This is a genomic window from Anaeromyxobacter soli, from assembly GCF_022808855.1.
GTDB lineage: Bacteria > Myxococcota > Myxococcia > Myxococcales > Anaeromyxobacteraceae > Anaeromyxobacter > Anaeromyxobacter soli.
Genome location: NZ_JAKZLF010000037.1, coordinates 1 through 48,184, shown reverse-complemented (window position 1 = coordinate 48,184; position 48,184 = coordinate 1). Strand labels below are relative to the sequence as shown.

Genomic DNA, 48,184 nt, shown 5'->3' with positions numbered 1-48,184 from the left:
CGCCGGGGCCGCCGTCCCGCGCGCGGCCCCGCGCTCCTCGCCGCCTCGACCGCCTCGAGACGCCCCTCGCCCGCCGCCGCGCGGCCCTCCGCCTCGCCCCACCGCGCGCGAGGCCGCTCCCGCCGCGCCGCCGCGCTCCGCCTACGCCGCCCGCGAGCCGCTCCCGCGCCGCCGCCTGCGGCTCGCCGAGCTCCTCTACTACTCGGGGCGCGTCCCCTGGTCCGCGTTCGTCGAGGCCATCGCCTGGCAGCGCGCGCAGCGTCCGGCGCTCGGCCGGATCGCGGTCGAGCTCGGGTTCCTCGACTCCGCCACGGTCGCCGCGGTGCTCGCGCGCCGCCGCGCGGAGGGCGCGACCGGCGAGCGGTTCGGCGAGTACGCGCTCCGCACGGGCTACCTCACGCGCCTCCAGCTCCTCACCGCGGTGGGCCGCCAGGGGCGCATGCAGCGCCGGATCGGCGAGTACTTCCTCGAGCGCGGCTGGCTCGATGCCCGCGCGCTCGCGGCGGCCTGCGCGGAGCTCGCGGGGCACAACGCGCGGTTTCCGTAGGCGAGCAAGCCCCCGCCGTCACCCGCGCCGCCACACGACGAGGAGATCGCCCTCCTCCGGCATCGCCACCACCGCATCGAGCGCGAGGTCGTGGCGGGCGGCGAGCGCCTCGAGCGCCTCGAGCTCCCGCACGCCGAGCGCGGGGTCGTGCGCGCGGAGCTGCGCGTCGAGCCGCGCGAGCCGGCCTTCGAGCGGGGCCCCGCGCCGCCGGAACGGGCCGTACACCGCGAGCGGTCCCCCCGGCGGCAGGACGCGCGCCGCGCCGCGGAAGAGCGCCTCGCCGCACTCCGGCGGGGCGACGTGCAGCACGTTCACGCAGAGCACGGCGTCCGCAGGGCGCGCCTGCCAGAGCGGGAGCCGGACGTCGTAGTTGAGCGGCCCGAGCAGGTTCGCGAGGCCGGCCTCGGCCGACCAGGCGCGGATGCTCGCGCGCGCCTCCAGGTCCGGATCGGACGGCTGCCACTCGAGGGAGGGGAACGCCCGGGCGAGGTACACCGCGTGCTCGCCCGTACCGCTGCCGAGCTCGAGGACGAGGCCGCGCGGCGGCAGGACGCCCCGGAGCGCCGAGGCGATCGCCTCGCGGTTGCGCAGCGCGGCGGCGGCGGTCCGCTTCACCGCCGCATGATGGCCCACCTGGGCTCTCTCGCGCGAGCGTCCGCAGGCCGCGCGGGGCTCCCCGGGGCGTCGCTCGCATGGGAGAGCGGGAAACGCTAGAAGGGCCAGGGAAGGGATGAATTGACCACGCCTCGCCACCGCGCGCCCGGACGCGCCGCGCTCGTGCTCGCCCTCGCCGTCGCGCTCTTGCTCGGCGCGTGCGCCGGCCGGCGCGGCGGCGCGGCGCCCCCGTCCCGGCAGCGCTTCGAGGTGCCGGGCCACGGCGAGCTGGAGATCGCGCTCCCGCCCGGCTGGAAGGCGAGCTCGGCGGAGGGCGAGGAGCCGATCGCGCTCACCGTCCGCCTCGAGCCGCGCGACGCGAAGGCGGGCGGCGGATTCATGGTGCTGCTCACGCCCTTCTGGAACCCCCCGCCGACCGCCGAGGAGGCCCCCGCGAGCCCCGAGGCATTCGGCGCGGACGCGCAGGGCGACACCGCGCAGCTCCTCGCCGAGCTCGCCCGCCGCAAGGCGCTCGCCACGAGCGTCGAGCAGGAGATCGCGCTGCACGAGCTGCGCGGCGAGCGCGGGGTGCACGGCTACTGGTTCGCGGCGACCGACAAGGCGTTCGCCGCCCGGGAGCCGGGCGAGGGCGAGTGGCGTCACCTCCTGCAGGGCGCGGCCGCGGTGGGCGACATGATCCTCGCCTTCACCCTGCTCGACAACGCGCCCGGACCGCAGCGCGAGGCGGTGCTCGAGGTCGTCCGCGGCGCGCGGCACGTCCCGGCGTCCGCCGGCGGGAGCCCCGCCGCCCCCAAGAGCGGCGCGATGCGCTTCACGCCCGATCCCGAGGCCGAGACCGAGCCGCTCTCGGTCGCCTATCCGGGCCGCGCGTTCACCGTGCTGGTGGACCTCCCCGGCTTCGAGATGTTCGAGCCGCGGCCCGCCGAGGACGGGGAGGGCGTGCTCGTGCTCGGACGCCATCCGCAGAGCGGCCTCGTCGCGTCGGTGACCCTGCGCGACGCGCACGGGGCCGCCGACGCCGGCGCCTGCCGCGAGCGCATCCTCGAGCGGATCCGGAAGAGCGCGCCCGACCTGCGGGAGCTCGCGCTGTCCGACGCGAGCGGAGGGGCGCGCGCCGCCTACGTGCTGGACGAGCTGCGCGGCCGGAAGATCCGCCAGCAGCACGCCCACCTCTTCCTCTGGCGCGAGGGCGTGTGCGTGAACGTGCAGGTCTCCAAGGCCGATCCCGAGCCGGAGGACACGGGACGCATCGACGCGATCCTCACCTCGGTCCGGTTCGGCGCTAGCCTGTAGCTCCATGCAGACCCACCGCCAGCGCTTCGGCGTCCACACCTACGAGGTGGACGCCTTCGGGACCATCGCGATCGCCGCCCTGTCCGGCTACCTGCAGGAGGTCGCCGGGCAGCACGCGGCCGCGCTCGGGGTCGGGCTCGACGTGCTCATGCCGCGCGGGCTCACCTGGGTGCTCGCCCGCCAGCGCATCGAGAACCCGGTGCCCATCGTCCTCGGCGACCGGCTCGAGATCGAGACCTGGCCCGCGGGCATCGACCGGCTCGCCGCGCTGCGCGACTTCGTCGTGCGCCGCGCGGACGGCGCCGAGGTCGCGCGCGCGACCACCCAGTGGTTCGTGCTCGACCTCGCCACCCGGCGGCCGGTGCGGCCCGCCGACGTGCTCGACGCGCGCTTCCCGCGCGAGCCCTCGGCGCCGGTGCTCACCCTCGAGCCCGGCAGGCTCCCCGAGCTCCGCGAGTGGGAGCACCAGAAGCGGTTCCACGTGCGCTACGGCGACATCGACGTGAACATGCACGTGACGAACACGAGCTATCCGACCTGGGCGCAGGAGGTGGTGCCGCGCGAGGTGTTCCGCGCCCGGCGGCTCGCCGACCTCGAGGTGCAGTTCCTCGCCGAGGCGCACTACGGCAGCGCCATCCTCTCGCGCCTCGCCCCCGCGGGCGAGGGCCGGTACGCGCACGCCATCGTGCGCGAGGAGGACGAGAAGGAGCTCGCGCGGCTCGTGACGCGCTGGGTACCTCGGCCGGAGGCGATCCTCCCGGCCGCTCGCTAGCCGGCACGCCGCGCGGAAACCTCGACCGCGTCCAGCCGTCGGTGGGGCGGGGCGCAGCCCCGTTGATTGCCGCGGCTTTCTGGTAGAACGCCTCTCCGAAGGAAGGACACGCACCATGAGACCGCACCTCCTCGCCGCCGGCGCCGCCGCAGTCGCCCTCGTGCTCGCGGGCTGCCCCGAGCAGCGGGCCGCGGCCGCGAAGCCCCCGCGCCCGCCCCGCGGAGAGCTCGCCGCCGGCGCCGCGGCGCTCCCGGACGCGCTGAGCGTCCCGAGGCCCCCCGGCCCGGAGTGGTTCGGCCTGTACCTCGTGGGCAAGAAGGCCGGCTTCACGAAGGTCCAGCTCGCGCGCGAGCTGCGCGACGGCAAGGACGTCCTCGTCGGGCGCAGCGAGACGCTCGTGCGCGCGAACGTCGGCGGCAAGACGGTGGAGCGCCGCCAGGAGGAGGAGCGCATCTACGAGGCGCGGCACCAGGGGCCGCTCGTGGCCGTCCGCGCGGTGTGGGCGGGCGACGGCGGCGACCGGACGGTGTCCGGCACCTGCGCGCGCGCGGTGTGCAAGCTCGTCGAGGAGACGCCCGCCGGCCGGCAGGAGCGCACCGTCGAGGGCGTCACCGAGACCGCGGAGCTCGCGGACGGCGTGCGCCTCGCGGCGGCGCGGCGCGGGACGGTGCGCGGCAAGCAGCTCGACCTCGAGAAGCTGCGCGTGAAGGAGATGCAGGACGTCTTCCTCCGGCGCGAGACCATCGCCGGCGGCGGCGTGCAGGAGGAGGTGTCGGTCGTCGCCGAGTCGGAGGCGGGCGACCGGCTCGCGGCCGAGTACCGCGTCGCGGACGACGGGCGGGTGGTGGAGATCCGGCTCGGCGAGGCGATCGTGGCGCGGCCCGAGCCGGAGGAGGCCGCCCGCAGCCTGGACCAGGTGGACCTCTTCGCGCTCGCGCGCGTCCCGCTGCCGCGCCCGCTGCCGCGCGCCGTCCCGGCGACGATCGTCTACCGCCTCGCCGGGCTGCCGCCCTCCTTCCAGAAGGGCGACGCGCGCCAGCGCTTCGGGCGCGGCCGCGCCGGGGAGACGCTGCTCACCGTGGCGGTGCGCCCGCCGCTCGCCGCCGACCCGAAGAAGGACACCCCCCTCTCCCGCGCCGCCCAGGGCGCGAGCGCCGACGATCTCGCCCCGTCGCCGCAGGCCGACTCCGACGAGCCGGCCATCGCGGCGCTCGCGAAGAAGATCGCCGGGAACGCGCCAGGCGCGTACGCGGCGGCCCAGCTCCTCTCCGAGGACGTGTACCGCCGGCTCGAGAAGGCTTACGGCGCGAGCCACGACCGCGCGAGCGACGTGCTCGCCGCCGGCCGCGGCGACTGTACCGAGCACAGCGTGCTCCTCGTCGCGCTCGCGCGCGCGCTCGGGATCCCGGCGCGCGCGGTGCACGGGCTCGTCTACGCGCGCTACGAGGACGGGCAGGACGCGCTCTACTGGCACGCCTGGGTGGAGGTGCGGAGCGCGGGCGAGTGGATCGCGATGGACCCCACCTTCGGCCAGCCCGTCGCCGACGCGACGCACCTGGCGCTCGGGTCCGGACCCCAGGTCGACACCGTCGGGCTCCTCGGCGCGCTGAAGGTCCTCGGGGTCGAGGTGAAGTCCGGGAAGTGACGCCGCTCGCCCCCGCCCCTCGTCCGGGCGGGCGGCGCCATGCGCTATCATCCCACCTCCCTCGCGCCGAAGGCCGCTCATGCCGGGCGCCGCGCCGCTCGCTCGCGGCGCCGCGAGGCGCACGGAGGCCTCATGAACGGGCTCGACCACGTCGCCATCCTCGTCGCCGACCTCGACGCCGCGATCCGGCTGTACCGCGACGTCTACGGCCTCGAGCTCGCCGAGGTGGAGGAGGTCCCCACCGAGCAGGTGCGGGTCGCGATCTTCGGCCACGGCGCGGGGCGCATCGAGCTCGTCTCGCCCTCCGGCCCGAGCAGCCCGATGGCGAAGGCGATCGAGAAGCGCGGGGAGGGGCTGCACCACGTGTGCCTCGAGGTGCCCGACATCGAGCAGGCGATGGCGGCGCTGCGCGCGCAGGGCGCGCCGCTGCTCGACGAGAAGCCGCGTCCCGGCGCGGGCGGCTCGAAGGTCGCGTTCGTCCACCCGAAGGGCAGCCGGGGGGTGCTCGTCGAGCTGAAGCAGGGCGGCGGCGACCACCGCTGATCGGCGCGCGCTCCCGGTCCCGCCGCCGGGGGGCGTCCTCGCTCCTCGCGCCCGCGGCGCGCGCCTGACTCGAAGGCCCTCGGGTGCGTGCGCCCCGGCGCGCGTCCGCGGGGCGTTCTCCGGGCCCGGGCTCCTGCGCCTCGGATCTCCTGGAGGCCTGCGGCGCATTCCCCGCGCCCCTCGGGCCGCGCTCCGTCATCGGGGTTGACCGACCGCGGGAACGCGTGTTGTATCACCGCGTTTCGTCCTGCCCTCCTTTCAAGGGGTCACCTGCATGTCCCGTCTGCTCGCCGCCCTCGCGGCACTCCTCCTCCTCGCCGGCGCGGCGCGCGCGCAGGACGACAAGAAGTCGGAGGAGACGAAGGGCACCGAAAAGCCCGCGACGGACCTGCCGCCCGAGACCAAGGCCGCGATCCAGCGCGAGGTCGAGCGGCTGAAGGAGGACCTCCGCGACGAGGTCCGCGCCGAGATCCAGGGCGCCCAGTCGGCGGCGGAGTTCATGGGCACCGTCGCCGAGGGACCGAAGCTCGAGTTCTTCGAGCTCGACGGCTACTACCGCGTGCGCGGGCAGCTCTCCGACGATCTCGCCCTCGGCCGCGCGCCCGACGCGTCGGGCCACTACCTGTACCCGGTCCCGGTCTTCAACCCCGACCCCACCGCCGGCGTCCGGCCCACGCGCGGCACGATCGCGACCGCGAACATGCGGCTCCGCCTCGAGCCGACGCTGAACGTCTCCGAGCTCGTCCGGGTGCGCGCGCAGATCGACGTGCTCGACAACTACGTGCTCGGCTCCTCGACGAGCAAGCTCTTCGACGATCCGTACAGCCCCTTCCCGGCGCAGTTCTACGGCAGCACCCGCCAGCTCTACCCGAACGACCCGACCGCCGATCGCGACCCGATCCTGCCGAAGCGGGTGTGGGGTGAGGTGCAGACGCCGGTCGGCCTGCTCAGCTTCGGCCGCATGCCGTCCGAGTGGGGGCTCGGGCTCCTCACGAACGCGGGCGGCGGCGTCGACGAGGACTACGGCGACACGGTCGACCGCATCCAGTTCGCGCTCCCGCCCGTGCAGACGCCCATCGGCGCGCTGACGCTCGTCCCCATCCTCGACTTCGAGACGGAGGGCGCGCTGCGCCCGGATCCGCGTTTCGGCGCGGGCGTCGGCCAGCCGTTCGACGCCGACTCCTCCGACGACGCGCGCACCTGGGCCGTGAAGGCCGCGCGCGTCGACACCGACGACGAGATCCGGCGCAAGCTCGACCGGAACGAGTCCTCGTTCAACTTCGGCGCCTACTACAACTACCGGACGCAGCGGGACTCGATCCCGGCCTGGGCGCAGGACGGCTTCGGCGCCGAGCTCGACCCGTCCTCCTCGCTCGCCGTGGGCCGGCGCCGCAGCTACGGCCACGTCCTCGACCTCTGGGTGCGCGTGCTCACGCAGCGCTGGCGCGTGGAGGCCGAGGCGGTCGGCGTCTACGGCCACATCGGCCAGGCGTTCACGGTCGGTCCCGCCTCCGACACCGACCCGACGCTCACCGTCAAGCCGGTCTCGCGGGTGGAGCTGCGCCAGTGGGGCGGCAGCCTCGTCACCGAGTACAAGGCCATCCCGAACAAGGTCACCCTCGGCGGCGAGTTCGGCGCGGCCAGCGGCGACGACGCGCCGGGCTTCGGCAACATCCCGAGCCGCTTCAACGCGGACGGCTCGCTCCCCGGCTACGGCACCTTCGAGGGCCCCCAGTTCAACGGCACGAACGACCGGAGCATCCGCAACTTCCGGTTCAACCCGGCCTACAAGGTCGACCTCATCCTGTTCAGCCGCATCCTCGGGCAGGTGACCGACGCCTGGTACGTGAAGCCGAAGATCCGCTGGGACATGTTCCCGGGCCTCGCGCTCGACGCGCAGCTCGTCTACTCGCAGGCCATCTCCGCGGAGTCGACCCCGAGCTCGACGGGGCCGGGCACCGGCACGAACCGGCTCGGGCTCGAGGCGGACACCATGCTCACGTACACCTCGGGCGCCGGCTTCCAGGCCTACGGGCAGTACGGCATCCTGGAGCCGTTCGGCGCGTTCGGGCCGGGTGAGCTCTCCCGCGCCCACCTCCTCGCGTTCGGTCTCGTCGCGAAGTTCTAGAGGGGACCCCGCGAAGCAGGCACGCCCGGCGGTGTCTGAACGGGGGCTGCGCCCCCGCCCCCGCCGGCGACTGACCGCCGCCGCCGGGGGCCCCACCCCTGCTCGGCGGGGCCCGTGAACGGTCGCGCCCGCTGTCGCGGGTTCGCGACCGTTCCCCGCCGGAGGGGCTTCGCCCCTCGCGCTAACCGACGGGACGCGCGACGGCCTGCGTCCAGCGGGCTCGAATCTCGCCGTGACGAGCGGCCTCCCGGTCAGCCGGCGACGACCGTGCGCACGTCGAACCGCGGCTGGGCCTGGATCGCCTTCTTCACGGCGCACTGATCGGCCACGCGCACGAGCGCGTCGCGGTACTTCTCCGGGAAGCTCGGCGGGACCTCGATGTCGAGCTCGACCCGCGCGAGCACCCCGGTCTCCTCGTCGAAGTGGTTCCGCTGGCGGATCCGGATGCCGTCGGTCGGCAGCTCGCGCTTCTGGCAGAAGCCGAGGACGTAGATCCCGGCGCAGGTGCCGATGGCCGCGAGGAACAGCCCGAAGGGCGCGGGGGCGGAGTCCTCGCCGCCGCCCGAGGCGGGCTGATCGGTGCGGATCACGTGCTTGCCGATCTGGGTGTCGACCTTCTTGTTCCCGGGGAAGGTCACGATCATCTCGCTCGCCATTCGCAGGTCTCCTCGTCGTCTCGGGTCGGGTTTCCGGGCGCGATGCTCGCCGCGCTCTTGCGTGCGAGCCAGGGGAAATCGCAGGGATTCCTGGGGCAGCGCGGGTGTGCTAGCGTCGCCGACCCCGATGAGCCCAAAGACGAAGTCGAAGCCCGTGTCCCGCGCCGCGCTCGCGGGCGAGGCCGATCCGCGCCTCGTCGCGCTCTCCGTCTCGATCCAGGACGACGGCGCGCTCTACGCCGAGGACATCCGGGGCAGCCAGGCCCACGTGACCATGCTCGCCGAGCGGGGGATCGTCCCGAAGGCGGCGGCGCGCCGCATCGTGGCCGCCCTGGATCAGGTCCGCGAGGAGTTCGCCGCGGGCAAGATCCGGCTCGACCCGGCCCTCGAGGACGTGCACACCCACGTGGAGCGGCGGCTCGGCGAGCTCGTCGGCGCGGACGCGGGCTACCTCCACGCCGGCCGCAGCCGGAACGATCAGGTCGCGCTCGACGAGCGGCTCTTCATCGTCGGCGCCTGCGACCGCTGCGACGCCGCGCTCGGGCGGCTCCAGCGCGCGCTCGTCACCCGCGCGCGCGAGCACGAGAAGACCATCCTCCCCGGCTACACGCACCTGCAGCGCGCGCAGCCCGTCTCCCTCGCGCACCACCTCCTCGCCCACGTCGAGGCGTTCGCGCGGGATCGCGACAGGCTCGCCGACGTCCGCCGCCGCGCGGCGGTGTCGCCGCTCGGCTCGGGCGCGCTCGCCGGCACGACGCTGCCGCTCGACCGCGAGGCCACCGCGCGGGCGCTCGGCCTCGCCGGCGTGACGCAGAACTCGCTCGACGCCGTGTCGGACCGCGACAGCGCCATCGAGCTCCTCTTCGCCTGCGCCCTCGCGGCGGTGCACCTCTCCCGCGTCGGCGAGGAGATCGTGCTCTGGACCACGAAGGAGTTCGGCTTCATGTCGCTCGCCGACGCCTTCGCGACCGGCTCGTCGCTCATGCCGCAGAAGAAGAACCCCGACGTGGGCGAGCTCGCGCGCGGCCGGGCAGGGCGCGCGATCGGCGACCTCGTCGCGCTGCTCGCCATCGTGAAGAGCCTGCCGCTCTCGTACAACCGGGACATGCAGGAGGACAAGCGTCCCCTCATCGGCGGCCCCGAGGCGCTCGTCCTCACCGCGGACGCGGTCGCGGGCGCGATCGAGACGGCCACGTTCCACGCCGACCGGATGGAGGAGGCGCTCGGCTCCGGCGAGGCGCTCGCGACCGACGCGGCCGAGTACCTGGTCGAGCGCGGCGTGCCGTTCCGCGAGGCGCACGAGGCGGTCGGCAAGGCGGCGGCGTTCTCCTCCGCCGAGCGCCGCCCGCTCGCGAAGCTCACCGCCGAGGAGTGGCGCCGCTTCCACCCCGCGTTCGAGAAGGACGTGCTCCGCTGCTTCGACGCGCGGAGGAGCCTCGCCCGCCGGGAGCTCCCCGGCGCCCCCGGGCCGAAGCAGGTGGCGCGCCAGCTCGCCCGCTGGGAGAAGGTGCTCGCGAAGGAGCCGCGGTGAGCCGCCTCGGCGCGCTCGGCGTCGCCGCCTTCCTGGCCGGCTGCGGCGTGAAGGCGCCTCCGCGGCCGCCCGGGGTCGAGCGCGAGCAGACCCCGCCGCCCCCGACCCCGGCGACGTCCCCCGCCTCGGCGCCGGACCCGACCTCGCCCCCGACCCCGACCTCGGCCCCGACCTCGACCGACGGCGCGCCCGGCGCGCAGCCCTGCCCATGAACCACTTCCAGCGCAAGAAGGGCGTCCTGCACGCGGAGGCGATCCCGCTCGAGCGGCTCGCGGAGCGCTACGGCACGCCGCTGTACGTCTACTCGACGGCGACGCTCACACGGCACTGGAAGGTGCTGCACCGCTCGCTCGCCGGCATCCGCCACGTCGTGTGCTACGCCGTGAAGGCGAACGCGAACCTCGCGCTGCTCGCGCGCTTCGCGAAGCTCGGCTCCGGGTTCGACATCGTGTCGGCCGGCGAGCTGTACCGCGTCCTCAAGGCGGGCGGCGACCCGCGCAAGGTGGTGTTCAGCGGCGTCGGCAAGCGCGACGACGAGATCGCCTTCGCGCTCGAGTCCGGCGTGCGCGTGCTCAACGTGGAGAGCGCGGGCGAGCTCGCGCGCGTCTCGATCGTGGCGCGGCGCATGGGCGTCCGCGCGCCCATCGCGCTCCGCGTGAACCCGGACGTCGATCCCAAGACGCACCCGTACATCTCGACCGGGCTCCGCGAGAACAAGTTCGGCGTCTCGGTCGAGGAGGCGCGGCGGCTCTACCCGCTCGCCGCGAAGGACGAGGCGCTCCACGTGGTGGGCGTCGCCTCCCACATCGGCTCGCAGATCACGAGCGTGAAGCCGTTCCTCGACGCGATCGACCGCGTCCTCGCGCTCGCGCGCGAGCTCGAGAAGCAGGGGATCCCCCTCGCGCACCTCGACGTGGGGGGCGGGCTCGGCATCCGCTACAAGGACGAGGACCCGCCGCACCCCGACGAGTACGGGGCCGCCATCCGCAAGGCGCTCGCCCGCTGGAAGGGCGAGGTGCTGCTCGAGCCGGGCCGCGTGCTCGTCGGCAACGCCGGCGTGCTCGTCACCCGCGTGCTCCACGTGAAGCGGAGCGGCCGCAAGACGTTCGTGGTGGTGGACGCCGCCATGAACGACCTCGTGCGCCCGGCCTTCTACGAGGCGCACCACGACCTCGAGCCCGTCGGCCGCCCCCGCGAGGGCGAGCGCGAGATCGTGGCCGACGTGGTGGGGCCGATCTGCGAGTCGTCGGACTTCCTCGCCCGCAAGCGCCGCATGCCCGAGCCCGTGCCGGGCGACCTCCTCGCCGTCCGCTCCGCAGGCGCCTACGGGTTCGCGATGTCGTCGAACTACAACGCGCGGCCGCGGGCCGCCGAGGTGCTCGTGGAGGGAGATCGGGCGTTCCTGGCCCGCCGCCGCGAGACCTACGCGGACCTCGTCCGCGGCGAGGAGCCGGCGCCCGCGCCCGAGCGGGTATGAGCGGTCGCCCCGCCGCGTGAGGCCGGCGCCACCGCGCCGGTTTCCGCCTCTGACCGGATCGGATACATTTTTCGCCTCTCTCTCCTCGCCGAGGTCAAAGCCGCATGCCGCGTCTCGAAGGCTCGATGGTGGCCATCGTCACCCCGATGAAGGACGGCGCGGTCGATCTCCGCGCCCTGCGCGAGCTGACCGAGTGGCAGATCGCGGAGGGCACGGACGGCATCGTGCCCTGCGGCACCACCGGCGAGGGGGCCACGCTCACCCCCGCCGAGCGCGCCGAGGTCGTCCGCGCGGTCGTGGAGGTCGTCCGCGGCCGGGCCCTCGTCATCGCCGGGGCCGGCTCGAACGCGACCCACGAGGCGATCGAGGGCGTCAAGGCCGCGAAGGCGCTCGGCGCGGACGCCGCCCTCGTCGTCACGCCCTACTACAACAAGCCGACGCCGGAGGGGCTGTACCGGCACTACCAGGCGATCTGGGAGGCGACCCGCTTCCCGGTCATCGCCTACAACGTGCCGGGCCGGACCTCCGTCGACATGGGACCCGAGACCGTGGCGCGCCTCGCGAAGGCGGGCGCCATCGTCGGCATCAAGGAGGCGACCGCGAGCATGGACCGGCAGGTCCAGCTCGTGGAGCGGATCGGCAAGGACGCGATCGCCTTCCTCTCCGGCGACGACTTCACCGTGCTGCCCTACATCGCCTGCGGGGGCCACGGCGTCATCTCGGTCATCTCCAACATCGCGCCGCGCGCGATGAAGGACCTCGTGGTCGCGGCGCGGGCCGGCGACTTCGGCCGCGCGCTCGACCTGCAGGTCCGGATGGCCGACCTCAACCGGGCGCTGTTCGTCGAGACGAGCCCCGGGCCCGTGAAGGCGGGGGTGGCGCTCCTCGGCCGGGCGAGCCCCGAGCTCAGGCTCCCGCTCGCGCCCATCTCCGAGGCGAGCCTCGCCAGGGTGCGCGAGGCGATGACGCGGTTCGGGCTGAAGCTCGCGTGAGGCCCTCGCGGGCCGGAGGAAGGGTGATGGTGAGAGTGGTCGTGACCGGCGCCGCCGGGCGGATGGGGACGCAGATCGTCCGCCTCGTGGCCGGCGACGAGGGGCTGAAGCTCTCCGGCGCGGTGGAGCGGCCCGGGCATGCCGGCCAGGACGCCGGTACGCTCGCGGGGCTCCCGCCGCTCGGGGTCGCGGTCGCCGAGGATCTCGCCGCGGCGATCGCCGGCGCGGACGTGGTGATCGACTTCACGAGCCACGAGGCGTCGGCGCGCAACGCCGAGGTCTGCGCGGAGAAGGGCGTCGCGCTCGTCATCGGCTCGACCGGCTTCACCCCGGAGGCGAAGGCGCGTGTCGCGGCCGCGGCGCGGAAGGTCCCGATCGTCCTCTCGCCCAACATGAGCGTGGGCGTGAACGTGCTGTTCGAGCTCGTGCGCCAGGCCGCGAAGACGCTGGGCGACGCCTACGACGTCGAGATCGTCGAGATCCACCACAAGCGGAAGCGCGACGCGCCCTCCGGGACGGCGGTCGCGCTCGGCGAGGTCGCCGCGCGGGCGCTCGATCGCGATCCGGCCGACGCGCTCGCGTACACACGCCACGGCATCCTCGGCGAGCGCCCGCCCTGGCAGATCGGCATCCAGACCTTGCGCGGCGGCGACGTCGTCGGCGAGCACACGGTGTTCTTCTGCGGCGAGGGCGAGCGCCTCGAGCTCACCCACCGGGCGACGAGCCGCGAGCAGTTCGCGCGGGGCGCGGTGCGGGCGGCGCACTGGGTCGCGGGGCGGCCGGCCGGTCTCTACGACATGGCCGACGTGCTCGAGCTGCGGAGCTCGAGGTGAGGATCTGCCGCTTCCGGCACCGGGGGCAGGATCGCTACGGCGTCGTCGAGGGCGGCGAGGTCCGGCCGCTGAACGCCGCGCCGTGGGCGGGCGGGCTCCCCGAGGGGCGGGCGCTCCCGCTCGCCGAGGTGACCCTGCTCGCGCCCGTGGAGCCGTCCAAGATCGTCTGCGTCGGGCGGAACTACCGCGCCCACGCGCGCGAGCTCGGCAACGAGCTCCCCGCGCAGCCGCTCCTCTTCCTGAAGCCCCCGACCTCGGTCGTCGGTCCGCAGGAGGCGATCCGCTGCCCGGAGCAGTCGAGCGAGGTGCACCACGAGGCGGAGCTCGCCGTCGTGGTCGCGCGGCCGCTCTCGCGCGCCACGGCCGCCGAGGCGCGCGGCGCCGTGTTCGGGTACAGCTGCCTGAACGACGTCACGGCGCGTGACATCCAGCGGGAGGAGAAGCAGTTCACCCGCGCGAAGGGCTTCGACACCTTCTGCCCGATCGGACCGTTCGTCGAGACGTCGCTCGACCCGCTCGATCTCCCCGTCGTCTGCCGGGTCAACGGCGCCGAGCGGCAGCGCGGCTCGACGCGGGACATGACCGTCGACCCGTTCGCGCTCCTCGCGTTCATCTCCCAGGTGATGACGCTCCTGCCGGGCGACGTCGTCGCCACCGGCACCCCCGAGGGCGTGGGGCCCATCCGGCGCGGGGACTGGGTCGAGGTGGACATCGCCGGGATCGGGGTGCTCCGCAATCCCGTGGTCTGAGCCCAGGCGGCGTGTTAGGGCAGGCGCATGCGCGCCTACGTGGCCGTCGGCACGAACCTCGGCGACCGCTGGGGGCACCTCGCGCACGCCGCGCGGGCGCTCCGGACCGAGCCGCGAGTCGCGGTGCTGCGCGGCTCGCGCGTGTTCGACACCGCGCCGGTCGGGCCGCCGCAGCCCCGCTACCTCAACGCGGTGCTGGAGCTCGAGGCGGAGCTGCCCGCGCCCGCGCTCCTCGAGGCGCTCCAGCGGGTCGAGCGCACCTGCGGCCGGCGCCGCACCGGCGTCCGCTGGGCGGCCCGCACGCTCGATCTCGACCTCCTGCTCCTGGGCGACCAGGTGATCCGCACGCCCGAGCTCCTGGTGCCACACCCGGGGCTCATCACGCGCCGCTTCGTGCTCGCGCCCCTCGCCGAGCTCTGCCCGGACCAGGTCGTGCCCGGCACCGGCCAGACCGTCGCCCGGCTCCTCGCGGCCGCGCCGCCGGGCGACGTGGTGCCGATCGGAGTTTACCCCATGTGAATGTGCCGGCGGAGCCGCTCCGGCTCCGCCTCGCCTCGAGCCCCACCGATGATCCCCCGCGCGCTCCTCCCCGTCGCCCTCGCCTTTGCGCTCGCCGCCTGCGAGCGCGAGCCGCGCACCATCGTCGCCGCGCCGGCCGATCCGCCCCGCCCGACGGGCGGCGTCCCGGCCCAGCGCGCCGACGCGCCCCCGCCCTCGCCCGCCGCGCCGCCGCCGGCGGGCGCGCCTGCCGCGCCGGCGCCCGGGGCCGGTGAGCCGCAGGGGCTCCCGTCGTCCTCGCAGCTCCTCGCCCAGGTCGAGGCGATGAAGGGGCAGCTCGCGACCGCGCCGAAGCCGCTCGAGATCCTGCGCGCGCTCGGAGACCTCTACTACCAGGAGCGCCGCTACGCGGACGCGATCGGCTGGTACGACCAGGCGATCGCGGTCGCGGAGCCGGCCTGGAAGGACTACCTGGCGCTCCCGGCGGCCGTGCGCGCCAGGGAGCCCAGCCCCGCGGTGAAGCAGGAGTGCACGCGCTCCGAGAAGCGCGGCTTCGAGCCGCTCGTGCGCGCGGCAGAGGCACGCGCGCGGCGCAAGGACGGGGCGGGCGCGGCGTTCTGCTACCGCGCGGCGCTCGAGCCGTCCATCGGGGCGCGCATCCAGCGCGCGAACGCGAAGCTCCTCGCGGGGGACGCGCCCGGGGCCATCGCCGACCACGAGGAGGTGCTCGCGCGGATCCCCGACCAGCCCGACGCCATGTACTTCCTCGGCCTGGCCCTCGCGGAGACGGCGAACGGGAACATCGGTCAGCTCGAGCGAGCGCGCGCCCTGTGGAAGCGGGTGGGCGAGGTGCAGCCGAACGGTCCCTACACGGATGGTCTCATGATGGCGACCGGCGAGGTGGAGCGGCGCATCGCGGCCGCCCAGTCGGCCCGCATGAGCCGATGAGCCTCGCGCGGCCGCGGCCGCGCGGCTACAACGGACGGCCATGCCCAAGCTCTATTACGCTCCCCGCACCCGCGCCTCGCGCCCCCGCATCGTCCTCGAGGAGCTCGGCATCCCCTACGAGCTCGTCCGGCTCGATCCGGCGAAGGCCGAGACGCGCACCCCCGAGCACCTCGCCCGCCATCCGCTCGGCCACGTGCCGGTGCTGGAGGACGGCGAGGTCCGCATCTTCGAGTCCGGCGCGATCTGCTTCTGGCTCGCGGAGCGCTACGGCGAGGGGAGGCTCCTGCCGCCGCCCGGCTCCCCGGGACGCGCGCTCGCCTACCAGTGGCTGTGCTTCGCGCTGTCCGAGCTCGAGCCGCCGCTCGCGCCGCTCGCCGCGGAGCTGAAGAAGGCCGAGCCGGAGCGGGACCGCGCGTGCGTCGAGCGGAGCGCGGCCCGGTTCCACGCCGCCGCGAAGGCGGTGGACGCCGCGCTCTCGGGCCGCGACTTCCTCCTCGGAGACGAGCTCTCGGTCGTGGACGTCGTCGTCGCGGCGATCCTCTCGTACGGGAGGTTCCTCTGCGGCCTCGAGGGCATGCCGACGGCCGACGCGTACGTGCTAAGGCTCCGCGGCCGGCCGGCCTGGAAGCGCGCCACGGCGGACTGACCGGGAGCGACTCCGGCGAGGCTCAGCGGGGCGGGAGGGCCCTCCGCTCCGCGCAACGGAGGCAGAGCCGCGCCTCGCCGCGCTCCCGCACGTAGGGCAGCAGGACCCGGTCGCCGCAGGCGTCGCAGGGCACCGTCCGGAAGGACGGCGTCCCGTCCTCGAGCTCCATGGGGAAGACCGGGCTCACCGAGAAGAGCCGGTCCTCCGCGGTCGCGCGCACGAAGCCGAGGAGCGGCTCCAGCACCTCGTCGGGCACCGGTGCCCAGGGCTGTCCCCTGGCCTCGCAGACGCGGAACCACTCGCTCGACTCGAGGGCCTCGTCCACCTCGCCGCGCACGGCGACGCGGACGGCCCTGCGGCGGCGCTGGTCGACGAGCGTGAGGCCGAGCTTGCCGTGCGGCACGCGGACGATCAGGTCCTTGCCGAACGTGCACCCCGTCGCGACCTGTACACCGTCCGCGAAGCCCTGGCCGTAGTGATCGCCCCCCACCTCGACCATGGCGAACAGCTCGCGCTCCACGGCGCGCGGGGTCTCGAGCGCGCCGAGCGCGGCGTGGCCGGCCCGCAGACCGAGCGCGAGCGGCGGGCAGGGGTGGCCGTGCAGCAGCTCGCCGCACTCGAGCTCTCGCTTCGGTCGTTGCATGGGTCGGGACGCCTCCGCGCGTGGGAGCCGGGGGCTCCGGATCCGGTGCAGATTGACGGAGCGTTCGCTGCACGGGACGATGCGGCCATGCCACCGACCGCCGCGCCCAACCCGCCGGACGCCGCCGTCCCGGAAACCCTCCTTCGTCCGGCGGGGCGCGCGGGCCCGGCCGCGCTCGCGGTGGCGCTCCTCGCGCTCGCCGTCTCAGGGATCGGCCCCAAGGACCGGCTCACCTGGCTCATGGAGGTCGCGCCGGTCCTCGCAGCGCTCCCGGTGCTCGTCGCCACGCGCCGCGCGTTCCCGCTCACGCCGCTCCTGTACGCGCTGCTCGCGGTCCACGCCGCCATTCTCTGCGTCGGCGGGCACTACACCTACGCCGAGGTGCCGCTCGGCTTCTGGGCGCAGGACGCGCTCGGGCTCGCGCGCAACCCCTACGACCGGCTCGGCCACCTCGCGCAGGGCTTCGTCCCGGCGCTCGTCGCGCGCGAGGTGCTGCTCCGCACCTCGCCGCTCCGGCGCGGGCGCTGGCTGTGCGTGCTCGTCACGGCCGTCGCGCTCGCCGTCTCCGCGCTGTACGAGCTCGTGGAGTGGGGCGCTGCGCTCTCGCTCGGCCAGTCCGCCGACGCGTTCCTCGGGACGCAGGGGGACCCGTGGGACACGCAGTGGGACATGTTCATGGCGCTCCTCGGCGCGCTGGCCGCCCAGCTCGCCCTGGCCCGGGTGCAGGACCGGCAGCTCGGGGCGCTCGAGGTCCGCTCGCCCTAGCGCGGTGGCCGGCCGGCCGCGGCGAGCACCTTCGCGATCGCCTCGGCGGGGAGCGGCTCGCACCGCCCGGCGAGCCGCGCCACGAGCGCCACGCGCGCCACGCGCTCGAGCGTCTCCATCCGGTCGAAGGCCTCGTCGAGCGTGCGCCCGAGGGCGAGCGCGCCGTGGCGCTCGAGGAGCACCACGTCGTGGCGCGGCCACAGGGGCGCGAGCGAGGCGGGCACCTCGTCGGTCCCGGGGGTGGCGAACGGCGCGACGGCGATCTCGCCGAGCGTGACCGCCGCCTCCGGCACGAGGTCGTTCGGCGGCGGGATCCCGGCCACCGTGAGCGCGACCGCGGTGACGGGGTGCGCGTGCACGACCGCGGCGACGTCCTCGCGCGCGGCGTAGGCGGCGAGGTGCATGCGGAGCTCGGTCGAGGCGCGCCCGCCCCCCGTCACCACCGCGCCGCGCCCGTCCACCACCACGAGATCGCCGGGGGCGAGGTAGCCCTTGTTGGCGCCGGAGGGCGTGACGAGGAACCGGTCCGGGCCGAGGCGGACGGAGACGTTGCCCTCGCCCGCGCCGATGAGGTCGCGGGCGTGGAGCCGGCGGCAGATCTCGACGACCGCCGCGCGCAGCGCGCGCTCTCCGGCCGCGGCGTTCCGCGGCGCGGCGTGAGGCTGCGCGCGGCGGGGCGCGCGGGCGGCGGGGCGGCGGCGCGCCATCAGAGGATCTTCGCGGCGAGGAGGTCCTGCACGTCGAGGAGCCCGACCGGGCGGCCCTCCTCGTCGACCACCGGGACCTGGTCGATGCGCGCCTGGCGGAGGACGCGCGCGGCGTCCACCACGAGCGCGTCGGGGCGGACGGTGCGGGGGTTGCGGCCCATCGAGGAGGACACCGGGCGCGTGAAGTCGGTCTCGCCGTGCTCGACGAGGCGGCGCAGGTCGCCGTCGGTGAAGATGCCGACCAGCTTGCCCGCCGCGTCCACCACGCTCGTCGCGCCGGGCCGGCCGGGCGTCTCGGTCATCCGCGCCACCGCGGCGGAGAGCGGCTGGTCCTCGCGCACGACCGGGTTCGCCTCGGCGCCGCGCATGAGCTCGCGGACCTTCATGAGCCCGCGGCCGAGCTTCCCGCCGGGGTGGAAGAGCGCGTACTCCTCCTTCTCGAAGGGCCGGTTCGCGAGCACGGTCATGGCGAGCGCGTCGCCGACCGCGAGCAGCACGGCGGTCGAGGCGGTGGGCGCGAGGCCCATCGGGCAGGCCTCGGCGACGTCGCCGATGGCGAGGACGAGGTCGGCGGCGCGCGCGAGCGGGTTCACGCGGTCGCGCGTCACGGCGACGACCCGCGCGCCGATCTTCTTGAGCGCCGGCAGGAGGCGGAGGATCTCCTCGGTCTCGCCGGAGTTCGACAGCGCGATGACGACGTCGTCCTTGGTGATCCGGCCGAGGTCGCCGTGCGCCGCCTCGGCGGGGTGGACGAAGTGGGAGGGCGTGCCGGTGGAGGCGAGCGTGGCGGAGATCTTCTGCGCCACGAAGCCGGGCTTCCCCATCCCGGTCACGACCACCCGGCCGCGGCACCCGAGCACCCACCGGACCGCCTCGGCGAAGCGGTCATCGAGGCGCACCGCGGCGATGGCGCGCGCCTCGGCGTCGAGCACCGTACGGCCATAGTCGAGCAGGGAGCGATCGGAGTGCGCGGGCCGCTTCGCGCGCGAGCGGGGGAGGCGAACCACGCGGGCCTTCGGTCGGCTGGCCATGAGGGTGCGCGCGATATAGCACTTTCGCGCCTCTTGCGGCAGCGCGGGCCGGTGCGCTATGGGACGCCCCTCCGGAGGTAGCCCACGATGCAGTTCTTCATCGACTCCGCCGACGTCGGCGAGATCAAGAAGGCCCTCGCCCTCGGCCTGTGCGACGGCGTGACGACCAACCCCTCGCTCGTCGCCAAGACCGGCCGGGCGTTCGACGAGGTCCTGAAGGAGATCGTGGCGCTCGCCCCCGGTCCCATCTCGGCCGAGGTCACCGCCACCGACGCCGAGGGCATGCTCCGCGAGGCGCGCGCCTACGCCAAGTACGGCGACCAGGTGGTCATCAAGATCCCGCTCATCGTCGAGGGGCTCCGCGCGGTGAAGGTGCTCTCCGACGAGGGCGTGAAGACGAACGTCACGCTCTGCTTCTCGGCGGTGCAGGCGCTCCTCGCCGCCAAGGCGGGCGCGACCTACGTGTCGCCCTTCGTCGGCCGCCTGGACGACATCTCGCAGGACGGCATGGCGCTCATCGCCGACATCCTGCAGATCTACCGGAACTACGACTTCGACACGAAGGTGCTCGTCGCCTCGGTGCGCCACCCGGTGCACGTGCTCGAGGCGGCGCGGCTCGGCGCGGACGTCGCGACGATCCCCTACTCCGTCATCGAGCAGCTCGCGAAGCACCCCCTCACCGACAGCGGCCTCAAGAAGTTCCTCGCCGACTGGGAGAAGGTGCCGAAGAAGTAGCGCGGCGGGCTCCGCCCTCCGTCCGGCGCCGCCCGGCGCCCCGCGTGCCGGGCGCTCCCCCGATGCGCATCGTTCGCCCGTGCCGCGTCCTCTCGGGCCGCGGGAGGAGGGAACATGCCATCGCTCGCCCGTCCGTCCGCAGTCCTGGCCGCCGTCGTCGCGTTCCTCGCGCCCGTCCTCGTGCTCGCCCAGGCCGCCGATCCGGCCGCCGCCACGAGCGCCGGGTTCGGCTGGGTCTGGATCGTCGCCGCCGCGGCGATCGTCATCGCGCTCTTCTGGATCGTCTTCTCCGGTCGCCGGGGCCCGACGCCCCCCGCGCGCCGATCCTGACGTCGCCGCCCGCTCGGGCAACCCGGCCGGCCGCCCCCTTCCGCGGCCGGGATCAGCCCAGCGTCACGCGGAACAGGCGGCGCTCGACGTCGTCGATCATCGCGACGAGGTCCTCGCGGCCGATGCGCACGCGGTCGGCGTGCTCCTTCAGGCCCAGGCACTTCTCGGTCACCAGGCGGACGAGCAGGTGGAGGGCCGCCCCCTCGGCGGGAGTCTGCAGCCGGTGAGCGTCCTCGGCGAGGCGCCGCTCGACGCCCTCGAAGTCGCGGAGGAGGTCGAGGCGCGCGAGCTCGAGCGCGAAGCGCAGCACGTCGTCGCGCGGCCGCTCCGCCGCGCCGGCCGACCAGCGCGCGCGCAGCTCCTCGGACACCCAGTCCAGGAACGGCGGCGGCCACGCCTCGAGCTCGCGCGCGAGCTCGCCCGCGAAGCGCTCGAGGACGTACGCCTTCACCGGCTGCTTCTCGCGCTCGTAGAGGAAGTCGAAGCGGCGGTCTCGCACGTGCCCGAGTGTAGCGCGAGCCGGCCGCGGCGCGTCGCACGCGGCGGCGCGGAGCGGGCGAAGGTGATTCGTCTGCGGGCGGGCGCGGCCCCCCGCCGAGCTCAGGCGGCGTCGGTGCCCGGCTCCTTGCGGGCGCCGTTCGCGGCGCGCTCCGCGCGGCCGCCCCGCATCGCGGTGAGCGGGCCGCGCACCACCGGAGCCTCGCTCTCGCCGGCGCGGATCTCGCGGAGGAGCACCTCGTAGACGCGCTTCCCCGTCACGAACGTCCGGTGATCGCCCTTCACCTCGACGTTCACGAGGTGCGGGAGCCCGTGCGTCTCGATCACGCCGCTCGGGAACGGGGCCCAGCCGTCGCGGCGCGACCAGATGGACGCGAGGCGCACCTGCGCCGGCCACGGGCCGTCGTGGAGCCGCTCGAGGAACGCGCTCCCGGGCAGCATCTGCCAGACGGAGCGCGAGACCCCGCCGAGCGGCAGGCCGAGGTAGGCGAGGGGCGTGCCGTGGTGCGGGGTGCCGAGCGTCACGACCGCGCGCGTGCGCCGCCAGCCGCCGAGCCGCTTCACGTAGTACGCGGCGACGAGGCCGCCCTTCGAGTGGCCGACGATCGTGAGCGGCCCCATGCCCGGGTTCCGGGCGTAGATGCGCTCGACCTTCGCACGCACGAGGTCCGCGACGTCGTCGATGCCGCGGGTGTTGAAGGCGCCGCCGAGGCCGCCGAGGCGGAGGGAGAAGACGCCGTAGCCGTCGCGCCGCAGGCGCCGCTCGAGGATGTCGAAGGTCCGGCGCGAGGCGAAGAAGCCGTGCAGCAGGAGCACCGGGCGCGGGCAGTGCGCGAAGTCCGTGCGCTTCTCGATCCGGTCCGCCGTCCCGGGCAGCTCGAGCGCCGCCGCGATCTCGTCCACCTGCCGCGCCGCCCGCCGGATCATCCGAAGGAGCTTCATACGGAGCGCCTCCCGAAGGTCAGTCTAATACGCCGCACGGACGGCGGCAGGGGGGCGCACCTGACGAGCGGGTCCGTACGGGGGAGGACCGAGGCCGCCCGCCTCACCGGCCGCGCGGGGTCCGGGCGGCGCGCCCGTCCTTGAGTGGGTCGCTCCCACGCGCTAAGACTCGGAATTCCCTGCCGGAGGTTCCGATGCTCGTGGTCATGAAGCCGCACGCCAGCGAGGGCGAGGTCGCCGCCGTCGTGGAGCGAGTCCGCTCCCTCGGGCTCTCCGCCCACCCCATCCCGGGCGCCCAGCGAGTCGCCATCGGCATCACCGGCAACAAGGGGGGCCTCGAGCCGGAGCTCTTCGAGACGCTCCCCGGCGTGCAGGAGGCGCTGCGCGTCTCGCAGCCCTTCAAGCTCGTGTCGCGCGAGGTGAAGGAGGAGGACACGGTCATCGACGTCGGCGGCGTCCCGCTCGGCGGGAACGCGCTCGCCATCATGGCGGGGCCGTGCTCGGTCGAGTCGAAGGATCAGCTGCTCGAGGCGGCGCACGCGGTGCGCGCGGCCGGCGCGCGCTTCCTCCGGGGCGGCGCCTACAAGCCGCGAACGAGCCCCTACGAGTTCCAGGGGCTCGCCGAGGAGGGCCTGAAGCTGCTCGCGCTCGCCCGCGAGGAGACGGGCCTCAAGGTCGTGACCGAGGTGATGGACGTCGAGACGCTGCCGATGGTGGCGGAGTACGCCGACGTCCTCCAGATCGGCGCGCGCAACATGCAGAACTTCTCGCTCCTGAAGCAGCTCGGCACGCTCGGGAAGCCCGTGCTCCTGAAGCGCGGGCCGTCCGCCACGATCAAGGAGTGGCTGATGGCGGCCGAGTACGTGGTCTCGCGCGGCAACTACCAGGTGGCGCTCTGCGAGCGCGGGATCCGCACGTTCGAGACCATGACCCGCAACACGCTCGACCTGAACGCGGTGCCGGTGCTGAAGGCCCTCACGCACCTGCCGGTCGTGGTGGACCCCTCGCACGGCATCGGCCTCCGCGCCCACGTCGCGGCGATGGCGCGCGCCGGCGTCGCGGCGGGCGCGGACGGCCTCATCATCGAGGTGCACCCGCGGCCGGAGAAGGCCCTCTCCGACGGGCAGCAGTCCCTCACGCCGCGCGAGTTCGACGAGCTCATGCGGCAGGTGCGCGTGATCGCCGGCGCCGTGGGGCGCGCCGTCGCCTGAGCGAGACGGCCCGCGCGCTGCGCCCGAGGTGCGCCGGCGAGCGTCCCCTCGTCCCCAACGCTCCCGACGGGGCGGGCCAAGCGGTGCGCCCGACTTGCCAAGCCACGATCAGGTCTTACGGTCGTGGCATGAGGCACGAGCCACAGGCGCCCACGACCGACTCGAAGGACCTTCGCCTGCCGAACGGCTGCCTGCTGTGCGGCGGAGACCTCGACGTGCGCGTGACGGACGGCGAGGCGCGGAGCTTCTGCGGCCGCTGCCGCTGGATCAGCCGCCCGCACATGCAGCGGCAGGAGGACGGGATCCACATCGTCCACCCCGCGGGCGGAATCGCCTGAGCGACCGATCCTGATCCGCGATCCGCGCGACTCCCTCGCCTACCTCGCGCGCCGCGCGCGGGCGAACCCGCCCTCGGGCGCGATCCAGCCCCGCTCCGCGCCGTCGATCCCCACGTCGAACGCGCGCAGCACCGCCGTGGACCGGTCGGGCAGGAGCGGGGCGACGAACCAGCGGCCGCCGTGGAGCGCGCCCGGTCCGCCGTAGAGCGCATCCACCGGCAGCTCCGCGCGCCAGCGCTCGACGCCGTCCGGGCCGAGGGCGACGAGCGCCGCGGTCCCGAGCGTCACGTCGAGCGACGTCGCGCCATAGACGTCGAGCTCGGAGAGCACCAGCACACCGCCGTCCGCGGTCACCGCGGTCACCGCGGTGGTGAGGTGCGGGTGCGTCGAGCGATCGGAGGGCGGCTCCGAGGCGAGGGTCCGCCGCCAGGCGACGGCGCAGCCGTCGAGGTCGAGGCGCGCGACCGTGCCGATGCCGAACGCGTAGGCGAAGCCTCCCGCCGAGAGCACCTCGCCGGACACGCCGGTGGCGCGGCCGGCCCGCGCCCCGTCCTCGAGGCGGAGCCAGTCCACGTACGCCGGCCCGCCGTCGGGGAGGAAGCGGCTGTCCGGGAACGACTGCACGAAGGCGAACCGGTCGGACACGTTCGCGAGCCAGCTCGCGTGATCGCTCGGCTGCGCGATGGCGAAGCGGTCCCCGCCGTCGGGCGCGGTGGCGTAGACCGTCGCGCCCACCACGTCCGTGCTGGCCGAGAACAGGAGCGCGCCGTCGGGCGCGATCGCCGCGGGCGAGCTCATCCAGATCGTGCGCGCCCCCTCGAACGCGCGCCGCGACACGAGCGCCCCGCTCTCGAGGTCGACGCGGAGCACGCCCGGGTACTGGTAGCCGTCCGCTCCGAGCGCCGTCAGCGAGAGGAAGAGGACCCCGTCCGCCGCCGCGGGGTGCGTCTCCCCCACGTACGCGCGCGCCGGGCCCGCCGCCTCCGGCACGAGCGGCGCCGCGTCCGCGACCACGTCGCGGGTCCAGAGCGGCGCCCCGTCCGCGGCGCGGAACGCCTCGAGCGCGGTGCCGGGCACGCCGAGCGGCTCGATCGTGGGCTGCGAGAGCACGGCGACGACTCCGTCCGCGACGAGCGCGACGTGCGCAACCAGATGGGCGGCGGGCGCGCGCCAGCGGACCCGGCCCGCGCGCGTGGCGGAGACGACCTCGCCCGTGCCGTCGTCGGCGAGCTCGGTCCAGTAGAGGTTCCCGTCCGCGTCGAGGACCCCGTCCCAGCGGAGCCGCATGCCTGCGGCGGGACGGTGCTCCCACGCAGGCGTGGGGTGTCGCGCCGCCGTCGCCTCGAGCGCGGGGCCGCCGTCGAGCCCGACCGAGAGCTCGCACGGGCTCGCGATGGGCGGCGGGGGCGTGGGGGGAGGCGCGGCAGGTGTGCCGGCGTCGGGGGGTGGCACCGGCGTCGTCGGGACGCCGTCGATCGGGCCGCCGCCGGGGCCGATGTCCCCCGGGGCGAGACCCGGTGGCGGCGGGGGCTCGGTCGGCGCCGGCGGCTGCTCGCCGGGCGCGATGGCGGGACCCGACGGCGCGCCGCCCCCGGACGGGGGCGCGCCGCCGTCGCTCGGCGGCGTCGGGCCGGGGCTGGCCGGCGCGGGCTCGCTCTTGGAGCCGCACGCGGCGATCGCGATAGAGGCGGCGAGGAGGAGTGGAAGCGTTCGCATCGCGCGGGCGGCCGCGCTCGCGGCCACCCGAACGTTGGAGTTCCGTCGCCCCGCACGCGACGGCCCGCCGGGGCGGCGCCGCCGGGTGGGCAGCGCGGGGAGCGCTCAGCGCCGGAGCGCCCGCTTGAGCGAGCGCACGAAGCGCGTGACGCGCTCGGCGCGCGCCTTGCGCGTCCCGCCCTCCGCGATCCGCTGCACGATCGCGCTCCCCACCACGACGCCGTCCGCGAGGGCCCCGAGCTCCCGCGCCTGGGCGGGAGAGGACACGCCGAACCCGATCACCACCGGCACCGGGCTCTTCGACCGGATCTCGGCCACGGTCGGGCCGATCTCCGCGGCCACCGCCTTGCGCGCGCCCGTGACGCCGGTGACGGACACGAAGTAGAGGAACCCCGTCGCCGCGCGCGCCGCCGCCTCGACGCGCGCCGCGTCGGAGGTGGGCGCGAGCAGGAACACGGTCCGGACGCCGCGCGAGGCCAGCACGGGCGCGACGTCGCCCGCCTCCTCGGGGAGGAGGTCGGGGATGATCACCGCGTCCACCCCGGCGCGCGCGCAGCCGTCGGCGAAGCGCTCGACGCCGCGCGCGAGGATGGGGTTCAGGTAGCCCATGAGCGCGATGGGCACGTCCGAGCGCGCGCGCACCGCCGCCGCGACCTCGAGCACGCCGTCGGGCGTCGTCCCCGACGCGAGGGCGCGCTCCGCGGCGTGCTGGATGGTGGGCCCGTCCGCCATCGGATCCGAGAACGGCACTCCGAGCTCGAGCAGGTCGGCGCCGCCCTCGACGCAGGCGAGCGCGAGCGCCTTGGACGTCGCCACGTCGGGATCGCCGCCCATGACGTAGGTGACGAGCGCGGCCTCGCCGGCGTCGCGGCAGCGCGCGAACGCCGCGGCGATCCGGTCCGCCGGCGCCGCGGCGGCGACGCCCGGCACCTCGCGCGCGCCGCCCGCGCGCGCCCTCGACCTCGCGGTGCTCATCGCGCGCCTCCCTTCCGGCGCGGCGCCGGCCGGCCGCGGCTCCTCCGCGCCGCCTTCCGGGGCGGGGAGGCCTGCGCGGCGAGCGCGCGGCGCACCTGCTCGACGTCCTTGTCGCCGCGGCCCGAGACGTTCACCACGACGAGCCCGTCGGGCCCGAGCGCGCGCGCGACCTCGCGCGCCGCCGCGACCGCGTGCGCGGTCTCGAGCGCCGGGATGATCCCCTCCATGCGCGCGAGGTACTGGAGCGACTCGAGCGCCTCCACGTCGGTGGCCTGCATGAGCGTGAGCCGGCCCGAGTCCTTGAGGTGGGCGAGCTCGGGGCCGACGCCCGGGTAGTCGAGCCCGGCGCTGATCGAGTGCGCCTCGCGGATCTGCCCGTTCTCGTCCTGGAGCACGTAGCTGCGCGAGCCGTGCAGGACGCCCGGCGTCCCCTTCGCGAGCGAGGCCCCGTGACGGCCGGTCGCGAGCCCGTGGCCGGCGGCCTCGACGGCGACGAGCTTCACCGCAGGGTCCTCGAGGAACGCGGAGAAGATGCCCATCGCGTTCGAGCCCCCGCCCACGCAGGCGACGACCGCGTCGGGCAGCCGGCCGGTGAGCGCGAGGCACTGCGCCCGCGCCTCCGCGCCGATGACGGACTGGAAGTCGCGCACCAGCGCGGGGTACGGGTGGGGGCCCGCGACCGAGCCGATGATGTAGTGGGTGTCGCGCACGTTCGTCACCCAGTCGCGGAGCGCCTCGTTCATCGCGTCCTTGAGCGTGCGCGAGCCGGACTCCACCGGGACGACGCGCGCGCCGAGGAGCTGCATGCGGAAGACGTTCAGCGCCTGCCGCTCGACGTCGAGCGCGCCCATGAACACGTCGCAGGGCAGCCCGAAGAGCGCCGCCGCGGTGGCCGTCGCGACGCCGTGCTGGCCGGCGCCGGTCTCCGCGATGATGCGGGTCTTCCCCATCCGCCGCGCGAGCAGCACCTGACCGAGCGTGTTGTTCACCTTGTGCGCGCCGGTGTGGCAGAGGTCCTCGCGCTTCAGGAGCACCCGGCAGCCGCCGGCGTCGGCGCTCATGCGCCGGGCGTCGCCGAGCGGCGTCTCGCGCCCGGCGAAGCGGGTGAGCAGGTCGGAGAGCTCGGCGCGGAAGGCCGGATCCTCCCGCGCGGCGCGCCAGGCCGCCTCGAGCTCCTCGAGCGCTGGCACCAGCGTCTCGGGGACGTAGCGCCCGCCGTACGCGCCGAACCGGCCGCGCGGGCCGGGGAGGGGAACCGGAACCGTCATCGTGCTGCCTCCTTCGCCGCCTGGATGAACCGCCGCAGCTTGTCCTCGTCCTTCACGCCGGGCGCGCTCTCCACGCCGCTCGCGACGTCGACGCCGTAGGGCCGCACCCGCCGCACCGCCTCGCCCACGTTCTCGGGGGTGAGGCCCCCGGCGAGGAACACCCGCGCCGCGCGAGCCGCCTCGAAGGCGAGCGACCAGTCGAAGGTCTTGCCGCTGCCGCCGAACCCGGGCCCCGGTGCGTCCAGCAGGAACGCCGGGACCTCGTAGGCGGCGAGGGCGGCGAGCGACGAGGGCCCCTCGACGCGGATCGCCTTCACCGCCGGGACCGGGAGCGACGCGCACAGCGCCGGGGGCTCGTCCCCGTGGAGCTGGGCGACCGTCACGCCCGACGCCGAGAGGGCCGCGAGGAGCTCCTCCCTCGACGCGTCCACGAAGACGCCGAACGTCTCGACCCCGGGCGGGAGGCGCCGGACGATCTCGCCCGCCGCCGCGGGCGGGATGAACCGCTTCGAGCCCGGCCAGAAGTTGAACCCCAGCGCGTCCGCGCCGAGGCGCACCGCGAGGAGCGCGTCCTCGAGGCGCGTGATGCCGCAGATCTTGACCTTCACGGAGGGCACCGGGGCAAAGTCCTGGGGTTACTGCGTCATCTCGCGGAGGAGGGCGCCGGGATCGCTCGCCCGCACGAGGGCCTCGCCCACGAGCAGGTTCGCCGCGCCCGCCCGGCGGAGCCGGCGCGCGTCCTCGGGCGTGCGGACGCCGCTCTCCGCGACCCCCCGCACGCCCGCGGGCAGCGCGGGCAGGATCCGCTCGGAGGTGGCGAGGTCGACGGCGAAGGTGCGGAGGTCGCGGTTGTTCACGCCGACGATGCGCGCGCCCGCCGCGAGCGCGCGCTCCGCCTCGCCGGCGTCGTGCACCTCGACGAGGGCCGCGAGCCCGAGGCCGCCGCAGGCGTCGAGGAGCTCGCGCAGGGCGCCGTCCTCGAGGGCCGCCACGATGAGGAGCGCCGCGTCCGCGCCGGCGGCCCGCGCCTCGAGGAGCTGGTAGCGGTCGACCACGAAGTCCTTCCGGAGGAGCGGCACGTCCACGGCCGCGCGCACCGCGGACAGATCGGCGAGCGAGCCGCCGAAGCCGGGCCCGTCGGTGAGGACGGAGATCGCCGCCGCCCCCGCCGCGGCGTAGCGCAGGGCCTGCCCGGGCGCGTCGAGCCCCGCCGCGATGGGACCCGCCGACGGGCTCGCTCGCTTCACCTCGGCGATGACCCGCGCCGGGCCGCCCCGCAGCGAGAGCGCCGCCTCGAACGGGCGCGGCGGCGCCGCGTCGCGGGCCCGCGCCGCGAGCTCGCGCTCCGGCTCGGCCGCGCGCCGGGCCTCCACCTCGTCCCGCTTGCGCGCGAGGATCCCGGCGAGGAACGTCACGCCGCGCCTCGCGTCGCCCGCACCAGCCGCGCGAGCATCTCCGAGGCGCCGCCGCGGTCGACCACCTCCGCGCCGAGCCGGACGGCCGCGCGGAGGTCCGGGGCCGCGCCGGCCGCGACGAGCGCCGCCGCCGCGTTCGCGAGCGCCGCGTCGCGCGGGCCGCCCTTCTGCCCGCCGAGGACGTCGGCGAGGATCCGGGCGTTCCGCTCCGCGTCGCCGCCGAGGAGCTCGGCCTCCTCGTGGCGCGCGAGGCCGAGGTCCTCGGGGAGCACCGAGTAGCGCTCCACGGCGCCGTCCCGCACCTCGCACACGTGCGTCATCCCGGTGACGGCGATCTCGTCGAGCCCCTCGCCGTGCACGACGAACGCGTGCGCCGCGCCGAGCGCGGCGAGGACGCCGCCGATGACCGGCACCCAGCGGGGCTCGTAGACGCCCATGACCTGGTGCCGCGCGCCGGCCGGGTTCGCGAGCGGCCCGAGCAGGTTGAAGATCGTCCGGACGCCGAGCTCGCGCCGGATGCCGGCCACGGCCTTGAAGGCGGGGTGGAGCCGCGGCGCGAAGAGGAAGCCGATCCCGACCTCCTCGATGGCGCGCTCGACCACCTCCTTCGGCGCGTCCACGTCGACGCCCAGCGCGGCGAGCACGTCGGCGGACCCCGAGCACGAGGAGACGGCGCGGTTGCCGTGCTTCGCGACCGTGACGCCCGCGCCGGCCACCACGAACGCGGCGGTGGTGGAGATGTTGAAGGTGTGCCGCCCGTCGCCGCCCGTGCCGCAGGTGTCCACGAACACGTCGCGGTCGACGCGCACGCGATCGACCCGCGCGCGCATCACCTCGGCCGCGCCGGCGATCTCGTCCACCGTCTCGCCCTTCAGCCGCAGCGCCGCGAGGAAGGCCCCCACCTGCGCGGGCGTCGCGCCGCCGTCGGCGATCTCCACCATCACCGCGCTCATCTCCGCGCGCGCGAGGTCGTGGTGCTCGAGGAGCCGCGCCACCGCCTGCTGGATCATCGGACCCTCCCGCCGCCGAGCCGGCGGAGCCAGTTGCCGAGGAGCCGCTTCCCCTCGAGCGTCAGTATCGACTCAGGGTGGAACTGCACGCCCTCCACGTCGAGCGAGCGGTGGCGGAGCCCCATGATCTCGTCCTCGTCGGTCCAGGCGGTCACCTCGAGGGCGGCCGGCAAGGTCGCGCGCTCGACGACGAGCGAGTGGTAGCGCCCCGCCTCGAACGGCGACGGCAGGCCGGCGAACACCCCCGCGCTCGCGTGCCGCACCGGGCTCGACTTGCCGTGGACGATGCGGGCGTTGCGGACCACCCTGCCCCCGAACGCCTGCCCGATGGCCTGGTGCCCGAGGCAGACCCCCAGGATCGGCAGCTCGCCCGCGAGCGCCCGGATCGCCTCGAGCGTCACGCCGGCGTCGTCGGGCGTGCAGGGCCCCGGCGAGAGGACGAGCCCGTCGGGCCGCCGCGCCCGGATCCCCGCCACGTCGACGGCGTCGTTGCGGAAGACCTCGACCTCCGCGCCGAGCTCGCCGAGGTACTGGACGAGGTTGAAGGTGAAGCTGTCGTAGTTGTCGACCATCAGCACGCGCGCCGCCTCGGCGCGCCGCGCCGCGCCGCGGTGGGCGGCTTCCGTCACGTGAGCGCCTCGGCGCGCGTCGCCACTGCTCGCCGCGACGGCCGGGTGCGCCTCACGCGCCGGCTCCTCACGCCTCCCGCTCCGGCCGCTCATCGCTTGCCCTTTCGCGGCCTGCGCCGGCTCGGCCTCGGCGTGCGCGCCGCCACCGCGCGCGGGCTCGGCGGCTCCGCCACGGCGTCGAGCAGCCGCGACTCGGCCTGCGCGACGGCGGTGAAGACCGCGCGCGCCTTGTTGAGCGTCTCCTGGTACTCCGCCTCGGGCACCGAGTCGTAGACGAGCCCGCCGCCCGCCTGCACCGAGACGCGCCGCCCGCGCGCCATGAGCGTGCGGATGGCGATGCACATCTCCATGTCGCCGCCCCGGTCGAAGTACCCGACCGCGCCGGCGTACGGCCCCCGCCGCGCCGGCTCGAGCTCGTCGATGATCTCCATGGCCCGCACCTTCGGAGACCCGGAAACGGTGCCGGCGGGGAACCCGGCCTGCAGCACGTCCACCGCCGAGAGGCCCTCCGCGAGCCGCCCCTTCACCTCCGAGACGAGGTGCATGACGTGGGAGTAGCGCTCCACCGTCTTGAGCGCGGTGACGCGGACGGTGCCCACCGCCGAGACGCGCCCGACGTCGTTGCGGCCGAGATCGACGAGCATCACGTGCTCGGCGTTCTCCTTGGGATCGGCTCGCAGCTCCGCCTCGAGCCGCGCGTCCTCCGCCGCGTCCGCGCCCCGCCGCCGCGTCCCGGCGATCGGGCGGAGCGTCACCTCGCCGTCCTCCAGCTTGATGAGGGTCTCCGGCGAGGAGCCCACGAGCGCGCGGTCGCCGTCCTTCAGGAAGAACAGGTACGGCGACGGGTTCACGCGCCGGAGCGCGCGGTAGATCTCGAACGGCGGGACCGACACCACCGCGTCGAAGCGCTGCGAGTACACGATCTGCTGGCAGTCGCCCGCCTTCACGTACTCCTTCGCGCGCTCGACCGCGGCGAGGTAGTCCGCCTTGGCGAGGCGGGGCACGAGCGCGGAGGGACGCGCCGCCCGCCGCGCCCGGCGATCGACGAGCGGGGCGGCGAGGAGCCCGAGCCGCTTGCGGATGCGCCGGAGCGCGTCCGCGTACAGCGCGCGCGGGTCGTCGCCCGCGTCGCAGCGGACCTCGCAGAGGACGTGCATCGAGTGGCGGCGGTTGTCGAACGCCACCACCTCGTCGAAGTCCATGAGCAGGAGGTCGGGGAACCCGAGCTCGTCCGGGTTCGCGATCGGCACCCGCGGCTCGAACAGCTTCACGGCGTCGTACGAGACGTGGCCGACGAGCCCGCCCGAGAAGGGCGGCGTGCCGGGGACCCGCACGGCGGAGTGGGTCGCGAGGGCGGCGCGCACCGCGTCGATGGGATCGCCGCGATCGCCGAGCTTGTAGCGCAGTGCGCTCTTCGGTCCCGCGCCGAGGAAGCTGAACCGCGCGCTCCGCTCGCCGCCCTCGACCGACTCGAGCAGGAACGCCTGGCGCTCGCCGCGCGAGAGCTTCAGGAACGCGGAGACCGGCGTCTCGGTGTCGGCGTCGACCTCGACGCGCACCGGCACCGCACGGCCCGGCCTGCACAGGGTGAGGAAGGTCTCGAGATCGGGGGTGGGCCGGAGATCACCGGCGCCAAAGAAACACCGTCATGCCGACACCCGACGTGCCGGTCCCGCCACCTCGACCACGTCGCTCTCCACGATCTTGTTCTTCCTGTCGACGAGGACGACCGTCGGCTTGAAGCCGCGCGCCTCCGCCTCTTCGAGCTCGGCGAACGTCGCGAGGATCACGAGATCGCCCGGCTTGTTGAGGTGCGCTGCGGCGCCGTTGATGCAGATGATGCCGGAGCCCCGCTCGCCCTTGATCGCGTAGGTCTGCAGCCGCGTGCCGCGCGTGATGTTCCACACGTGCACGGCCTCGTACTCGAGGATCCCAGCGGCCTCGAGGAGGTCCTCGTCGATCGAGACGGAGCCCTCGTAGTCGAGGTCGGCGTGGGTGACCGTGGCGCGGTGAATCTTGGACTTGAAGAAGGTCCGGCGCATGGCGAGTGGGGATCCTTATCCGAACCGGACCGCCCCGCGCAAGGGTCCCGGCGCGGAGGGCGGGCGCCGGGCCGGCTCTCCGCCGATCGGGTGCGTCGGGTCGGCGGCCGCTCGCTCGCCCGCGCGCGCCCGCGCCTCAGTGCGCCTGGCGGTACGAGACCGGCTCGGTCTGCGCGATCTCGGCGCTCCGCTCGCAGAACAGCTTCGGCTGCGCCACGAAGGCGTTCACCGCGCCGGAGAGGACGAGGTGGATGAACAGCTGATCCGCGCTGTAGGCGACCGGCGTCTGCGCCGCGAGCAGCTTCCTGGCGGCGCCCAGCGTGAACGCGTAGGCGAAGGCGCCGTGGTGGAGCCCCGCGCGGCGCAGGTGGAGCGAGTATGACGATGGGTGCATGCGCAGCACCTGCTCCGGCGTCCACTTGAGGAGCTGGAGCGCGGAGAGCCCCACGTAGGCCGCGCGCTTCAGCCGCATGCGGCGCGTCACCACCTCGAAGTTCGACCAGCCGGCGTAGAGCAGCTCCCAGTCGTCGGGCAGCTCCGCCAGCGCCGCGGCGGCGCAGCCCAGGTCGCCGCTCGGTCCGGCGTCGTCCTCCAGCACGAGCACGCGCGACCACCCGTTGCGCACGGTCTGCTCGTAGAGCTGGCGATGAGAGAGCGCACAGCCGATCTCCCCGGGGGTCAGCGGCCGCCCGAGACGGCTCACGCGTCGGGCCCGGGCGGGATCGTAGGTGCCGGCGCGCTCGAGGGCGCGAACGTCGAGCGTCGCCGCGTCCACACCCATGTGGAACCGGTAGTCGAGCGTCGCGAGGTGCTGCTCGGCGTGACGCTGGCGCTCTCGCGCCCGGTGGAGCGTCAAGACGAAGATCCGATCGAACGAGCGGTTCAGGACCTCGAACGAGCTTTCCACGGCCACGAATTGTCGCACGCGCGAGCGCGAGGCGCCAATCGGGGTGGGTCCGCGGCGAGGTGGGTGCGGCACTCCGGAGAGCGCACCCGGGCTCGCCGCCTCGCGGTCAGGCGCGGCCGCGCATGCGCCGCCAGGCGGTCGAGAGATCCACGCCGGCGACGGCCGACGCGAGGGCCGTCATCGCCTTCGCGCGCAGCGCCATCCCGGGCCCGTCGCGTACGACGGCGAGGCTGAGCCTTCGCGCGCGGGAGAACCGCCCGCCGCGCAGCGCCGCGCGCGCAGCGGCCATCCGCCAGCGACCCTGGTTCGCCCGGGCGAGCGCACCGCTCCAGCCGACGCCGGCGCGCTCCTCGGGCTCGAGCGCGGCCACCACGTCGCGCACGACGCGCCGGTGCTCGCGGAGGAGCGTGTCGCCGCGCATGCTCGTGGCCTGCGCCCCGTGGCGGCGCCAGCAGCCGAGCACGTGATGGTGGTGCAGGGCGACGCCCTGGCTGCGCGCGAGGAGCAGCATGCAGGTGGGGAGGTCGACGTAGTTCGCCGACCCGTCCTGCCGGAACCCGCCGATGCGATCGAGCGCCGCGCGCCGCATCATCACCGTGACCGACGGGTACAGCACGTAGGCCCTGACGAGCTCCCGGAAGAGCGTCGCCGTGGGGACGCGGTCCGTCCCGCCGTCGAGCGCGACGCCGCGGCAGACCCGCAGCGTGCGGCCCTCCTCGTCCACCTCGAGCCCCGCCCCCCAGGAGAGCTGCACGGCGGGATCGTCGAAGCCGCGCACCTGCACCTCGAGCTTGTCGGGCGGCCAGAAGTCGTCGCCCTCGAGGATCGCCACGAGCTCGCCGTGGCTCTCGGCGAGCGCCGCGTTGTAGCTCTCCGCGAGGGCGCGGAGCCCGCGGTGCGGCAGCCGGAGGCACCGCACGCGCGGATCCCGGTAGGACTCGACGACGTCCGCCGTGCCGTCCGTCGAGCCGTCGTCCACGACGACGAGCTCGAAGTCGCGGAACGTCTGCGCGAGCGCGCTGTCCACGCACTGCCGGACGAAGCGCGCCGCGTTGTACGTCGGCGCGACGATCGTGACGCGCGGCACGGGCCGTTCGGGAACGGTCAGCGCTTCGCCAGCTGCCGGTCGATGACGGCCTTGAGCTGCTCGAACGGCACGGCGCCGACGACCCGCTCGCCGTTCACGAACATCGTCGGGGTGCCCTGGGCGCCCACCGACGCCGCGAGCTGCTGGTCCTGCTGGATGCGCGCGCGCGCCTTCCCGCTCTGGACCGAGGCCTGGAACTTCTTCGAGTCGAGGCCGATCTCGCGCGCGATCCGCGTGAAGGCGTCGGGCGAGAGCTCGCGCTGCGAGGCGAAGAGCTTGTCGTGCATCTGCCAGAACTTGCCCTGCTCGCGGGCCGCCTCGGCGGCCTCCGCCGCGGGGAGGGCCTGCTGGTGGAAGGGCAGCGGCTGGTGCTTCCAGACCACCTTCACCTTGTCGCCGTAGGTGCGCTGCACCTCGTCGAGCGTCGGGCCGACGCGGGCGCAGAACGGGCACTGGAAGTCGGAGAAGAGCACGATCGTGACGGGCGCCTTCGGGTTCCCGCGCACCGGGTCGTCCGGGCGAACGTCGACCTTCTGCACGGGGCCGGGCGCGGGCGCCTGCGCCGCGGCGGGCACCGGCGCGGCGGCGACGTTCGCGTCGCAGGCGCGATCGTAGAAGCGCGCGTCCGGCTTCGCGCCCTTGAGCAGCGCGTCCGCCTTCTTGAGCTCCTCGTCGGCGACCGCGCGCATGCGCTCGAGCGGCTGCGCCCCGACGACCTGGCGGCAGTTGAAGAACAGGGTGGGCGTGCCGTTCGCGCCGACGGAGCTGCCGAGGCGCATGTCCTCCTGGATCCGCGACTCGTACTTCTTCGACTGGACCGCCTGCTCGAACTTGCGCGTGTCGAGCCCGATCGCCTTCGCGTGGCCCGCGACGGTGGCGGCGTCGAGCGCGCGCTGGTTCTCGAAGAGCTTGTCGTGGAGCTGCCAGAACTTGCCCTGCTCGCGCGCCGCCTCCGCCGCGAGGGCGGCCGGCATCGCGTCGGAGTGCATGGGGAGCGGCTGGTGCTTCCAGACGATCCGCAGCTGGCCCGGGTACGCCTCCTCGAGCTGCTTCAGGGTGGGCTCCACGCGGCCGCAGAACGGGCACTGGAAGTCGGAGAAGAGGACCACCGTGAGCTTCGCGTCGGCGGGGCCGCGCGCCGGGTCGTCGGGCCGCAGCGGCACCTTGCGGTAGAGCGCCGCGGGCGCCGGCGCGGCGGGGGACGGCGCGACGGGCGCGGCGCCCGCGGGCTGGCCGGGGTCGGCCGGGAGGAACACCGGCCGCGGCGACGCGCCCTCCATGATCTTGGCGTAGACCTGCGACGCGGGCGTGCCGCGCTGCACGAGCGCCTCGGCCTTCTTGAGCTCCTCGTCCACGAGGGCGCGGAAGGCCTCGAGCGGCTGGGCGCCGGCGATCTTGCGGCCGTTGACGAAGAACGAGGGCGTCGCGGGCGCGCCGACCGACTGCACGAGCTGCTGATCGCGCTGGATCCGCTCCTTGTGCTTGCCGGAGGCGATCGCCTCCTTCACCTTCGCGACGTCGAGGCCGACCTCCTGCGCGGCGCGCTCGATGCTGGCGTCGTCGAGGGCCGGGGCGAGCTCGAAGAGCTTGTCGTGCATCGCCCAGAACTTCGCGTCACCGCCCTGCGCGCGGGCCTCCTCCGTGGCGATCGCGGCGGGGAGCGCGCGCGCGTGGAAGGGCAGGGGGTTGTGGCGGAAGGAGAAGCGCAGCTTGCCGGGGTAGGCCTCCTCGAGCTGCTTCAGCGTCGGGCCGACCCGCTTGCAGAACGGGCACTCGAAGTCGGACGACTCGACGATCGTGACGAGCGCGTCCGCGGAGCCGCGGAGCGGCGTGTCGTCCACCGGCACCCGGTAGGCCGCGCGCGCGTCCTCGACGGGCCGGGCCGGCCGTTGCATCGGCGCGCCGGCGGGCGGGCGCGCGCCGCGCCCGTCGAGGGCGCCGCGAGAGAAGAAGCCCACCGAGAATCCGATGACGAGGGCGATGATCCAGCTGACGTGCCTCATGTCGAACCGTCTCCTACGCGTGCGTGGTCGAGCCGCGCATTCAATCACGAAATCCCGAGTACCGACAAACGGATGAACGCGTTCCCGGACCGCGCTCCTCCCCCGAACCGCCCGCGCCGCGGGCCATTCCCGCGGCCGCGAGGGCGCCCGCCCGTCCTCAGAAGACGAGCGTCGCGATGCCGAGCAGCTTCATCTCCGAGTCCGTCGCGCTCGTCTCGGGCGCGAGGCCGCGGCGGCGGAACTGGTCCCAGCGGACCGCGACGTTGAACACCGCCGATCCCTCGAGCACCTGATAGCCGAGGCTCGCCTCGCCGGCGAGGAGGAGATCGGCCTTGTTCCACATCTTCATGACGTCGCCCTGCAGCGAGAGCAGCACGGACGGCGGCAGGAGCACCGTCCAGCGCAGCCGCCCCGCGCTCGCCGCGACCGGGACGTCGGACTCGGTCGCCCAGGCCGCCGAGTGCGCGATGTGGGCGTCGCCGTAGTAGCGGACGAACGAGGCCTCCACCGGCGACGCGTAGTAGTAGAGGCGCATCGTGTCGCCGAGGAGCGGCAGCGAGCCCTCGAAGCACGGCAGCGTCGCGACCTGCGCGAGCACCTGCACGCCGAGCGCGGGGTAGCGCGCCACCTCGACGCGGCCGAGCACGAAGCGGAACTCGCGGCGCCCGATCATGAAGGCGCCCTCGACCTCGCCATCGGAGGGCAGGTAGACCTCGGTCTCGCCGCCCGTGAACATCCGCAGCCGCAGCCGCGCCGACTTCCCGAACCCCTCGGACCAGAGCCCGTCCGCCTGGGCGCCGAAGTAGAGGAGGACGCCCGGGTTCTCGCGGTCCTTGTCGAGCTGCATCCCGCCGAACCGGCCGGCGACGCCGCTCGCCATCGCGTAGCGCCAGTGGCCGATGGTCTCCTCGGGGTGGAGCGGCGCGGCCTGGGCGCCCGCCGGGGCGATGGGCGACTCGCCGATGGCGCCGCCCTGGATCGTGCCCGAGGGCGCGCGGGCGCCGGGCCGCCGCGCGGGGGCGGGGACCGGGCGGCCGGCGGGCGGGAGCTGCGGGTCGAGCTGCGAGAGCGGCCGCATGCCGGAGGGCGGAGGCGGGAGCGGCACGTCGCCGTCGTAGGAGGGCGGCGGCGGCGGCGGCGGGAGCACCTCGTCCTCGGCGAGGGCGAGGGCCGGCAGCCCGAGCGCGACGGCGATCGCGACGGCGAGGCTTCTCATGCGGACGTCTCCCACGGTTGGCTAGAAGCGGAACGTCGCGCCGCCGCGGATGAGCAGCGGCACGCCCGCCTCCGACGAGAGCGGCGCGCCGGTGTCGACCTCGGCGAACAGCCCGAGGACCCCCGTGAAGCGGAGCTCGGTGGCGACGCCGAGGAGGAGCCAGCGCCACTCCATCGAGCGATCGCGCGCGTTCGACATGTCGAGGGCGAGCCGGACCTGGATCGGGACCTGGGGCGAGATCCAGCGCACGCCGGGCCGGAGGGCGAAGTTCGTGTCGGGGTCGAGCCCGAGCACGAGGCCGACCTCGGGGCGGAGGTTCAGCGCCTCGAGGTCGTACCCGAGCGTCGCCTCGATCTCGGAGATCCCCGCGCCGCCCTTGTCCTCCCCCTCGGAGAGCCCGAGCTCGCCGCCGCCGCCGTAGGAGAACGTCGCGGCGAAGCCGGTGGGCGTGTAGGGCTCCTGGGCGGAGGCAGCGAACGGCGCGGCCGCGGCGAGCGCGGCGAGGACGGCGACACGAGCGGGGCGGAGCATCGCGCGGAGCCTACCGCTCGCCTGCACCCCGGGCAAGGACGCGCCGGCGCGCCGCGCGCGCCCACACCGGCGGGCCGGGGGTGGTTGCCCGCCGTCCGTCGTACGGCTAAAGGGAGTGCCCGTGACGCTCCCCGACATGCCCGCACCTGTGCGGACGCTCGACACCTCCGGACGGCTCTGCCCGTTCCCGATCGTCGAGACCGCCAAGGCGGTGCGCGTGCTCGACGAGGGCGCGGTGCTGCTCGTCATCTCGACGGACGCGGGGATCGCCACGGACATGCCGATGTGGTGCAAGGCGACGCGCAACGAGCACCTCGGCACCTTCCGGGACGGCGCGTCCTGGAAGAGCTTCGTGCGCAAGCGCGCGCGCTGAAGGAGCGGAATGCGCAAGCAGGGCAAGGCCATCGCGATGATCTCCGGCGGGCTCGACTCGACGCTCGCGCTCGCGCTCGTGCGGCGGCAGGGGATCGAGGTGAAGGCGGTGAACTTCTACACCGGCTTCTGCATCACCGAGACGCAGCGCCGCAAGGGCGGGCGCGCCGACGGGAGCGTCCCCCGCAACGAGGCGCTCCGCGCCGCCGCCGACCTCGAGGTGGACATCGAGTACGTCGACATCTCCGGCGCCGAGTACCTCGACATGCTCGTGCACCCGAAGTACGGGTACGGCGCCAACGCGAACCCCTGCGTCGACTGCCGCGTCTTCATGATGCGCAAGGCGAAGGAGATCATGGAGGCGGAGGGGGCGGACTTCGTCTTCACGGGCGAGGTCCTCGGCCAGCGGCCGAAGAGCCAGCGGCGCGACACGCTCCGCATCATCGAGCGCGACAGCGGCCTCGACGGGCGGCTCCTGCGCCCGCTCTCCGCGAAGCTCCTCCCGCCCACGCTCCCCGAGCTCGAGGGGATCGTGGACCGCGAGCTCCTCGAGGCGGTGAGCGGGCGCTCCCGGCACCGGCAGATGGAGCTCGCGAAGGAGCTCGGCGTCGTCGACTGGCCGCAGCCGGCCGGGGGGTGCTGCTACCTCACCGACGAGAGCTTCGCGAAGAAGTTCTTCGACGTGCTCGACTCCCGCGAGGCCGCGGGCGAGGAGCGGCGCATCGTGCCGGAGGACGTGGTGCTCCTCTCCACCGGCCGCCACTTCCGGCTCTCCCCGCGCGCGAAGCTCGTGGTGGGGCGGTCCGAGGTGGAGAACGCGCTGCTCGAGCACCACGTCCCGGGCCGCGCCCGGCTCGAGGCGAAGGACGTGCTCGGCCCGATCGCGCTCGTGGAGGGCGAGCCGACCTGGGAGGAGCGGATGCTCGCCGCGCGGATCGTCGCCCGGTACGGCAAGGGCAAGGACGCGTCGCGGGTGGCGGTGGAGTGGCGCGAAGGCGAGCTCGTCGAGACCTACGAGGTCGAGCCGGAGCGCGACGAGGCGCGCGTCGAGGCGCTGCGGATCTGATGAGGTGAGCGCCTCGTCCCCGCTCATGGCGGCGAGGGCGGGCGAAGCTCCCGGACCCCGTCCCGCGCGCCGGCGGGCGAGCCGCGACCTCCTGTCACGCGTCGCTCGGCCCGCGGCCGCCGGCTCGGCCGCCCCCTCTCCCTTCTGCACGCGCGCGCTCGATCCGCGCGGCGCCCGTTGGGGTGGCGGAGCGCGCGCTCCGTTCCCGGCCCGGGGCCGCTTTGCTACGTTGGCGCTGTCTGGCCGTGCGCTTCCCGGCCGCGAGCTCGGTCGATCTCCAGGTTCACTCGAGGTGATGGATGGCCCAGAAGCGCATCTACGCCTTCGGCGGCGGCAAGGCCGACGGCAACAAGGACATGAAGGACCTCCTCGGCGGCAAGGGCGCCGGCCTCGCGGAGATGTCGAACATCGGGATCCCGGTGCCCCCCGGCTTCACCATCACCACCGAGGTCTGCACCGAGTACTACCGCGCCGGCAAGCGCATCCCGAGAGGGCTCGAGGCGGAGGTCCGCGCGGCGATGAAGCGGACCGAGGCGCTCGTGGGCCGCAAGCTCGGGGACGCGAAGAACCCGCTCCTCGTCTCGGTCCGCTCCGGCGCCCGCGCCTCGATGCCGGGCATGATGGACACGGTCCTGAACCTCGGGCTCAACGACGCCACGGTGGAGGGGCTCGCGCGCCGCTCCGGGAGCCCGCGCTTCGCCTGGGACAGCTACCGGCGCTTCGTCGCGATGTTCGGCGACGTGGTGCTCGGCATGAAGCCCGAGCGCAAGGAGGACCGCGACCCCTTCGAGGAGATCCTCGAGCGGAAGAAGCGCGCGCGCGGCGTGCGCTTCGACTCGGAGCTCCCCGAGGACGCGCTCCGCGAGCTCGTCGGCGAGCTCAAGGCGGCCATCGAGGAGCACAAGGGGATCGCCTTCCCGGACGACCCCTACGACCAGCTCATGCAGGCGGTGGCGGCGGTGTTCCGCTCCTGGGACAACGACCGCGCCATCGCCTACCGGAAGCTCTACGGCTACCCCTCGGACTGGGGCACCGCCGTCAGCGTGCAGGCGATGGTGTTCGGCAACATGGGCGACGACTCCGGCACGGGCGTCGCCTTCACCCGCAACCCCGCCACGGGCGACGACCAGTTCTACGGCGAGTTCCTCGTGAACGCGCAGGGCGAGGACGTGGTCGCCGGGATCCGCACGCCGCAGAAGATCTCCGAGCTCGAGGCGCGCTGGCCCGAGATGGCGCAGCAGCTCGCCGACGTCCGGGCGAAGCTCGAGCGGCACTACCGGGAGATGCAGGACATCGAGTTCACCATCGAGCAGGGCAAGCTCTACGTCCTGCAGACGCGCACCGGCAAGCGCACCGGGCTCGCCGCGGTCCGCATCGCCGTGGACATGGCGCGCGAGCGGCTCATCTCGAAGGAGGAGGCGCTCCTCCGCGTCGAGCCCGAGGGGCTGAACCACCTGCTCCGGCCCATCTTCGACGCCGAGCGGAAGCAGGCGGCGCTGAAGGGGGGGAAGGTCCTCGCGAAGGGGTTGCCGGCGGGCCCGGGCGCGGCGAGCGGGCGGGTGGTGTTCTTCGCCGAGGACGCGGAGGCGTGGCGCGCGCGCGGCGAGAGCGTCGTCCTCGCGCGCCACGAGACCTCGCCCGAGGACATCCGCGGCATGGCCGCCGCGGAGGGCTTCCTCACCGCCTTCGGCGGCATGACCTCCCACGCGGCGCTCGTCGCGCGGCAGATGGGCAAGGTCGCGATCGTCGGCTGCGAGGCGCTCTCCTTCGACTACCACGCCCGCAAGATGCGGATCGCCACCGCCGCCGGAGAGAAGACCCTCTCCGAGGGCGACTGGATGTCCATCGACGGCTCCACCGGCGAGGTGATCGAGGGCCGGCTCGAGACGCGGCCGTCGCAGGTGCTCCAGGTGCTCGTGGAGAGGACGCTCGCGCCGGAGGAGGCGCCGGTCTACCAGGAGTTCGCCGAGGTCATGGCGTGGGCGGACGCGGCGCGGCGGCTCGACGTGCGCGCCAACGCGGACCAGCCGGACCAGGCGCGCGTCTCGGTGGCCCTCGGCGCGCAGGGCATCGGCCTCTGCCGCACGGAGCACATGTTCTTCGGCGAGGGCAAGATCGGCCCGATGCGCGAGATGATCGTCGCGGAGACGCTCGAGGAGCGGCGCGCGGCCCTGGCGAAGCTCCTGCCGGTCCAGCGCGAGGACTTCCGCGGCATCTTCGAGGCGATGGGCCCGCGCCCGGTCACGATCCGCACCATCGACCCGCCGCTCCACGAGTTCCTCCCGCAGGACGCGGCCGGCATCGAGGAGCTCGCGCGCGTCACCGGCAAGCCCATCGAGCGGGTCCGCGCGCGCATCGACGAGCTGCACGAGGCGAACCCGATGCTCGGCCACCGCGGCTGCCGCCTCGGCATCTCCTTCCCGGAGATCACCGAGATGCAGTCCCGCGCGATCTTCGAGGCGGCCTGCGACGTCGCCGAGCAGGGGGTGAAGGTCGAGCCGGAGGTGATGATCCCGCTCGTCGGCGCGAAGGGGGAGCTCGACGACCAGGCGGCGATCGTGCGCCGCGTCGCGGACGAGGTGTTCGCCGCGCGCGGCCGGCGGGTGAGGTACCACGTCGGCACCATGATCGAGGTCCCGCGCGGCGCGCTCACCGCGGGCGAGATCGCGAAGACCGCCGAGTTCTTCTCCTTCGGCACGAACGACCTCACCCAGACCACCTTCGCCCTGTCCCGCGACGACACGGGCCCGGTCATCGCCGCCTACCGCGAGAAGGAGATCTGGCCGGGCGACCCGTTCGTCTCCATCGACCGCGAGGGCGTGGGCGCCCTCATGAGGATCGGCGTCCAGGCCGGGCGCGCCACGAAGCCCGAGCTGAAGATCGGCATCTGCGGCGAGCACGGCGGCGACCCGGCCTCGGTCGGGTTCTGCCACGAGCTCGGGCTCGACTACGTCTCCTGCTCGCCGTACCGGCTCCCCATCGCCCGGCTCGCCGCGGCGCAGGCGGCGCTGCGGGAGCGGGCCGCCGCGCCGAAGGCGAGCGCGAAGCGCGCGGGGAAGCGCGCCGCGGCGACCCCGTCGAAGGCGACGCGCGCGGCGCTCGCGCGCGGGAAGGGCCGGCGCGCGAAGCCGCTGCACGACGGGAAGCCCGCGGCCGCTGGCGCGACCGCCCGGGTCGGCGCGGCGCTCGCGGGCAAGGCGCTCGCCAAGGCGACGAAACGCGCCGCGAAGCCCGCGGCGCGCCGCGCGCGCTGATACCCAGGGTGAATGCGGCCCGATCGCGCTCCGGTCGGGCCGCGCCCCCGCTCAAGCACGTTCCTCGCGGTCGGCGGGCGCCTACTTTGACGCGGTCCCGGGGTTGCGGCACACTCGCCGCCGCTTCTCCCTCCGATCGCTCCGATGCTCCATCGCGTCCCTTCCTGGCTCGTGCCCGCGAGCGCGCTCGTGCTCGCCGGCCTCGTCCTCCCGCGTCCGTCCTCTCCCGGGACGGGCGCCGCGTCCTCCTCCACCGCCTCGGCCCAGAAGAAGCTGGCCGCGGCCGCCCCCGCCGCGCCCGAGCTGCCGATCCGCATCGGCGAGATCGCGTTCGACGAGGCCTCGGGGCGGTACGTCGCGCCGCTCGGCGATCGCCGCGCGACCCTCACGCTCGATCCGGGGCTGCAGGACCGGCTGGAGCGCGCGCTCGACACGTACCGGGTGCCCTGGGGCGCGACCGTCATCATCGAGCCCTCCACGGGGCGGATCCTCGCGCTCGCGGAGCACTCCCGCGCGGAGCCGGGTCGCCGCGGCCTGTCTCTCGCGGCGCTCGCGCCGGCGGCGAGCATCTTCAAGCTCGTCACCGCCGCGGCCCTGCTCGAGCAGGGGACGCACCCCGACGAGGAGGTCTGCTACCACGGCGGCAAGCACCGGCTCGCGCCGAAGCTCCTCGCCGACGACCCGCGCCGCGACCATCGCTGCGTCACGCTCGCCTCCGCCTTCGGCCACTCGACGAACGTCGTCTTCGCGAAGCTCGCCGACCGGGGCCTCGACGCGGAGCGGCTGCGCGCGACCGCCGAGCGGTTCCTCTTCAACACCGAGATCCCCTTCGCCCACCCGGTCGAGATCTCCCGGGCGGACATCCCGGACGACGACTTCGGCTTCGCGAACACCGCCGCCGGCTTCGGCGGGGTGAAGCTCTCGCCGCTGCACGCGGCGCTGCTCGCCGCCATCGTCGCGAACGACGGCGTGCTCGTGCCGCCCGTGATCGTCGACGCGGTCGAGGGCGGCGGCCCGCCGCCCTCCGCGGGCGATCCGCGCCGCGTGATCGAGGAGCCCGTGGCGGCGGAGCTCGCCCGCATGATGCGGAGCACGGTCACGGAGGGCACCGCCCGCCGCGCCTTCTCGCGCGCCCGCGGCCCGCTCCGGAGCATCTCGGTGGCGGGCAAGACGGGGTCGCTCGCCGACGCCCAGCCGTACCGCGACTACTCCTGGTTCGTGGGGTACGCGCCGGCGGACAAGCCGCAGATCGCGATCGCGACCGTGGTGGTGAACGAGCGGCTCTGGCACGCGCGCGCGCCCACCGTCGCGCGCGAGGCGCTCGAGGCGTACTTCGCGACGCACGTCGCCTCGGCGAAGGGCGCGGAGCTCCGCACGGCGTCGAGGTAGCCGGGGGCTTCGCCCCGCGCCCTGCGCGCGGGGTCCCTTGCGCCGGCGCGGACGGCTCGCCGCGAGCGCGGCGGCGCCCCGCCTCGCCTCGCCCGCGAGCCGGCGGCGGCGCTACCCCAGCTCGACGAGCCCCGCGTCCGCGAAGCGCCGGATCGCCTTCAGCACGTCCAGCTCGCGCAGGGGCGCCACGCGGGTGAGCTCGCGGAGGTCGCGCCGGCCGTCGCAGCGCGAGAGCAGGTACTTGTCGGCCGAGGAGAGCCGCAGGCGCGCCACCTCGCGCGCCGCGAGCTTGAGCCGCGGCGTCCGGGGCGGTCCGAGGAGCTCCGCCTGGAGCCGCTCCCCGAGCACGCGCTCGGTCTCGACGAGCAGCGACCGCGCGGCCTCCGAGGCGGGGGCGAGCTCCACCGCGCGCGCCGCCACGAGCTCGGCGTCGTCGGCGCGGCCGTCGGCGAGGAGCGAGCGGGCGCGGTCGATGAGGTCGGCGGCGCCGACCGGCTCCGTGGCGACGGCCGCCGCGAGCGGCGCCGGCGCGGCGCGGAGCGCGCCCTGCCGGGCGAGCGCGTACAGCCGCTGGTAGAGGTGGAAGTCGGTCGCGTGCAGCGCGAGCCCGAGCTCGTCGATGGTCTTGCCCTCGCGGGCGAGCGCGAGGAGCCGTCCGTCGATCGTGCCCGGGCCGGCGGAGGCGGGCGCCGCGGCCTCGTCCACGACGAGCGAGGCGGCGCCGCTCGGGAACTCGCCGCGGAACGCGCTCCAGGCGGTCGTCCGGAACTCCGCCTCGCGCGCGATGTCGGCGAGCGGCACCGCCGCGTCGAGCTCGTCCACGTCGGGCGGCGCGCCGTCGTCGAACCAGAACACGCCCGCGTCCCACAGGAACACGTCGAGGAGCGTCTCGCGCAGCTTGATGGCGAGGACGTCGCGGATGACGTCGGGCGACACGAGGCCGACGAGCGTCAGCACCTTCCCGAGCCGGATCCGCGTCTCCTCCTGCGTCTGGAAGGCCTTCGCGAGCTGCTCCTCGGAGACGTGCCCGAAGTTGAGCAGCAGCTGGCCGAGGTGCTCGCGCGGATCGTTCGACCCGGCCCCGATGGCCACGCCGTCGCGGACCTGGATGGACTTCTTCACGGTGCCGCGCTCGCAGCCGAGCGTGCCCGACATGCGTCGCCGCGCGAGCAGGTCGACGAGCTCCGAGAGCGGGAGGACCGCGAAGCTGCCCATGAGGCCGCGCATCGAGGCCCGAGTGTCGCCCGCGCGGCGGGTGGCGGCAAGCAAGCCGCTGTTGTAGAACCGCGCCGTGAAGACGGAATCGAACGACATCGGCCGGCCGCCTCGGGGACCCGCGCCGCGCCGCGGCCTCCGCCTCGCCGCCGCCGCGACGGCCGCCGTCCTCGTCGTGGCGCTCGCCTACCTCGCCTACGACCGCTTCGTCACGCAGCCGGCGCTCGACCGCGCGGCCATCCTCGGGTTCGGCGTGGACCGCACCGACGTGGCCGCGCCGGCCATCGAGCTCGAGGCGCTCGACGGCACGCGCTTCTCGCTCGCGCAGGCGAAGGGCCAGGTGGTCTTCGTGAACTTCTGGGCCACCTGGTGCCCGCCGTGCCGGGAGGAGATGCCCTCGATGGTGCGGCTCGGGCGGGAGCTCGAGGCGAAGCACCCCGGCCGCTTCCGGATGGTCGCCGTCTCGGTGGACGAGGCGTGGGACCCCGTGAAGGAGTTCTTCGCCGCGCCGCCCTACTTCGGGAAGCCCGGCCTCGCCGTGGCGCTCGACCCCGCCCAGGTGGCGACGCGCGCCTACTACTGCGCCGCCCGGGGAGGGGTCTGCCCCGACCTCAAGTTCCCGGAGACCTACATCGTCGACAAGGACGGCCGGCTGGTCGCCTTCGTGGTCGGCCCCCGCGACTGGTCCGACCCCTCCGCGCGACTGCTCCTCGAGTCGATGATCGGGTCGTAAAAGTTCCCTGTCCACGAACGGTTAGCGAGCCTGGAGCGACGCTCGCGCGCGCCCGGCGATCGGGGGCCAGCGCGGCCGGAGGCCAGCGCGCCGGCGGGGGCGAGCTCCCCGGTTTTCTTGATAGCCGTCGATCGCGTGCACTATAAGGGCCCGTGAATCTTGGAGATCCGCCGCGCCCGCTCCCCGGGCGCGCACGTCTCCGGAGGGGCACGTGCGACCGGACGGCGTCATCCCGGTGGTGCTCGCGGGGCTGGGTGAAACCGGGCGGGCGATCGCCCGGGCGGTCGTGCTGCGCGACGACCTCGAGATCGTCGCGGCGGTCGATCCCGACGCCGCCCTCGCCGGCCAGCCGCTCGACGAGCTCGTCGGCGCTCCCGCGCCCGAGCTGCGCGTGGAGAGCGACCTCGCCGAGGCGCTCGCGCGCGCCAAGGGCGGAGTCCTCCTGCACTCCGGGACGAGCCGGCTCGAGGAGGCGCTCCCCGATCTCCGCGCCGCGGTGCGGGCAGGCGTCCACGTCGTCTCGACCTGCGAGGAGCTCGTGAACCCGGCGCTCGACAGCGCCGAGGACGCCGAGGCGCTCGACCGGCTCTGCGAGCAGCGCGGGGTCGCGGTCGTGGCGACGGGGGTCGCGCCGGGGTTCGTGCTCGATCGGCTCCCCGCGTTCCTCTCCCAGGTCGCCGGACCGGTGCGCCACGTGCGCGTGATCCGGGTGGTCGACGTGACGGCCGGCTCCGGGGCGCTGCGGCAGAAGGCGGGCCTCGGGCTCGCCGAGGACGCGTTCGACGAGGCGCTCGAGCGCGGCGAGATCGGCCAGCCCGGCCTCGCGCAGTCGGCGGCGCTCCTCGCCGAGTCGTGCGCCGGCGCCGACGAGTACGAGGTGGACGAGGAGATCGTCCCGCTCCTCGCGGAGGAGGACGGCGCGGTGGGACGCGGAGAGGTGGCCGGGGTCCAGCAGGTCGCGCGGGTGTTCGCCGAGGATCGCGAGGTGGTCCGGCTCGAGCTCGTGCTGCAGGCCGGCGCCGAGGACCCACGGGACGAGGTGGAGCTCGACGCGGATCCGCCGCTCCGCCTGATCATCCCGGGCGGCGTCCCCGGCGAGGTCGGGACCGCGCACGCCGTCGTGAACGCGATCCCCGCCGTCCTGGAGCGCCAGGGGCTCCTCACGGTGCTCGATCTCCCCGCGGGAAGGTGAACGGAACGCATGCTCGACAGATCCCTCATCGGACGGGAGAGCGAGCCGGTGGCGCAGGAGGTGGAGCGGAGCGCCATCCGCCGGTACGCCGAGGCGCTCGGCGACCCGAACCCGATCTACCAGGACGAGGCGGCGGCGCGCGCGGCCGGCTACCCGGCGCTCGTGGCGCCCCCGACGTTCGCGGCGGCGCTCGCGGCGAACGACCGCTTCCGGCACTCGCTCGATCTCGGGACGCGCTCCATCCTCCACTCGGAGCAGCAGATCGAGTACGCCCGCCCGCTCGTGGCGGGCGACCGCCTCACGGTCGTCTCGCGGGTGGCCGACGTCCAGGAGCGGCCCGGCGCGAGCGGTCCGATGGACGTGCTCGTCCTCGAGGACGAGGCCCGGGACGACAAGGGCGAGTGGGTGTTCCGCTCGCGCGCGACGCTCATCCTGCGTCGGGGATAGGGACGACGGATGCTCAGCGCACGCCAGCTCTACTTCGAGGCGGTCAAGGTCGGCGACGAGCTGCCGCCGCTCGTGAAGTCGCCGGTGGACCGGCTCCAGATCGCGCGCTACGTCGGCGCGGCCCAGGACTGGAACCCGCTCTACATCGACGAGCCCTACGCGAAGAACTCGGGGTTCCCGAGCGCGCTCGCGCCTGGGATGATCGCGATGGGCTTCCTCGGGGAGCTGGTCGTGGACTGGGTGCGGGGCGCGCGCCTTCGCCGCTTCTCCGCGCGGTTCGTGAAGATCGTCTGGCCGGGCGACGTGCTCACCGTACGCGGCCGCGTGACCGACCGCCGCTTCGAGGAGGGCGGGCGCTACGCGATCGACATCGAGGTGTGGGCCGAGAACCAGCGCGGCGAGCTCGTCGTGCGCGGCCTCACCACCTTCCAGCTCTTCTACAGCGCGGACGACGAGGCGCGGCAGCGCGCCGGCGGGCCGCCGCTCGTGGTGACGAAGGAGGAGGAGGAGGCGCGCCTCGCGAAGCTGTCCCGGGCGCAGCCCCCGCGACCGTCCGCTCCTGCGAGCCGGCCGCTCGCGCCGCCGCGCACGCCTCAGCCGGCTCCGCCGCGCCCTGGCTCCGCCGCGCGCCCGCCCGCGCCGCC

General features: G+C 74.9%; 50 protein-coding genes. 28 read left to right on the top strand and 22 right to left on the bottom strand.

What is annotated here, in order from left to right; genetic code table 11:
- Nucleotides 1–547: molecular chaperone DnaJ (locus MLV88_RS20235; RefSeq protein WP_243338509.1), on the top strand; the 547-nt coding region annotated here is incomplete at its 5' end.
- 18 nt (nucleotides 548–565) lie between these two features.
- Here the strand turns inward: MLV88_RS20235 and MLV88_RS20230 are convergent.
- Nucleotides 566–1,180, bottom strand: coding sequence for a DUF938 domain-containing protein (locus MLV88_RS20230; protein ID WP_243338507.1), 615 nt, complete (start codon nucleotides 1,178–1,180; stop codon nucleotides 566–568).
- 102 nt (nucleotides 1,181–1,282) lie between these two features.
- Here MLV88_RS20230 and MLV88_RS20225 point away from each other — a divergent pair, with 102 nt between their 5' ends.
- The 5 genes from MLV88_RS20225 to MLV88_RS20205 all read left to right on the top strand — a co-directional run bounded on the left by MLV88_RS20225 (nucleotide 1,283) and on the right by MLV88_RS20205 (nucleotide 7,543).
- Entirely contained in the window at nucleotides 1,283–2,455 is a 1,173-nt protein-coding gene (locus MLV88_RS20225) for a hypothetical protein (protein ID WP_243338505.1), read from the top strand.
- 4 nt (nucleotides 2,456–2,459) lie between these two features.
- Nucleotides 2,460–3,227 carry an acyl-[acyl-carrier-protein] thioesterase gene (locus MLV88_RS20220; RefSeq protein ID WP_243338503.1) on the top strand — a complete coding sequence of 256 codons (768 nt, stop codon included), beginning with the start codon at nucleotides 2,460–2,462 and terminating at the stop codon, nucleotides 3,225–3,227.
- Between the two features lie 115 nt (nucleotides 3,228–3,342).
- Nucleotides 3,343–4,872, top strand: a complete 1,530-nt coding sequence (locus MLV88_RS20215) for a transglutaminase-like domain-containing protein (RefSeq protein WP_243338502.1) — start codon at nucleotides 3,343–3,345, stop codon at nucleotides 4,870–4,872.
- A 132-nt stretch (nucleotides 4,873–5,004) separates the two neighbouring features.
- The gene (gene mce / locus MLV88_RS20210; protein ID WP_243338501.1) at nucleotides 5,005–5,415 is read left to right on the top strand and encodes a methylmalonyl-CoA epimerase; all 411 of its coding nucleotides are present in this window, start codon (nucleotides 5,005–5,007) and stop codon (nucleotides 5,413–5,415) included.
- A 274-nt stretch (nucleotides 5,416–5,689) separates the two neighbouring features.
- Nucleotides 5,690–7,543 (top strand): TIGR04551 family protein, encoded by a 1,854-nt coding sequence (locus tag MLV88_RS20205; RefSeq protein ID WP_243338500.1) that lies wholly within the window; start codon nucleotides 5,690–5,692, stop codon nucleotides 7,541–7,543.
- A gap of 251 nt (nucleotides 7,544–7,794) precedes the next feature.
- Here the strand turns inward: MLV88_RS20205 and MLV88_RS20200 are convergent, their stop codons facing one another.
- Nucleotides 7,795–8,199, bottom strand: coding sequence for an OsmC family protein (locus MLV88_RS20200; protein ID WP_242340818.1), 405 nt, complete (start codon nucleotides 8,197–8,199; stop codon nucleotides 7,795–7,797).
- Nucleotides 8,200–8,326: 127 nt separating this feature from the next.
- Here MLV88_RS20200 and argH point away from each other — a divergent pair, with 127 nt between their 5' ends.
- The 9 genes from argH to MLV88_RS20155 all read left to right on the top strand — a co-directional run bounded on the left by argH (nucleotide 8,327) and on the right by MLV88_RS20155 (nucleotide 15,873).
- Entirely contained in the window at nucleotides 8,327–9,730 is a 1,404-nt protein-coding gene (gene argH, locus MLV88_RS20195; protein ID WP_243338499.1) for an argininosuccinate lyase, read from the top strand.
- The gene (locus MLV88_RS20190) at nucleotides 9,727–9,942 is read left to right on the top strand and encodes a hypothetical protein (protein ID WP_243338498.1); all 216 of its coding nucleotides are present in this window, start codon (nucleotides 9,727–9,729) and stop codon (nucleotides 9,940–9,942) included. Before argH ends, MLV88_RS20190 begins: the two co-directional genes overlap by 4 nt.
- The gene (gene lysA / locus MLV88_RS20185) at nucleotides 9,939–11,207 is read left to right on the top strand and encodes a diaminopimelate decarboxylase (protein WP_242356553.1); all 1,269 of its coding nucleotides are present in this window, start codon (nucleotides 9,939–9,941) and stop codon (nucleotides 11,205–11,207) included. Before MLV88_RS20190 ends, lysA begins: the two co-directional genes overlap by 4 nt.
- 104 nt (nucleotides 11,208–11,311) lie before the next feature.
- Nucleotides 11,312–12,199 carry a 4-hydroxy-tetrahydrodipicolinate synthase gene (gene dapA, locus MLV88_RS20180; RefSeq protein WP_243338497.1) on the top strand — a complete coding sequence of 296 codons (888 nt, stop codon included), beginning with the start codon at nucleotides 11,312–11,314 and terminating at the stop codon, nucleotides 12,197–12,199.
- Between the two features lie 26 nt (nucleotides 12,200–12,225).
- A complete protein-coding gene (dapB, locus tag MLV88_RS20175; protein ID WP_242340823.1) occupies nucleotides 12,226–13,032 on the top strand; it encodes a 4-hydroxy-tetrahydrodipicolinate reductase in 807 nt (268 codons plus the stop codon).
- Nucleotides 13,029–13,781 carry a fumarylacetoacetate hydrolase family protein gene (locus tag MLV88_RS20170; protein WP_242340824.1) on the top strand — a complete coding sequence of 251 codons (753 nt, stop codon included), beginning with the start codon at nucleotides 13,029–13,031 and terminating at the stop codon, nucleotides 13,779–13,781. Before dapB ends, MLV88_RS20170 begins: the two co-directional genes overlap by 4 nt.
- Before the next feature lie 27 nt (nucleotides 13,782–13,808).
- Nucleotides 13,809–14,300, top strand: a complete 492-nt coding sequence (folK, locus tag MLV88_RS20165; protein WP_243338496.1) for a 2-amino-4-hydroxy-6-hydroxymethyldihydropteridine diphosphokinase — start codon at nucleotides 13,809–13,811, stop codon at nucleotides 14,298–14,300.
- Between the two features lie 48 nt (nucleotides 14,301–14,348).
- On the top strand, nucleotides 14,349–15,227 hold the full coding sequence (locus tag MLV88_RS20160) for a tetratricopeptide repeat protein (RefSeq protein ID WP_243338495.1): 879 nt from the start codon (nucleotides 14,349–14,351) through the stop codon (nucleotides 15,225–15,227).
- 40 nt (nucleotides 15,228–15,267) lie between these two features.
- Nucleotides 15,268–15,873, top strand: a complete 606-nt coding sequence (locus MLV88_RS20155; protein ID WP_242341146.1) for a glutathione S-transferase family protein — start codon at nucleotides 15,268–15,270, stop codon at nucleotides 15,871–15,873.
- A 22-nt stretch (nucleotides 15,874–15,895) separates the two neighbouring features.
- Here MLV88_RS20155 and MLV88_RS20150 read toward each other — a convergent pair whose 3' ends face one another.
- Nucleotides 15,896–16,516 carry an FmdE family protein gene (locus tag MLV88_RS20150; RefSeq protein WP_242341147.1) on the bottom strand — a complete coding sequence of 207 codons (621 nt, stop codon included), beginning with the start codon at nucleotides 16,514–16,516 and terminating at the stop codon, nucleotides 15,896–15,898.
- A gap of 87 nt (nucleotides 16,517–16,603) precedes the next feature.
- Between MLV88_RS20150 and MLV88_RS20145 the strand changes: the two genes are divergently transcribed.
- Nucleotides 16,604–17,281, top strand: a complete 678-nt coding sequence (locus MLV88_RS20145) for a DUF2238 domain-containing protein (protein ID WP_243338494.1) — start codon at nucleotides 16,604–16,606, stop codon at nucleotides 17,279–17,281.
- On the opposite strand, the gene MLV88_RS20140 is transcribed toward MLV88_RS20145, so the two are convergent.
- Both MLV88_RS20140 and MLV88_RS20135 read right to left on the bottom strand, forming a co-directional pair.
- Nucleotides 17,278–17,988, bottom strand: a complete 711-nt coding sequence (locus MLV88_RS20140; protein WP_242341149.1) for a class II aldolase/adducin family protein — start codon at nucleotides 17,986–17,988, stop codon at nucleotides 17,278–17,280. The two genes, MLV88_RS20145 and MLV88_RS20140, sit on opposite strands and share 4 nt — an antisense overlap.
- Nucleotides 17,988–19,019 (bottom strand): KpsF/GutQ family sugar-phosphate isomerase, encoded by a 1,032-nt coding sequence (locus tag MLV88_RS20135; RefSeq protein WP_242341150.1) that lies wholly within the window; start codon nucleotides 19,017–19,019, stop codon nucleotides 17,988–17,990. The genes MLV88_RS20140 and MLV88_RS20135 overlap by 1 nt, the downstream gene beginning before the upstream one ends.
- An 87-nt stretch (nucleotides 19,020–19,106) precedes the next feature.
- On the opposite strand from MLV88_RS20135, the gene fsa reads away from it, so the two are divergent.
- Nucleotides 19,107–19,754, top strand: coding sequence for a fructose-6-phosphate aldolase (gene fsa / locus MLV88_RS20130; RefSeq protein ID WP_242341151.1), 648 nt, complete (start codon nucleotides 19,107–19,109; stop codon nucleotides 19,752–19,754).
- 114 nt (nucleotides 19,755–19,868) lie between these two features.
- Nucleotides 19,869–20,084, top strand: a complete 216-nt coding sequence (locus tag MLV88_RS20125) for a hypothetical protein (RefSeq protein WP_242341152.1) — start codon at nucleotides 19,869–19,871, stop codon at nucleotides 20,082–20,084.
- Between the two features lie 52 nt (nucleotides 20,085–20,136).
- On the opposite strand, the gene MLV88_RS20120 is transcribed toward MLV88_RS20125, so the two are convergent.
- Nucleotides 20,137–20,583, bottom strand: coding sequence for a hypothetical protein (locus MLV88_RS20120; protein ID WP_242341153.1), 447 nt, complete (start codon nucleotides 20,581–20,583; stop codon nucleotides 20,137–20,139).
- A gap of 101 nt (nucleotides 20,584–20,684) precedes the next feature.
- Nucleotides 20,685–21,524 carry an esterase/lipase family protein gene (locus MLV88_RS20115; protein WP_243338491.1) on the bottom strand — a complete coding sequence of 280 codons (840 nt, stop codon included), beginning with the start codon at nucleotides 21,522–21,524 and terminating at the stop codon, nucleotides 20,685–20,687.
- Nucleotides 21,525–21,718: 194 nt separating this feature from the next.
- On the opposite strand from MLV88_RS20115, the gene aroF reads away from it, so the two are divergent.
- Nucleotides 21,719–22,735, top strand: a complete 1,017-nt coding sequence (gene aroF / locus MLV88_RS20110; RefSeq protein WP_242341155.1) for a 3-deoxy-7-phosphoheptulonate synthase — start codon at nucleotides 21,719–21,721, stop codon at nucleotides 22,733–22,735.
- Between the two features lie 128 nt (nucleotides 22,736–22,863).
- Nucleotides 22,864–23,073: a hypothetical protein gene (locus MLV88_RS20105; protein ID WP_242341156.1), complete on the top strand. Its 210-nt coding sequence runs from the start codon at nucleotides 22,864–22,866 to the stop codon at nucleotides 23,071–23,073.
- A gap of 39 nt (nucleotides 23,074–23,112) precedes the next feature.
- On the opposite strand, the gene MLV88_RS20100 is transcribed toward MLV88_RS20105, so the two are convergent.
- The 14 genes from MLV88_RS20100 to MLV88_RS20035 all read right to left on the bottom strand — a co-directional run bounded on the left by MLV88_RS20100 (nucleotide 23,113) and on the right by MLV88_RS20035 (nucleotide 37,872).
- Nucleotides 23,113–24,525, bottom strand: coding sequence for an outer membrane protein assembly factor BamB family protein (locus MLV88_RS20100; RefSeq protein WP_243338489.1), 1,413 nt, complete (start codon nucleotides 24,523–24,525; stop codon nucleotides 23,113–23,115).
- A 369-nt stretch (nucleotides 24,526–24,894) separates the two neighbouring features.
- Nucleotides 24,895–25,764 carry a tryptophan synthase subunit alpha gene (trpA, locus tag MLV88_RS20095; RefSeq protein WP_242357114.1) on the bottom strand — a complete coding sequence of 290 codons (870 nt, stop codon included), beginning with the start codon at nucleotides 25,762–25,764 and terminating at the stop codon, nucleotides 24,895–24,897.
- Nucleotides 25,761–27,032 (bottom strand): tryptophan synthase subunit beta, encoded by a 1,272-nt coding sequence (gene trpB, locus MLV88_RS20090; protein ID WP_243338486.1) that lies wholly within the window; start codon nucleotides 27,030–27,032, stop codon nucleotides 25,761–25,763. Before trpB ends, trpA begins: the two co-directional genes overlap by 4 nt.
- A complete protein-coding gene (locus MLV88_RS20085) occupies nucleotides 27,029–27,649 on the bottom strand; it encodes a phosphoribosylanthranilate isomerase (protein ID WP_243338484.1) in 621 nt (206 codons plus the stop codon). The genes trpB and MLV88_RS20085 overlap by 4 nt, the downstream gene beginning before the upstream one ends.
- Before the next feature lie 18 nt (nucleotides 27,650–27,667).
- Nucleotides 27,668–28,447, bottom strand: a complete 780-nt coding sequence (trpC, locus tag MLV88_RS20080) for an indole-3-glycerol phosphate synthase TrpC (protein ID WP_243338482.1) — start codon at nucleotides 28,445–28,447, stop codon at nucleotides 27,668–27,670.
- Nucleotides 28,444–29,457, bottom strand: coding sequence for an anthranilate phosphoribosyltransferase (gene trpD, locus MLV88_RS20075; protein WP_243338480.1), 1,014 nt, complete (start codon nucleotides 29,455–29,457; stop codon nucleotides 28,444–28,446). Before trpD ends, trpC begins: the two co-directional genes overlap by 4 nt.
- Nucleotides 29,454–30,029, bottom strand: coding sequence for an anthranilate synthase component II (locus MLV88_RS20070; protein WP_242340651.1), 576 nt, complete (start codon nucleotides 30,027–30,029; stop codon nucleotides 29,454–29,456). The genes trpD and MLV88_RS20070 overlap by 4 nt, the downstream gene beginning before the upstream one ends.
- A gap of 146 nt (nucleotides 30,030–30,175) precedes the next feature.
- The gene (gene trpE / locus MLV88_RS20065) at nucleotides 30,176–31,645 is read right to left on the bottom strand and encodes an anthranilate synthase component I (protein ID WP_242340646.1); all 1,470 of its coding nucleotides are present in this window, start codon (nucleotides 31,643–31,645) and stop codon (nucleotides 30,176–30,178) included.
- 87 nt (nucleotides 31,646–31,732) lie between these two features.
- Nucleotides 31,733–32,128: an aspartate 1-decarboxylase gene (panD, locus tag MLV88_RS20060; protein WP_242340645.1), complete on the bottom strand. Its 396-nt coding sequence runs from the start codon at nucleotides 32,126–32,128 to the stop codon at nucleotides 31,733–31,735.
- Nucleotides 32,129–32,264: 136 nt separating this feature from the next.
- Nucleotides 32,265–33,035, bottom strand: coding sequence for a glycosyltransferase family 25 protein (locus tag MLV88_RS20055; RefSeq protein WP_242340644.1), 771 nt, complete (start codon nucleotides 33,033–33,035; stop codon nucleotides 32,265–32,267).
- Between the two features lie 106 nt (nucleotides 33,036–33,141).
- Nucleotides 33,142–34,122: a glycosyltransferase family 2 protein gene (locus tag MLV88_RS20050; protein ID WP_242340643.1), complete on the bottom strand. Its 981-nt coding sequence runs from the start codon at nucleotides 34,120–34,122 to the stop codon at nucleotides 33,142–33,144.
- A 17-nt stretch (nucleotides 34,123–34,139) separates the two neighbouring features.
- Nucleotides 34,140–36,125 (bottom strand): DsbA family protein, encoded by a 1,986-nt coding sequence (locus tag MLV88_RS20045; protein ID WP_243338478.1) that lies wholly within the window; start codon nucleotides 36,123–36,125, stop codon nucleotides 34,140–34,142.
- A gap of 157 nt (nucleotides 36,126–36,282) precedes the next feature.
- Complete coding sequence (locus tag MLV88_RS20040; RefSeq protein WP_242340641.1) at nucleotides 36,283–37,341, bottom strand: hypothetical protein; 1,059 nt, start codon at nucleotides 37,339–37,341, stop codon at nucleotides 36,283–36,285.
- A gap of 21 nt (nucleotides 37,342–37,362) precedes the next feature.
- Nucleotides 37,363–37,872 (bottom strand): hypothetical protein, encoded by a 510-nt coding sequence (locus MLV88_RS20035; RefSeq protein ID WP_242340640.1) that lies wholly within the window; start codon nucleotides 37,870–37,872, stop codon nucleotides 37,363–37,365.
- 121 nt (nucleotides 37,873–37,993) lie between these two features.
- Between MLV88_RS20035 and MLV88_RS20030 the strand changes: the two genes are divergently transcribed.
- From MLV88_RS20030 to MLV88_RS20015, 4 genes are all read left to right on the top strand, one after another.
- Nucleotides 37,994–38,245, top strand: coding sequence for a sulfurtransferase TusA family protein (locus MLV88_RS20030; RefSeq protein WP_242340639.1), 252 nt, complete (start codon nucleotides 37,994–37,996; stop codon nucleotides 38,243–38,245).
- A gap of 9 nt (nucleotides 38,246–38,254) precedes the next feature.
- The gene (locus MLV88_RS20025) at nucleotides 38,255–39,310 is read left to right on the top strand and encodes an asparagine synthase-related protein (RefSeq protein ID WP_242340638.1); all 1,056 of its coding nucleotides are present in this window, start codon (nucleotides 38,255–38,257) and stop codon (nucleotides 39,308–39,310) included.
- A 299-nt stretch (nucleotides 39,311–39,609) separates the two neighbouring features.
- A complete protein-coding gene (ppdK, locus tag MLV88_RS20020) occupies nucleotides 39,610–42,564 on the top strand; it encodes a pyruvate, phosphate dikinase (RefSeq protein ID WP_243338476.1) in 2,955 nt (984 codons plus the stop codon).
- Nucleotides 42,565–42,708: 144 nt separating this feature from the next.
- Nucleotides 42,709–43,953 carry a penicillin-binding transpeptidase domain-containing protein gene (locus MLV88_RS20015; protein ID WP_242341405.1) on the top strand — a complete coding sequence of 415 codons (1,245 nt, stop codon included), beginning with the start codon at nucleotides 42,709–42,711 and terminating at the stop codon, nucleotides 43,951–43,953.
- A 111-nt stretch (nucleotides 43,954–44,064) separates the two neighbouring features.
- Here the strand turns inward: MLV88_RS20015 and MLV88_RS20010 are convergent, their stop codons facing one another.
- A complete protein-coding gene (locus tag MLV88_RS20010) occupies nucleotides 44,065–45,267 on the bottom strand; it encodes a DUF4388 domain-containing protein (RefSeq protein ID WP_242341404.1) in 1,203 nt (400 codons plus the stop codon).
- Between MLV88_RS20010 and MLV88_RS20005 the strand changes: the two genes are divergently transcribed.
- The 4 genes from MLV88_RS20005 to MLV88_RS19990 all read left to right on the top strand — a co-directional run.
- Nucleotides 45,245–45,901, top strand: coding sequence for a TlpA family protein disulfide reductase (locus MLV88_RS20005; protein WP_242341403.1), 657 nt, complete (start codon nucleotides 45,245–45,247; stop codon nucleotides 45,899–45,901). The two genes, MLV88_RS20010 and MLV88_RS20005, sit on opposite strands and share 23 nt — an antisense overlap.
- Nucleotides 45,902–46,112: 211 nt before the next feature.
- Entirely contained in the window at nucleotides 46,113–47,093 is a 981-nt protein-coding gene (locus MLV88_RS20000) for a dihydrodipicolinate reductase (RefSeq protein ID WP_242341402.1), read from the top strand.
- A gap of 9 nt (nucleotides 47,094–47,102) precedes the next feature.
- Nucleotides 47,103–47,540 carry an FAS1-like dehydratase domain-containing protein gene (locus MLV88_RS19995; protein ID WP_242341401.1) on the top strand — a complete coding sequence of 146 codons (438 nt, stop codon included), beginning with the start codon at nucleotides 47,103–47,105 and terminating at the stop codon, nucleotides 47,538–47,540.
- Between the two features lie 9 nt (nucleotides 47,541–47,549).
- Nucleotides 47,550–48,184: MaoC/PaaZ C-terminal domain-containing protein (locus tag MLV88_RS19990; protein ID WP_242356983.1), on the top strand; the 635-nt coding region annotated here is incomplete at its 3' end.

Coding starts and splice junctions, on each gene's coding strand:
- MLV88_RS20145 (WP_243338494.1), top strand. CDS start 16,604: ATGCCACCGACCGCCGCGCCCAACCCGCCGGACGCCGCCGTCCCGGAA.
- MLV88_RS20070 (WP_242340651.1), bottom strand. CDS start 30,029: ATGGTCGACAACTACGACAGCTTCACCTTCAACCTCGTCCAGTACCTC.
- MLV88_RS20125 (WP_242341152.1), top strand. CDS start 19,869: ATGCCATCGCTCGCCCGTCCGTCCGCAGTCCTGGCCGCCGTCGTCGCG.
- MLV88_RS20015 (WP_242341405.1), top strand. CDS start 42,709: ATGCTCCATCGCGTCCCTTCCTGGCTCGTGCCCGCGAGCGCGCTCGTG.
- trpB (WP_243338486.1), bottom strand. CDS start 27,032: ATGACGGTTCCGGTTCCCCTCCCCGGCCCGCGCGGCCGGTTCGGCGCG.
- MLV88_RS20040 (WP_242340641.1), bottom strand. CDS start 37,341: ATGAGAAGCCTCGCCGTCGCGATCGCCGTCGCGCTCGGGCTGCCGGCC.
- mce (WP_243338501.1), top strand. CDS start 5,005: ATGAACGGGCTCGACCACGTCGCCATCCTCGTCGCCGACCTCGACGCC.
- MLV88_RS19995 (WP_242341401.1), top strand. CDS start 47,103: ATGCTCGACAGATCCCTCATCGGACGGGAGAGCGAGCCGGTGGCGCAG.
- MLV88_RS20135 (WP_242341150.1), bottom strand. CDS start 19,019: ATGGCCAGCCGACCGAAGGCCCGCGTGGTTCGCCTCCCCCGCTCGCGC.
- ppdK (WP_243338476.1), top strand. CDS start 39,610: ATGGCCCAGAAGCGCATCTACGCCTTCGGCGGCGGCAAGGCCGACGGC.
- folK (WP_243338496.1), top strand. CDS start 13,809: ATGCGCGCCTACGTGGCCGTCGGCACGAACCTCGGCGACCGCTGGGGG.
- dapB (WP_242340823.1), top strand. CDS start 12,226: ATGGTGAGAGTGGTCGTGACCGGCGCCGCCGGGCGGATGGGGACGCAG.
- MLV88_RS20140 (WP_242341149.1), bottom strand. CDS start 17,988: ATGGCGCGCCGCCGCCCCGCCGCCCGCGCGCCCCGCCGCGCGCAGCCT.
- MLV88_RS20155 (WP_242341146.1), top strand. CDS start 15,268: ATGCCCAAGCTCTATTACGCTCCCCGCACCCGCGCCTCGCGCCCCCGC.
- MLV88_RS20215 (WP_243338502.1), top strand. CDS start 3,343: ATGAGACCGCACCTCCTCGCCGCCGGCGCCGCCGCAGTCGCCCTCGTG.
- MLV88_RS20150 (WP_242341147.1), bottom strand. CDS start 16,516: ATGCAACGACCGAAGCGAGAGCTCGAGTGCGGCGAGCTGCTGCACGGC.
- argH (WP_243338499.1), top strand. CDS start 8,327: ATGAGCCCAAAGACGAAGTCGAAGCCCGTGTCCCGCGCCGCGCTCGCG.
- panD (WP_242340645.1), bottom strand. CDS start 32,128: ATGCGCCGGACCTTCTTCAAGTCCAAGATTCACCGCGCCACGGTCACC.
- dapA (WP_243338497.1), top strand. CDS start 11,312: ATGCCGCGTCTCGAAGGCTCGATGGTGGCCATCGTCACCCCGATGAAG.
- MLV88_RS20205 (WP_243338500.1), top strand. CDS start 5,690: ATGTCCCGTCTGCTCGCCGCCCTCGCGGCACTCCTCCTCCTCGCCGGC.
- MLV88_RS20220 (WP_243338503.1), top strand. CDS start 2,460: ATGCAGACCCACCGCCAGCGCTTCGGCGTCCACACCTACGAGGTGGAC.
- aroF (WP_242341155.1), top strand. CDS start 21,719: ATGCTCGTGGTCATGAAGCCGCACGCCAGCGAGGGCGAGGTCGCCGCC.
- lysA (WP_242356553.1), top strand. CDS start 9,939: ATGAACCACTTCCAGCGCAAGAAGGGCGTCCTGCACGCGGAGGCGATC.
- MLV88_RS20025 (WP_242340638.1), top strand. CDS start 38,255: ATGCGCAAGCAGGGCAAGGCCATCGCGATGATCTCCGGCGGGCTCGAC.
- MLV88_RS20105 (WP_242341156.1), top strand. CDS start 22,864: ATGAGGCACGAGCCACAGGCGCCCACGACCGACTCGAAGGACCTTCGC.
- MLV88_RS20200 (WP_242340818.1), bottom strand. CDS start 8,199: ATGGCGAGCGAGATGATCGTGACCTTCCCCGGGAACAAGAAGGTCGAC.
- trpD (WP_243338480.1), bottom strand. CDS start 29,457: ATGATCCAGCAGGCGGTGGCGCGGCTCCTCGAGCACCACGACCTCGCG.
- trpA (WP_242357114.1), bottom strand. CDS start 25,764: ATGAGCACCGCGAGGTCGAGGGCGCGCGCGGGCGGCGCGCGCGAGGTG.
- MLV88_RS20045 (WP_243338478.1), bottom strand. CDS start 36,125: ATGAGGCACGTCAGCTGGATCATCGCCCTCGTCATCGGATTCTCGGTG.
- MLV88_RS20035 (WP_242340640.1), bottom strand. CDS start 37,872: ATGCTCCGCCCCGCTCGTGTCGCCGTCCTCGCCGCGCTCGCCGCGGCC.
- MLV88_RS20115 (WP_243338491.1), bottom strand. CDS start 21,524: ATGAAGCTCCTTCGGATGATCCGGCGGGCGGCGCGGCAGGTGGACGAG.
- MLV88_RS20010 (WP_242341404.1), bottom strand. CDS start 45,267: ATGTCGTTCGATTCCGTCTTCACGGCGCGGTTCTACAACAGCGGCTTG.
- MLV88_RS20160 (WP_243338495.1), top strand. CDS start 14,349: ATGATCCCCCGCGCGCTCCTCCCCGTCGCCCTCGCCTTTGCGCTCGCC.
- fsa (WP_242341151.1), top strand. CDS start 19,107: ATGCAGTTCTTCATCGACTCCGCCGACGTCGGCGAGATCAAGAAGGCC.